This window comes from Pseudomonas sp. 24 E 13 (assembly GCF_900004715.1).
In the GTDB taxonomy this organism is placed as follows: Bacteria; Pseudomonadota; Gammaproteobacteria; order Pseudomonadales; family Pseudomonadaceae; genus Aquipseudomonas; species Aquipseudomonas orientalis_A.
Map to the genome: position 1 here is coordinate 1 of NZ_CVTO01000145.1, position 57671 is coordinate 57671.

Sequence of the window (57671 nt, forward strand, 5' to 3'; positions counted from 1 at the left end):
ATCTCGTCGGCCAGGCTGGTGCGTTGTTCGCCGAGTAATTCATCAAGGGTGCGCGAGGCGAACTCATGCACCAGGATCCGGCTGGCGGTGCTGCGAATCAGGGTCGGGACATCGGCGCTGTGGTAGGTGGCGGCCAGCGCCGCCTGGTCCGTCAGGCCGATGCGATAGACGAACCGCACGTCCATATTGACGATCTGGAAGCTCTGCTTGTCACCGCTGCTGCTGGCGATGACCTGGGATTTATCATTCACATGGCTGGCGTCCCACAGGCGGTTGGCGATCAGCGGCGCCTGACCTTCGGCGCTGGCCAACTCAGGTGCGGCCGTTTCGCTGACGCTGGTCGCCAGCTCATGCACCACGCCGTTCTCTACATTCAACACGCGGCCCAGCGGCCAGGGCAACCCGGCGTGCAGGCCCGGGCCGAACACCTCTACCGGTTTGCCGAAACGCTCATAGATTCCTCGGCCCTGCAAAGGCACTTCATGCACGCCCGTCAGCGCCCAGCCTACCGCGAGCACCACCAGCAGCACCGGCAGGAACGCGCGGCGCATGTAGGTAAACGCCCAAATCTGGCGCAGGTCGATGCCAAAGCGGTTATGCAATTCATGCTGCAACGCCAGCAAGGGTTGCGGTGGCCAGCGCAGCAGGCCGGCGACAAAGCTCTGCGCGATCAGGCGCGGTTCGAGGCGCGGCTGGCGCGGGCTGAACAGCGACAGCACGCCGCGCAGCAGGAACTCCAGCGCCACCAGCGCGGGCAGCAGGCCGATCAGCACTGCCAGGCGCAACGGCCACACCGACTCGGCACCGGCGAACAGCAGGCAAATCGAGCTGACCAACAGGCAACCGATCGCCACGCGGCACAGCTGCGCCAGGGCTGAGGCTTCAGGCCATTGCGCAGGTGTTTGCTGGGCCAGGCGCCGCTCGAACACCAGCAAACCGAACGCCAGCGCCAACCCCAGCGCCGCGCCGATGCTGGCGGACTGACCGGCGGCTGCGGCGGGTAGCGTCAGGTTCCAGAATTCGATGATGCTGATCAGCGCCAACAATGACCAACCGCACAACCACAACACCGGCGCGCCAATCTGATCGCTGACGCGCTCAACCAGGCGAGCGTAGCGGCCGGTTTCTGTAACCGGCGCATCAACCGCCGGCTCTTCCAGCGCCTGGGCCCGCCAATCGGCGACCCACCACGCCGACTGCAGCCCGGCGACCAGCACCAACAGCGCCGATGAGCAATTGATCAGCACCACCGGCCAGATCGATACCGGTGCAAACAGCGCGACAAACAGCGCCAATACCCACCCGGTGACGGCCACGGCCGTCAGGCTGATGCCGGCTTGCCTCAATCGACGGGCATGGAACACCCCTTGCTGAAAGCGCGGCAGGCCTTCAACCGAAGCGCCGTCAGCTTCTAGATCCACTTGCATCCACTCAACGCCCGCTTGTACATAATTCGTTACGATATAACACAGGGCGTGAAATTTTTGTTCGCTTTTGGCCACGCCGCCGATCCTTGTGGGAGGAGGCTTGCCCCCGATGGCCATGGGTCTGTTAAAACAGGTGTTGGCTGACACACCGCTATCGGGGGCAAGCCCCCTCCCACATTTGAATCTGCGCTTTCTCGAGACCGTGACTAAACCCCCATAAACACGCGACATCACTGGTGCACGCTGCAATTAATCGGCACACTCCAGAACAGCTTTTCGCGGGTCCACGGACAAGGAAGCATCACCCCTCATGATCTCCATCTATCAGCTCAAGCCGCGTTTTCAAAACCTGCTGCGCCCCCTCGTGCAACGCCTCTATGACAACGGCACCACCGCCAACCAGATCACCGTGCTGGCCGGCGTCATTTCCGTGCTGGTGGGCCTGCTGATCGCCGGCTTCGCCCAGCATCTCTGGCTGTTTGCGCTGATCCCGCTGTGGATGATCGTGCGCATGGCTCTCAACGCCATTGACGGCATGCTCGCGCGGGAATTCGGCCAGCAGTCACGTCTGGGCGCCTACCTCAATGAACTGTGCGATGTGATCGCCGACAGCGCATTGATTCTGCCGTTTGCGCTGATCCCCGGCGTGAGCCTGGCGCCCGTGCTGCTGGTGACGTTGCTCGCGGTGTTCAGCGAATACGCCGGCGTATTGGGGCCGATGGTGGGCGCATCGCGCCGCTATGACGGGCCGATGGGCAAGAGTGACCGGGCGTTCGTACTCGGCGTGCTGGCCACTGGCGTGGCGCTGGGCTGGCTCGGCGCCGGCTGGGTCGAGACGGTGATGTGGCTGGTCGCCGCCCTGCTGGCCTACACCCTGGTCAACCGGGTGCGCCACGGCCTCAAGGAACAATCAGCAACCTCACCGATTGCATAAGGATTTTTGCGATGCGCGAACAGCAACAGCACACCTTCAGCACCCATGATGGCGTCGAGCTTTTTTACCGGCACTGGCCGGCTACGGCAGACGCCGGGCCGCGCAAGGGCATTGTGTTGTTCCATCGCGGTCATGAGCACTCAGGTCGAATCGCGCACCTGGTGGACGAACTGGGCCTGCCCGACTTTGACTTCTTCGCCTGGGACGCCCGTGGCCACGGCCAATCCCCCGGCGAGCGCGGTGACAGCCCCAGCTTTGCCACCAGCGCCCGCGACGTACAAACCTTCTGCGACCACATAGGCGCCGCCTACGGTATCGACGAGGAAAACCTCGCCGTTGTCGCCCAAAGCGTCGGCGCGGTGATCGCGGCCACCTGGGTGCATGACTACGCACCCAGGATCCGCGCCCTGGTACTCGCCTCCCCTGCCTTCAAGGTCAAGCTGTACGTGCCTTTCGCCCGCCCGGGCCTGGCACTGATGCGCAAGTTTCGCGGCAACTTTTTCGTCAACAGCTACGTCAAGGCCAAGTTCCTCAGCCATGACCCGCAGCGCGTGGCGTCCTACGACAGCGATCCACTGATCACCAAGGCCATTTCGGTGAACGTGCTGCTGGGCCTGTACGAAGCGGCCGACCGGGTTGTAGCCGATGCCCAGGCCATTCAAGTGCCGACCCAATTGCTGATCTCCGGCTCCGACTTCGTGGTGCACCGCAAACCCCAGCAGCAGTTTTTCGAGCGTCTGGGCAGCCTGAAAAAAGAGCTGCATGTGCTGCCCGGTTTCTTCCACGACACCCTCGGTGAACGTGACCGCGCCACGGCCGTCAACAGCGCCAGGCGCTTTATCCTGCAAAACTTCACGCAACCGCTGGACCGCGCCAGCCTGCTGGACGCCGACAAACTGGGCGCTACCTGCGCCGAATCCGAAGCCCTCGCCGCACCGCTGCCGCGCAATTCCCTGCGCGACCTGTACTGGCGCATGACACGCGCCAGCATGGGCCTGGGCAAGAACCTGTCCGACGGGGTGAAACTGGGCTTCGACACCGGCTTCGATTCCGGCAGTACCCTGGATTACGTGTACCGCAACACGCCCACCGGCAAAGGCGCGCTGGGGCGGATGATCGACACCAACTACCTGAACTCCATCGGCTGGCGCGGTATTCGTCAACGCAAGCTGAATGTCGAAGAGCTGCTGCGCCTGGCCATGGCCCGGTTGCGGGCGGACGAGCGCGACGTGCGCATCGTCGATATCGCCGCCGGCCACGGGCGTTACATCCTGGAAGCGTTGCAGGGTGTAGCGCCGCTGCCGGAATCGATCCTGCTGCGCGACTACAGCGACATCAACGTGCGCGACGGCAGTGCGCTGATCCGTGAAAAAGGCCTGGGAGACATTGCCCAGTTCATCAAAGGCGATGCGTTTGACCGGGCGAGCCTGGCGGCGCTGGCGCCCAAGCCGACGTTGGCGGTGGTGTCCGGGTTATATGAGTTGTTTGCCGATAACGCGATGGTCGGCGGTTCGTTGGCGGGCCTCGCCGAAGCGGTGGAGCCCGGCGGGTATCTGGTCTACACCGGCCAACCGTGGCACCCGCAGTTGGAACTGATCGCCCGCGCCTTGACCAGCCACCGCCAGGGCCAGGCCTGGGTGATGCGTCGGCGCAGCCAGGCGGAAATGGACCAACTGGTGGAGGCTGCGGGCTTTCGCAAGATCACTCAGCGTGTGGATGAATGGGGCATTTTCACCGTGTCCCTGGCGCAGAAGATCTGAGCATGCGCGAACCCGGCTTATTCAAACCAGCGCTTCTCTGGCTGCTGCTGTTGGCACCGCTGTTTTTCAGCACCTACGGCCTCGCCACCTGGGTCACCACCCAACGCAACGATGTGGGCACGCTGGTGTTCGGCTGGGAAACCCACATGCCGTTCTGGGCCTGGACCATCGTGCCTTATTGGTCCATCGACCTGCTCTACGGTTTCTCCCTGTTGCTGCCGAGCACCCGCCACGAACTCAGGCAACATGCCCTGCGCCTGCTGACGGCCCAGGTGATTGCCGTCAGTTGCTTCCTGATCTGGCCGCTGCGCTTCACCTTCGAACGACCGGAACTGGATGGCGTGTTCGGCTGGTTGTTTGCGGTGCTGGCGGGCTTCGACAAACCCTTCAACCAGGCGCCTTCACTACATATCGCGCTGCTGGTGATCCTGTGGGTGGTTTACCAGCGGCATACCCAGGGTTTCTGGCGCTGGGCAGTGCACGGCTGGTTTGCACTGATCGGTATTTCCGTACTGACCACTTATCAACATCACTTTATCGACTTACCCACAGGCGCCCTCGCCGGCTGGTTGTGCGTGTGGCTCTGGCCGCTGGAACATCCCAACCCTCTGCGCAATGCCCGACTGACACGCGACTCTAAACGCGGTTGGCTGGGTGCGCGCTACGCCCTTGGCGCGCTGGCGCTGATGCTGCTCGCGCTGGCCTTGGGCGGTTGGGGGTTATGGCTGCTGTGGCCGGCAGTATCGCTGGGTTTGGTCGCGACCAACTACTGGCTCCTGGGTGCCGAGGGCTTTCAGAAACGCAGCGATGGCCAGCTGACCTCAGCCGCGCGTTGGCTGTATGCGCCTTACCTGGCGGCCGCCTGGATCAATTCGCGGCTGTGGACACGTGGTCATCCACAGCCTGAACCGATTGTGGATAACGTCTGGCTGGGGCGGATTCCAGCCGCCGGCGAGCAACAGCCATTCAAGGCCATCGTCGATCTCTGCGCCGAACTGCCGATTGATCCACAGGGACGCCGTTATCAATGCATCCCTGTTCTGGACCTGATTGCGCCAACCTCCGCCGAATGCCTGCAAGCCGCCCAGGCCATCGAACGCTTGCGCTCGGACGGGCCGCTGCTGGTGTGCTGCGCCCTGGGCTACTCGCGCAGTGCCACGGCCATCGCTGCCTGGCTGTTGCACAGCGGGCGCGCGGCGACGATCGATCAGGCGCTGGCTATTATTCGTACAGCACGCACCCGTGTGGTCCTGCATCCTGCACATCGCTTGGCTTTGGAGGGTTTGCCCCATGCCCGCTGACATGGAACTGCACGTAGTTGCCAGCCTGCTGCGGCGTGGCCGTTCGCTGGACCAGTTATCCACAGGCCTGACAGTGGTCGGTGTGCTGTTCGGCCTGGCCCAGTTGCTGATGGCGAGCGTTTCGACGATCTGCCTGCTGCTGGCCTTGTGGATGATCATCCTGGGGCTTCTACAGAAATACTGGGCGCTGCGCGTCGCGTTCGACGCCGATTTGTTCGCCCTGCTGGCCCGCGACACCCAGCGCACCGCCGACCTTGACCAAGCCATGCAAACCCTTGGCCTGCAATCGGCCGAGCGCGCTGGCAGGCCCTGGACCGAACGCCGTCGTGGTGCACTCAAATTGCTGGGCAAACAGGCCTGGCTGCTTGGCGCGCAAGTGCTGCTGACCCTGGGCGTAATACTTGCCAGCCCTTGGCTACCTTTCGCCGGATAAGGAGTTCCCATGTTCGAACCCGTGGTCGCCACACTGATTACCTCCATGGCCCGCACCGTCACGGGCGCTCGCAGCCTGTGGCTGGGTTGCGCGCCAGTGCCGGTGCAACGCATTTATTTCGCCAATCACAGCAGCCACGGCGACTTCGTGCTGGTATGGGCATCGCTGCCGCAGAACCTGCGCAAATTCACCCGCCCTGTGGCCGGCAGCGACTACTGGAATAAAAGCGCGCTGCGCCGCTACATCATCAACCGCGTGTTCAACGGCGTACTGATTGATCGCGAGCGCAAGGACCCTGTGGATAACCCGCTGCAACCAATGCTCGCTGCGCTGGAAGGTGGCGACTCGCTGATCATCTTTCCTGAAGGTACGCGCAATCTGGAAGACGGCCTGCTGCCGTTCAAAAGCGGCTTGTATCACTTGGCAAACAGTTACCCACAGGCCGAGTTGATCCCGGTGTGGATAGCCAACCTCAACCGCGTGATGCCCAAGGGGCGTGTCCTGCCATTACCGCTGTTATGCACAACCAGTTTCGGCGCGCCTCTGCAGTTGGAAGAAGGCGAAGACAAAACCGCGTTCCTTGCCCGCACTCGCGACGCCCTGCTCGCCCTCGCCCCGGAGCACTCCTGAGATGGATAGCCAAACCCTGATGTTATTCGGCGGGATCGGCGCGATCCTGGTCACCGCCTCACTGATCGGCCTGATCCTCAAGCTGCGCACCCGTGGCAATCCCAATGCGGTGATCGACAACCTCAACGCGCGCATCAACGCCTGGTGGGTGATGGTGGTCGTCATCGGTATTGCCTTCTGGCTCGGCACCGGCGCGGTGATCCTGCTGTTCTACGCGGTGTCGTTCTACGCCCTGCGCGAATTCCTTACCCTCACGCCGACCCGGCGCAGCGACTACCCGGCCCTGGTAGCGGCGTTCTACCTGGCCCTGCCGCTGCAGTACGTGCTGATCTACGCCGATTGGTACGGACTGTTCTCGATCTTCATCCCGGTCTACGTGTTCCTGCTGCTGCCGATCCTCGCCTCCCTGGGCGGCGACAGTACCCACTTCCTGGAGCGCGCATCGAAGGTGCAATGGGGCCTGATGATCGCAGTGTTCTGCGTGTCGTTCGTCCCGGCGCTGCTGACGCTGGACATCCCCGGCTATGAAGGCCGCAACCTGCTGCTGATTGCCTACCTGGTGATCGTGGTGCAACTGTCCGACGTGCTGCAGTACGTGTGCGGCAAGCTGTTCGGCAAACACAAGATCGCGCCCAACCTCTCGCCGTCGAAAACCGTGGAAGGTTTTGTCGGCGGGATCCTGCTGTCATCCCTGATTGGCGCGGCGCTGTGGTGGGCCACACCGTTCAATCCCTGGCAGTCATTCCTGATCGCGCTGCTGATCAACCTGCTGGGCTTTGCCGGCGGGATTGTGATGTCGGCGATCAAACGCGATCGTGGGGTGAAAGACTGGGGACACATGATCGAAGGGCACGGCGGCATGCTGGATAGGCTGGATTCGGTGTGCTTTGCCGCGCCGATTTTCTTCCACCTCGTACGCTACTGGTGGACCTGAGCCATCCCCTTTCTCAAAACCAATGGAGATCAAACTGTGGGAGGGGGCTTGCCCTAATGCCAGTTCAGTTAAGGCTTTTTGTAGGAGCGAGGGGGCGCCTAGCTCTTGCTCGCGAAAAACTCACAGGCACCGCGCTCATTCAGAAAGTACGCGTTATCGTTGACGTTTTTCGCGAGCAAGCTCGCTCCTGCAAACGGCGGTGTACGCTTAACTAACTGACATTAGGGCAAGCCCCTTCTACATTTAGAACGCAGCGCATCCTTGAAGTGAGCGAATCCAGAGCGCAAAAAGGGGCTGTTGAAAACAGCCCCTGATTTCAGAAAAAATAGTGCAACTTAAGGGCACGCAGAAACCGGCAACAGCATGAATAGGTGGTGAAGCGGAGATATCAATATAGATTGACGACACTCTCCCCGTTCTTGACAAAATGACGCGGAACCAAAGAATATACTTTGATACAAGTAGACCTACCGAAGCCAGCTCGAGATGGGCCAACGAAGAACATCCTTACCAACTGAAATGACCGTTGATACAACCTCTTGCTTGGAACACATTATATAGCTACTCCCATTGGCTTTAGGCCACAAAAACAATCCTCAGATGGAATCTTGGGATAAGTAGCTAGACTCCAAATCACAATTTGATCCTGGAGTCTGCGATATCCAATCATCAGAGGGCTCGATAACCATGAATCTCACCCCAGGACCACACACCTTTAATAAGTGCTTGCCATTGAAGCTATTAATCAATATCCCACTGCTTTTCGCCTTAGAGTTACTAAGCACCACTATCTCAGCATCGTAAAAACCTTTAGACGAATATAAACTTAAAAACGAAACAAAAAGAGTTCCTAGAGCAAACCCTATGAAAGAGAGTAATGCATACACGACAGCTTCTCTTCTAGACATTGACCACGAAAGAAATCCAGCTAAATTAACTCCAGCAGAAGCAAAAAAATAAAAATACGCATATTGACTGAAAGTTTTTTTGCTGACCCCCACATACATTAGTATAAAAAATACTAGCCACATCAAAAGCCAAAGTCGATTACTGACATTTATTAAAATTTTCTTGTGATCCGGAGATATACAATAGGCTATTGCTGCTGCACTCGAAAAAACTGCAACAGTGCTCATCCCCTCAAAAACAAAGTCGTTAAATCCGTGCAGCCCCAGGACCCATATACATTCCAAAAAGTAGTATAGAACGAATAGTTTTGCACCTCCGGCCAAAAAAGACATAAACGTTAATATCCCGGCCCCGCCCGCGACCCTACCAAGCAACTGAATAATATGCTCGCCACTCGGCAGGTCACCGTTTACATCTTTCATAGCTATCTCCTTTTTAACGCAGAGGCTAACCTCCGTATCCTTTCCTGAAAATGGAATGGCTCACCACCGCATCGGAGCCCGTATTCGGTCCATTAGCAGCTTGTGACTGCCAACTCCGGTCGAGACACATCGGAGATGCCACCAAATATGATCTCGTAACGCACAGATTAGCTGGTTCTCGCCCGTATTTCAGGTTGCACGTCATGCGATGCCTGCGGCTCCAAATAGATGCCAAACGGCTTATCGAACGCACAAAAAACATTTAAGTGGGCCAGCCAGACGCAATGTTCATTAAACGTGCGTAACATGCTCATATCATCCATGACATAGTCAACATGGACAACATTATTTTGCCTAAAGTCATGCTCCTTGAGCTTGGAGCTGATGCCTATTAAATTTTGAGTTCTTATGTCTATGTTTGTAACAAGAACAAAAGAACTTGAATCCAAATTGAACATCTGAACCTGCGTACCCTCCCCATATCTAAGGTCAATTATCTGATCACAAAGTAAAATCCCCCTATCCTTTACGTAATCCGAGTATCGGTAGACTGAAAAGCTCTTAATTGCATTTGAATTATTAAAAAGCCCCCACATCAAATCCTCGACAAGATTCAGCTTTCCTTTAACAGGCTGTAATATCAAAAGATACAACACTTTAAGCCAATCAATATATTCTTCCTCGGAAATCTTGAACTCCGCACATATTTTTTCTACCTGCGGTCGATAGGCGCCGTCGAGAGATTTAAAATGCGCCCTGAGCGCTTCATCGGCAGGCACAGCACCACGCAACTCTCTAAACATTGCAAGAGTACGCCTGATGGTGTAGGGATTTCTCAGTGTATTTATGAGCTTAAGCTGGTATAGTCGAACCAGTTCACTGCCTAAGGTTTCAGGCGCCGAGGAGTCTAGCTTCTGAAGGAGGGACTGCACCAAAAGGGAGCTAGCATTTTCATATTTGAAAAAGGCATCTTCTAAATTGTGCTGCCCACCGCTCTCAAGTACGTTCAGAGTAAACAAGTCTGTCCTGCAGAAGTTCTCCTCAATTCTCACGCTTTTGGGCGAGCTTGCCTTTAGTTTTGGATCCTCCTTGTGGAGGATGTCAAAGCTATAGATGCGCTGGTTTTTATTTTTTACCTTCTTGTCGATAGCATTTAGACGCTGCTCTGCCTGAGAGATAAAATGATGATTTCTAGCTAGACTTTCCTTCACATTTCCTCCTAGAAGAATATTTGATTGCTTTATTTATAGATTAACTGGCTGGGCTATATAACGGTATTTAAGGACCCAGGTCTATTTCCAGTTATCTATCGAGCGTCGATGGAGAGAAGAATGGGCTCGTTCTCACCGACTCCGTATGTTTGAAACGGTAAGCTAGAAGAATCTCATTTGTTGGTAGCACTAACAATCAACTGACGCTTGATACCGCAGATCTTCCCCGAGGATAGGAAGCCGCTAAGAGCAGCCGCCAGGTCAAGGTCGGTCTATGGGTAGTCCCCCCTCATTGTTTTTGTAGCGCTTTCAGGATTTAAGCAATGTCTGAAACTGGCGCTCCTACCTTCGCCGTCCCTTTCTTTCGCAGGACATTTCCGAGAGAATCCCAACCACTTGCGCCCTACGTTTTCGGTGGCTAGTCTGCGTTCGTCACTACCAATTAAGTGACCGGGTTTAGCAGCTCGAACGTTAACATTGGGCGCACAAGCGCCATCACAAGCATGGCGTTTTTTTCTGCCAACGCTTTATGGTGGCTGTGCGCAGGGCACCTTCGGGTGCGTCGGATTCCCAATGTTCCGGCCTGCTAACCTGCGTACAGCTGCCACCCATTGTTTAGCAGCGATGTCTGGCAGCTCCAATTAATTACATTGGAGTTACCGTAATGAGCAAAGTAAGGCCCGATCCACCGCATCCGTTTTTCATCACCCATCCTGAACTCAGCTTCGAGGACGCCTTGGCCTACGCCTCCGATCTGCTTCACTGCGCTGAGCAGTTACTCGATTGCCGGCAGGCAGCCGGTTATCTAGTTGAAATGGCCAAGGTGATGGTAGACCGGTCGTTGGACTGCATTGCTTCAGCAGACGTGGGCGCATAGCGTCGTAGGAGCGCGCTTGCTGGCAAGGGCGTAACGCGCAAAGATTGTTGCCAGGTGGCGTTCTCAGGTTTTTCGCGAGCAAGCTCGCTCCTACAGTAAGTGCGGTGCAGCCTAGCCCTGAACTACGGGCTCTTTAAGCAGTGATTTCGACATAGCTAGACTCTCCGCCTCCTGTCGCACCCGATAGCCAGCCCCAAACAAAACTCAACGTCGTGCGCCCAGCGTGATCCACGCCTACCGTCCCACGTGACCAGCCAGCAAGCAGTTCCCCTTCCAGGGTCAGGCACTGATACAGCAGCTCGATGGTATCTGGACCGGTCACCCGTCCGACTTGAGTGCCCAGGCGAATCCGGCCGCCCTGATAAGTGCTCGAAATCGCGTCACCTTCGACCAGGTAGTGAAACACGGTGCCGGTGCCGGACAGTCCTTGAGCGTTGTTGGCGACCACAAACCGACGATTGTGCAGACGTGCGTAGACAGTAGGATTTTGCATCAGTCAGCTTCCTTTGATCGGGACGTAAAAAGGGGCTGTCGAAACAGCCCCTTTCGGTACACCAGTCAGGCTTATTCCACCGTCACCGACTTCGCCAGGTTGCGCGGCTGGTCAACGTCGGTGCCCTTGAGCACGGCGACGTAGTACGACAGCAACTGGAGCGGAATGGTGTAGAGGATCGGCGACAGGGTGTCGTGGATGTGCGGCATGTTGATCACATGCGTGCCTTCACCGTTGGTCATGCCGGCCTTCTCGTCCGCAAACACAATCAGTTGGCCACCACGGGCGCGTACTTCCTGCAGGTTGGACTTGAGCTTTTCCAGCAGTTCGTTGTTCGGCGCCACGGTGACAACCGGCATGTCGTCATCCACCAGGGCCAGTGGGCCGTGTTTCAGCTCGCCGGCCGGGTAGGCTTCGGCGTGGATGTACGAGATTTCCTTGAGTTTCAGCGAACCTTCCATGGCCACCGGGTATTGCGCGCCACGGCCGAGGAACAGGGTGTGGTTCTTGTCGGCAAACAGTTCGGCGACTTTTTCCACGGTGCCGTCCATGGCCAGGGCTTCGCCCAGGCGGGTCGGCAGGCGGCGCAGTTCTTCCACCAGGGTGGCCTCAACGCCTTCGGCGAGGGTGCCGCGTACTTGACCGAGGGACAGGGTCAGCAGCAGCAGGCCGACCAGTTGGGTGGTGAAGGCTTTGGTCGAGGCAACGCCGATTTCGCGACCGGCCTGGGTCAGCAGGGTCAGGTCCGATTCACGCACCAGGGAGCTGATGCTGACGTTGCAGATCGCCAGGCTGCCGAGGAAGCCCAGTTCCTTGGCGTTGCGCAGGGCGGCCAGGGTGTCGGCGGTTTCGCCGGACTGGGAGATGGTCACGAACAGGGTGTCGGGCTGCACCACCACTTTGCGGTAGCGGAACTCGCTGGCAACTTCGACCTGGCACGGGATGCCGGCCAGTTCTTCCAGCCAGTAACGCGCAACCATGCCGGCGTGGTAGCTGGTGCCGCAGGCGACGATTTGCACGTTGCGCACTTTGGCGAACAACTCGGCGGCTTGTGGGCCGAAGGCGTTGACCAGCACCTGGTTCTGGCTCAGGCGACCTTCGAGGGTGCGCTGTACCACGGAAGGCTGCTCGTGGATTTCCTTGAGCATGAAGTGGCGGAACTCGCCTTTGTCGGCGGCTTCGGCACCGTCGCGGTATTGCACGGCTTCGCGCTCGACGGACTGACCGTTGATGTCCCAGATCTGCACGCTTTCACGGCGGATGTCAGCGATATCGCCTTCTTCCAGGTACATGAAGCGGTCGGTGACCTGGCGCAGGGCCAGTTGGTCGGAGGCGAGGAAGTTCTCGCCCAGGCCCAGGCCGATCACCAGTGGGCTGCCACTGCGCGCGGCAACCAGGCGGTCCGGCTGGCTGGCGCTGATCACGGCCAGGCCGTAGGCGCCGTGCAGTTCCTTGACCGTGGCCTTGAGGGCGGTTGTCAGGTCGCTGTGATCCTTGAGTTTGTGGTTGAGCAGGTGGGCGATGACTTCGGTATCGGTGTCCGAGGTGAATACGTAGCCCAGGCCCTTGAGTTGTTCGCGCAGCACTTCGTGGTTTTCGATGATGCCGTTGTGCACCACGGCCAGGTCACCCGAGAAGTGCGGGTGAGCGTTGCGCTCGCACGGCGCACCGTGGGTGGCCCAACGGGTGTGGGCGATGCCCAGGCGGCCTGCCAGTGGCTCACCAGCCAGGGCCTGGTCCAACTCGCTGACTTTGCCCGGACGGCGCATACGCTCCAGCTTGCCGGCGTTGGTGAAGACCGCCACACCGGCGCTGTCATAGCCACGGTATTCCAGGCGCTTGAGGCCTTCGATCAGGATGGCCGTCACGTTACGTTCGGCGACTGCGCCAACAATTCCACACATGGTATTTCTCCTAGATGACTGCCGCGCATATCAGCGTAATGCCGCGGGCTTGGATCTGGTCGCGGGCCTCGAGCGGCAGGCGATCATCGGTGATAAGGGTATGGACACTGCTCCAGGGCAGTTCCAGGTTGGGAATCTTGCGGCCGATCTTGTCGGATTCGACCATCACCACGACTTCACGGGCGACCTCGGCCATGACGCGGCTCAGGCCCAGCAATTCGTTGAAGGTGGTGGTACCCCGCTGCAAATCGATGCCGTCGGCGCCGATGAACAGTTGATCAAAATCGTAGGAACGCAACACCTGCTCGGCGACCTGGCCCTGGAACGAGTCCGAATGCGGATCCCAGGTGCCGCCGGTCATGAGCAGCACCGGTTCATGCTCCAGCTCGCTCAAGGCGCGGGCCACATTCAGCGAGTTGGTCATGACCACCAGTCCGGGTTGATGGCCCAGTTCGGGGATCATCGCGGCGGTGGTGCTGCCGCTGTCGATGATGATCCGCGCGTGTTCACGCAGGCGCACCACGGCGGCGCGGGCAATCGCGCGCTTGTAGGCCGAGACCGGCTGGGCCGCGTCGCCCACAAGTTCCTGAGGCATGGTGATTGCGCCACCGTAGCGGCGCAGGAGCAGGCCATTACTTTCGAGGGCGGCCAAGTCCTTGCGGATGGTCACCTCCGATGTTTCGAAACGCTTGGCCAATTCGTCCACGCCGACTTCGCCCTGTTCATTGAGCAAGGTCAGGATGTTGTGGCGACGTTGGGGGGTATTTCGTTTCGACATGGGAGTGATAAGTTTCGTTTCGAAAGATAACGAAGGCAATCAAAACCTATTGGCGAAAGATCGTCAAGCGGGGAAGACAACTATTTTTGAAGCAACACAGAAAAATGTGGGAGGGGGCTTGCCCCCGATAGCGGTTTATCAGTCAGCCCTTTATTGACTGACCCACCGCTATCGGGGGCAAGCCCCCTCCCACATTGGAGTTTTGTTGCTGCCAAGGGCGTGGATAGATCAGGTCTTCTTGATTTTGACCGGGCGTTTCCAGCCGTCGATGTTGCGTTGGCGCGCACGGGCCACGGCCAGTTGCGACTTATCCACATCCTGGTTGATGGTTGAGCCCGCTGCGGTGTTGGAACCATCACCGATGGTTACAGGAGCAACCAGCGAGTTGTTGGAGCCGATGAATACGTCTTCACCAATCGTCGTCTGGTATTTGTTGGCGCCGTCGTAGTTGCAGGTAATTGCTCCGGCGCCAATGTTGCTGCGAGCACCGATCACCGCATCACCGAGGTAAGCCAGGTGGCCGGCCTTCGCCTCGTCGCCCATTTTCGCGTTTTTCAGCTCGACGAAATTACCAACGTGCGCCCGCGCGCCCATCACCGTTCCCGGACGCAACCGTGCAAACGGCCCGGCATCGCTGCCCTCGCCCATCACCGCACCGTCGATATGGCTGTTGGCCTTGACCACCACGCCTTTGCGCAAGGTGCTGTCCTTGATCACACAGTTAGGACCGATCACCACGTCGTCTTCGATGATCACGCGGCCTTCGAGGATCACGTTGATATCAATCAACACGTCGCGGCCCACCGTCACTTCACCACGCACATCGAAACGCGCCGGGTCACGCAGGGTGACGCCCTGGGCCATCAGGCGGCGGCCTTCGCGCAGTTGGTAGTGGCGCTCCAGCTCTGCCAGCTGCTTGCGGTCGTTGGCGCCCTGCACTTCCATTGGGTCGTGAGGTTGCTCGGTGGCGACCACCAGGCCGTCACTGACCGCCATCTCGATAACGTCGGTGAGGTAGTACTCGCCTTGGGCGTTGTTGTTGGACAGGCGGCTCATCCAGTCGCCCAGCTTATCGGCCGGCACGGCGAGAATGCCGGTATTGCCTTCAGTGATGGCGCGCTGGGCTTCGCTCGCGTCCTTGTGCTCGACGATCGCGGCGACCTTACCGTCGGCGTTGCGCACGATGCGTCCGTAGCCGGTGGGGTCGTCCAGCTCAACGGTGAGCAGGCCCATCTGGCCCGGCACCACATGCTTGAGCAGGCGTTGCAGGGTTTCCACTTCGATCAGCGGCACGTCACCGTAGAGAATCAGCACGGTGTCAGCGGTAATGAACGGCACGGCTTGCGCAGTGGCGTGGCCGGTGCCCAGTTGCTTGTCCTGCAATACGAAATTCAAGTCGTCTGCGGCCAGGCGCTCACGTACCACATCGGCACCGTGCCCGATGACGACGTGAATGCGTTGCGGATCCAACTGCCGGGCGCTGTGGATAACATGACCGAGCATGGAATTGCCTGCGACCGGGTGCAGCACCTTGGGCAGGGCTGAACGCATGCGGGTGCCCTGGCCTGCGGCGAGAATTACGATTTCAAGAGACATGAATGGCTACCAATCCTGGGCGGTCCGGCTTCAGACCAGAGAAGTGTTTTGCAAAAAAAGAAAAAGGGTAGCCGAGGCTACCCTTTTTAATCAATCACGCGTGAAGCGTAACGGCAAAGCCGCTTACTTCTTGCGGATCTGCTGGAGCGTACGCAGCTGCGCTGCAGCTTCGGCCAGACGGACTGCAGCAGCGCTGTAGTCGAAGTCTGCGCCTTTTTCGTTCAGCGCCTTCTCGGCAGCCTTGACGGCTTCCTGAGCGGAGGCTTCATCCAGGTCGCCGGCACGTTGTACAGTGTCGGCAAGTACCTTGACCATGTTCGGCTGAACCTCGAGGAAACCACCGGAGATGTAAAACACCTCACGTTCCCCGCCTTGCTTGGTCAGCGTGATCGGACCTGGCTTCAAGCTGGTAATCAGCGGAGCGTGACCCATGGCGATACCAAGATCACCCAGGTCACCGTGCGCTGTTACAAACTCGACCAGACCGGAGAAGATTTCCCCTTCCGCGCTGACGATATCGCAATGGACTGTCATAGCCATCTGATTGCCTCAACCTGATGAGCGCCCGTTTCCGGGCGCCAGGATTACAGTTTCTTGGCTTTCTCGATCGCTTCTTCGATGCCGCCGACCATGTAGAACGCTTGTTCTGGCAGGTGGTCGTAGTCACCGTTGAGGATGCCTTTGAAGCCAGCAATGGTGTCTTTCAGGGAAACGTATTTACCCGAGGCACCGGTGAAGACTTCAGCCACGAAGAACGGCTGCGACAAGAAGCGCTGGATCTTACGAGCACGGTTTACCAACTGCTTGTCGGCTTCCGACAGCTCGTCCATACCCAGGATCGCAATGATGTCCTTCAGTTCCTTGTAACGCTGCAGCACGTACTGAACGCCGCGAGCGGTGTCGTAGTGCTCCTGGCCGATCACGTTCGGGTCCAGTTGGCGCGACGTCGAGTCGAGTGGATCGACCGCTGGGTAGATACCCAGGGAAGCGATGTCACGGGACAGAACGACGGTGGCGTCCAAGTGGGCGAAGGTGGTGGCAGGCGACGGGTCGGTCAAGTCATCCGCAGGTACGTATACCGCTTGGATCGAGGTGATCGAACCTTCCTTGGTCGAAGTGATACGTTCCTGCAGAACGCCCATCTCTTCAGCCAGGGTCGGCTGGTAACCTACTGCCGAAGGCATACGGCCCAGCAGTGCGGATACTTCAGTACCGGCCAGGGTGTAACGGTAGATGTTGTCGACGAACAGCAGAACGTCGTTACCTTCGTCACGGAACTTCTCGGCCATGGTCAGGCCGGTCAGTGCTACGCGCAGACGGTTTCCCGGCGGCTCGTTCATCTGACCGTAAACCAGTGCCACTTTGTCCAGAACGTTGGAGTCCTTCATCTCGTGGTAGAAGTCGTTACCCTCACGGGTACGCTCACCCACACCGGCGAACACGGAATAACCGCTGTGCTCGATGGCGATGTTACGGATCAGTTCCATCATGTTTACGGTCTTGCCTACACCGGCACCACCGAACAGACCGACTTTACCGCCCTTGGCGAACGGGCATACCAGGTCGATAACCTTGATGCCGGTTTCCAGCAGGTCGTTGCCGCCCGCTTGCTCGGCGAACGAAGGTGCTGGACGGTGAATGCCCCAGCGCTCTTCGGTGTCGATCGGGCCCGCTTCGTCGATCGGGTTGCCCAGTACGTCCATGATCCGGCCCAGGGTCGCTTTACCGACCGGTACGGAGATGGCAGCACCAGTATCGACAACGTCCAGACCGCGCTTCAAGCCTTCGGTGGAGCCCATCGCAATGGTACGAACTACGCCGTCGCCCAGCTGTTGCTGAACTTCCAGAGTAGTGTCCGCGCCTTGTACTTTCAGCGCGTTGTAGATGCTCGGTACGCTGTCGCGTGGGAATTCCACGTCGATAACGGCGCCGATGATTTGAACGATACGTCCGCTACTCATAGCTGGATCCTCTGAATATTTGAACCGTTAAACCGCGGCAGCGCCGCCGACGATTTCCGAGATCTCTTGGGTGATCGCAGCCTGACGCGCCTTGTTGTAGATCAGCTGCAAATCGCTGATCAGATCACCGGCGTTATCGGTAGCGTTTTTCATCGCGATCATCCGCGCCGCTTGTTCAGCTGCGTTGTTCTCGACCACCGCCTGGTACACCTGCGACTCCACGTAGCGCACCATCAAGCCGTCAAGCAGCTCTTTGGCGTCTGGTTCGTAGAGGTAGTCCCAGTGGTGCTTGAGTTCCTGATCCGGGGTCGCCACCAGTGGAATCAATTGCTCCACGGTTGGCTGCTGGGTCATGGTGTTGATGAACTTGTTGGATACCACGGACAGGCGGTCAATCCGGCCTTCCAGATACGCATCCAGCATCACCTTCACACTGCCGATCAAATCATTGATCGACGGCTCTTCACCCAGGTGGCTGATAGCTGCAACGACGTTACCGCCGAAGTTACGGAAAAAGGCCGCACCCTTGCTACCCACAACACACAGATCGATCTCGACGCCGTTTTCGCGGTTTACCGCCATGTCCTTGACCAGGGCCTTGAACAGGTTGGTATTCAAGCCACCGCACAAACCACGGTCACTGCTCACTACCACATAACCGACACGCTTGACGGCGCGCTCGATCATGAACGGGTGGCGGTATTCCGGGTTGGCGTTGGCCAGATGCCCAATTACCTGGCGGATACGCTCCGCATAAGGACGGCTAGCAGCCATGCGCATTTGTGCCTTGCGCATTTTGCTGACCGCCACTTTTTCCATGGCGCTGGTAATCTTTTGCGTGCTTTTGATGCTCGCAATCTTACTGCGAATCTCTTTTGCGCCTGCCATGTAACACCTATCAGGTTAGCAAGCGGGAGCCTTGCGGCTCCCGCTGCGGCTTACCAGGTTTGGGTGGCCTTGAACTTCTCGATACCGGCTTTCATGCCAGCGTCGATATCGTCATTGAAGTCACCCTTCACGTTGATCTTCGCCATCAATTCGGCGTGATCGCGGTTGAAGTAAGCAATCAGCGCTTGTTCAAAGCTGCCGACCTTGGCGATTTCAACGTCGGTCAGGAACCCACGCTCAGCGGCATACAGCGACAACGCCATGTCAGCGATCGACATCGGGGCGTATTGCTTCTGCTTCATCAGCTCGGTAACGCGCTGACCATGCTCAAGTTGCTTACGGGTCGCTTCGTCCAGGTCAGAAGCGAACTGGGCGAATGCCGCCAGTTCACGGTACTGAGCCAGAGCGGTACGGATACCACCGGAGAGCTTCTTGATGATCTTGGTCTGAGCGGCACCACCCACACGGGATACCGAAACACCGGCGTTCACTGCAGGACGGATGCCTGAGTTGAACATGGCCGATTCCAGGAAGATCTGACCGTCGGTGATGGAAATCACGTTGGTCGGAACGAACGCGGAAACGTCGCCAGCCTGGGTTTCGATGATCGGCAATGCGGTCAGGGAACCGGTTTTGCCGGTCACTGCGCCGTTGGTGAACTTCTCTACGTATTCTTCCGAAACGCGGGATGCGCGCTCCAGCAGACGGGAGTGGAGATAGAACACGTCGCCTGGGTAGGCTTCACGGCCTGGTGGACGGCGCAGCAGCAGGGAAATCTGGCGGTAAGCCACTGCTTGCTTGGACAGATCGTCATAAACGATCAGCGCGTCTTCACCGCGGTCGCGGAAGAATTCACCCATGGTGCAACCGGAGTACGGTGCCAGGAATTGCAGCGCAGGAGATTCCGAAGCACTGGCAGCCACGATGATCGTGTTGGCCAGGGCGCCGTTTTCTTCCAGCTTGCGAACCACGTTGGCGATGGTCGATTGCTTCTGACCAATGGCTACGTAGACGCAGAAAATGCCGCTGTTCTTCTGGTTGATGATCGCGTCGATGGCCAGAGCGGTTTTACCGATCTGACGGTCACCGATGATCAGCTCACGCTGGCCACGGCCGACAGGGATCATGGCATCCACAGCCTTGTAGCCAGTCTGTACAGGCTGGTCTACCGACTTACGCCAGATCACGCCTGGAGCAACTTTCTCGACCGCGTCGGTCTCGGTGTTGCCCAGTGGACCTTTACCGTCAACAGGGTTACCCAGTGCGTCGACTACGCGACCCAGCAGTTCCTTACCAACCGGAACCTCCAGGATGCGGCCAGTGCACTTGGCGCTCATGCCTTCGGCCAGACTGGTGTATGCGCCCAATACAACGGCACCTACGGAGTCTTGCTCCAGGTTGAGGGCCATACCGTAGACGCCGCCCGGAAACTCGATCATCTCGCCGTACATGACGTCGGCCAGACCGTGAATCCGCACGATGCCGTCAGATACGCTGACGACAGTGCCTTCGTTACGGGCTTGGGAGGTCACATCGAGCTTGTCGATGCGGCCCTTGATAATTTCACTTATTTCGGAAGGATTGAGTTGCTGCATTGCTCTGCTGCCCCTTCAAACTCAAGATTTCAATGCTTCGGCAAGTTTCGCGATTTTTCCGCGAATCGAGCCATCGATAACCAGGTCGCCGGCACGGATAACGACACCACCAATCAGGGATGCGTCCTCCGAAGCTTGCAGGCGCACTTCCCGATTGAGTCGTGCACTGAGAACCTTGGCGAGTTTGTCTTGCTGTTCTTGGTTCAATGCAAAAGCACTGGTCACTTCAACGTCTACCGATTTCTCTGCTTCGGCCTTGTACAGGTCGAACAGAGCGGCAATCTCCGGCAAGAGCGGGAGACGGTCGTTTTCGGCAATGACGTGAATGAAGTTCTGCACTTTCACATCAAACTTGTCGCCGCACACTTCAATAAAAGTGGCGGCCTTGTCTGCGCTCGTCAGGCGCGGGGCCTTGAGCACGCGCTGCATGGTGTCGTCTTGCGACACTGCTGCAGCCAGGCCGAGCATGGCTGACCAAGAGGCCAGCTGCTGGTGGGCCTGGGCGTGCTCGAAGGCTGCCTTAGCGTAAGGTCGGGCCAACGTGGTCAGTTCTGCCATGATCGCCCTCGCTTAAATTTCAGCAGCCAGTTTGTTAACCAGCTCCGCGTGCGCGTTTTGATCGATTGTGGCACCGAGGATCTTCTCGGCACCGCCGACCGCCAGAGCACCCAGTTGGGCACGCAGCGCGTCTTTGACGCCGTTCAGTTCCTGTTCGATCTCGGCATGAGCCGAAGCCTTTACACGGTCAGCTTCGACGCGGGCTTTTTCAACAGCCTCTTCGACGATCTGGTTACCGCGCTTCTTGGCTTGCTCAATGATCTCGGCTGCCTGTGCTTTAGCTTCGCGCAGTTGCTGACCCACTTTCTCGTGGGCCAACTCCAGGTCGCGAGCTGCACGGCTGGCAGCGTCCAAACCGTCCGCGATCTTCTTCTGACGTTCGTGCAAAGCCGCGATGACCGGAGGCCACACGAACTTCATGCAAAACACTACAAAAATGAAGAACGCAACGGATTGGCCAATCAGGGTTGCATTAATGTTCACGCCAACACCTCGCTCATTCGTTGTCCATCACCCCAATCACTCGAAAAGTCGAGTGATCAGCCAGCGAGTTGACCAACGAAGGGGTTCGCGAAGGTGAAGAACAGTGCGATACCAACGCCGATCATGGTCACGGCGTCGAGCAGGCCGGCAACGATGAACATTTTAACTTGCAGCATTGGAACCATTTCCGGCTGACGCGCTGCGCCTTCCAGGAATTTGCCGCCCAGCAGGCCGAAACCAATGGCAGTACCCAGGGCGCCCAGGCCGATCAACAGTGCAACAGCGATAGCGGTTAGACCAACTACAGTTTCCATCTTTCCTCCCGACTTTTACGTCGTATGGTTTAGGTTTTTTAGATTTTAAAGCGGTAAAACAAATCGTTTCATAGCCCTGGAGGGCCACCTTCCCGTTTGACCGGGAAGGACATCAGACTAGTCGAGACTGGTCTTAATGGTTCTCTTCGTGCGCCATCGACAGGTAGACGATGGTCAGCATCATGAAGATGAAGGCCTGCAGGGTGATGATCAGGATGTGGAACACAGCCCACGCCCACTGCAGAACGATGCCCAGGCCGCTAAGCCAGAGCAGACCGCTGCCGAACATCACAGCGATCAGAATGAACACCAGCTCGCCGGCATACATGTTGCCGAACAGTCGCAAGGCCAGGGAAATCGGCTTGGCAACCAGGGTCACGAATTCCAGCAGGAAGTTCACCGGGATCAGCAGGGCTTGAACGAAGATGTTCTTGCTGCCGAACGGGTGCAGGGTCAGTTCGCCGATGAAGCCGCCGATGCCCTTGACCTTGATGCTGTAGAAAATGATCAACGCGAACACCGACAGGGCCATGCCCAGGGTAGCGTTCGGGTCAGTGGTCGATACGGCACGGAACGGAATGTGCGCATCGCCGGAGATCAGGATGGCCAGCTGAGGAATCCAGTCAACCGGGATCAGGTCGACGGCGTTCATCAGGAACACCCAGACGAAGATGGTCAGTGCCAGCGGTGCGATCACCGGGCTGCGGCCATGGAAGCTGTCTTTCACGCTGCCATCGACGAATTCGACCAATACTTCAACGAAGTTCTGCAAAGCACCTGGCTGACCGGAAGTCGCCTTTTTTGCCGCCATGCGGAAAATCAGGACGAAGATCAGACCCAATGCGACCGACCAGCCCAGAGTATCCAGGTGGAAGGCCCAGAAACCCATTTCCTTGGCTTCTGCTGCGGTGTGGGCAAAGCCCCAGCCGCCGTTGGGAAGCTGACCGAAGGTCAGGTTCTGCAAGTGGTGCTGGATATAGCCCGAAGCGGTTGTTTCTGCCATGGTTGCCTCAAACGCCCTAAGGTTTCGAAAGTCTTGTTTTCATTAGCAGGGGAGCGAACCAGCTGACCAATTGGGTCAACACGAAGACGCCGAATACAGCCAGCGGCGCCAATGGCTTCACACCTGCAAAGGTCAGTGCGAACAGCACTGCCGTCAAAATCAGTTTCCCCGCCTCGCCGGCATAAAAAGACCGGACGATGGCCTGGGCTGCTCGGGCGCCGGAAAACCGAAAGGCCCTGTGAGCAAAATACATATTGGGCAGCAAGGCTATCAGGCCTCCGCAGAGTCCTGAATATCCGGCTACGACTCCATGCCAGTACCAAAGCGCCAATGCGGCGATCAGCAAAACGACAAGTTGCGTCAATAAAACCGGAAAAACAGCCAAGCGATGGAACGGCAACGTGTTTGGCGTGCGGGTTTCCATCACTCTTGCTCCTCAATGGTCGGCTGCCGGAAATCAATAACTTGGCATACTTTGTGCCGACAAAATGCGCGCAGAGTATAGGGGCGGTTCTGCCCCTATTCAACTGCCGGGTAGTGATTTCCGATCACACGCTACATGAGCAAATGTTTCTGCGAATGTTTCAACGGATGTGGGAAAGGACGCCTTGAAGCTCATCGAGGGAGTTATATCCGATGACCAATTGCCCTTTGCCTTTCTTGCCGTGGCGAATTTGTACCGCAGAGCCTAGGCGCTCGGCCAGGCGCTGCTCAAGGCGCGCGATGTCCGGATCAGTTTTGACGGTTTCGACCGGTGCAGGTTTGCCGCTCAACCATTGGCGAACCAGGGCTTCGGTCTGACGAACGGTAAGCCCGCGTGCGACAACGTGTCGCGCCCCTTCAACCTGTTGATTTTCCGGCAAACCGAGCAAAGCACGGGCGTGACCCATTTCCAGATCGCCGTGGGACAACATGGTCTTGATGACTTCCGGCAACGCGATCAGGCGCAGCAAGTTGGACACGGTCACGCGGGATTTGCCCACCGCCTCGGCCACTTGTTGCTGTGTCAGCTGGAACTCCTGCTGCAGACGTTGCAACGCGATCGCTTCTTCGATCGGATTGAGGTCTTCACGCTGGATGTTTTCGATCAGCGCCATGGCGATGGCGGTTTCATCCGGCACGTCGCGCACCATCGCCGGGATGGTGTCCTTGCCCGCCTGCTGGCTGGCGCGCCAGCGGCGTTCGCCGGCGATGATTTCAAAGCGGCCGCCGCCAATGGGGCGCACCACGATCGGTTGCATCACCCCTTGGGCCTTGATCGAGTTGGCCAGCTCTTCCAGTGCCTGCGGGTCCATGTCCCGGCGCGGCTGGTATTTACCGCGCTGGATCAGGTCCAGCGGCAGGTGCTGCAGCTCACGCTCGTCGGCCTGCACCGCTTGCTCTTCCAGCGAAGTGACGGTCGGACCACTCAGGAGTGCATCCAGTCCACGTCCGAGACCTCGTTTTTTGACGGCCATGGGGATTCCTTAAGTTGGCTGGGCTGCAGCGGTGCGTGAATTGCGACGTTGGCGACGCACCATCTCACCGGCCAGCGCCAGGTAGGCAATGGCGCCACGGGATGATTTGTCGTAGGCCAGCGCCGGCATGCCATAGCTTGGCGCTTCGGCCAGGCGGATGTTGCGTGGAATCACCGTGTCGTAGAGCTGGTCGCCGAAATGCTCCTTGAGCTGCGCCGACACATCGTTCATCAGGCTCAGGCGCGGGTCGTACATGGTCCGCAGCAGGCCTTCGACTTTCAGGTTCGGGTTGAGCAATTCGGCGATACGCTTGATGTTATCCACAAGGTCGCTCAAGCCTTCGAGCGCAAAGTACTCGCACTGCATGGGGATAATCACCCCGTCGGCGGCCACCAGGGCGTTGAGCGTGAGCATCGACAGCGACGGCGGGCAGTCGATCAGGATGTAGTCGTAATTCTCGCGGATGGGCGCCAGGGCGCTGCGCAGACGGCTTTCCTTCATCTGCATTTCCAGCAGCACCACTTCCGCCGCCGTCAGGTCGCGGTTGGCCGGCAGCAGTTGATAACCGCCGTGCTCGGAGTAGTGCATGGCCTGACCCAGGTCGCACTCGCCAATCAGCAAGTCGTAGACCGAGTTTTCCAGGCCGTGTTTATCCACACCGCTACCCATGGTGGCGTTGCCCTGTGGATCGAGATCGATCAACAGCACCCGGCGCTTGGTCGCGACCAGGGATGCTGCGAGGTTGATGCAGGTGGTGGTCTTACCCACGCCACCTTTCTGGTTCGCTATCGCGAATACCTTAGCCATTCTTGCTTGTGTTCCCAATCATGCCGTGCGGCGCAGTATCAGCAGATGGCGTTGGCCTTGGCAACCGGGTACGGCCAAGGCGTGTTCGCTATCGAGGTGGAAGTCCGCCGGCAATGCTAACAGCTCGTCGCTTGGATGGACGCCCTTCATTGCCAGCCAGCGGGTGCCGTGGTCGCCCAGGTGGCGAGTCCAGTTGCTGAAGTTCTCCATGCTGCTGAACGCCCGGGAAACAATTCCTTTGAAGGGCTGTTCAGGCGTAAAGGCTTCGACGCGGCTGTGGATAACCTGCAGGTTATCCAGCTTCAGTTCGAGTTTGACCTGGGTCAGGAAGCGGGTCTTCTTGCCGTTGCTGTCCAGGCAGGTCACTTGCGACTCGGGAAACAGGATGGCCAGCGGAATGCCAGGCATGCCGCCGCCGCTGCCGACGTCCAGCCAGCGACCGTTTTCGATAAACGGCATCACGCTCAAGCTGTCGAGCAGATGGCGCGAGACCATTTCGTCCGGATCACGCACGGCGGTCAGGTTGTAAGCCTTGTTCCATTTGATCAACAGGGCCAGGTAGCCCATCAGCAAGGCGTGCTGGGCTTCGGTCAGGTCGACGCCCAACTGGCGCGCACCTGTGGATAACTCTTCGGCGTGTTGCGAGGTGACCAACGAACTCAAGCGCTTTGCTCCAACTGACGGCCCGCGCCGCGTTTTTTCAAATGAATCATCAACAGCGAAATTGCTGCCGGGGTAACGCCGGGGATACGTGAAGCCTGGCCGAGGGTTTCCGGCCGAGTTATCCCCAGCTTGCTTTGAATTTCCTTCGACAGCCCGGAAATGCCGGTGTAGTCGATATCCACAGGCAGCTTGGTGTTTTCACTGGCGCGCAGGCGAGCGATCTCGTCCTGCTGGCGATCAATGTAACCGGCGTATTTGGTCTTGATTTCCACCTGTTCGGCGACCTGTGGATCTTCTGCGCCGCCGCCGGTCACTTCGACCAGGCCGGCGTAATCGATCTCCGGACGCGATAGCAGGTTGAGCAAGTTGTATTCGTGCGTCAGCGGCGTGCCGAATTTTTCGGCGATCGCATCGCCCTGTTCAGTGCCCGGGCGAACCCAGGTGCTCTTCAGGCGCTGCTCTTCGAGGGTAATGCTCTCGCGTTTTTTGCAGAAGGCCGCCCAGCGCGCGTCATCGACCAAACCCAGCTCGCGACCTTTTTCGGTCAAGCGCAGATCGGCGTTGTCTTCGCGCAGGATCAGGCGATATTCGGCCCTGGACGTGAACATCCGGTACGGTTCCTGGGTGCCCAGGGTAATCAGGTCGTCGACCAACACGCCGATATACGCTTCATCGCGACGCGGGCACCAGCTGTCTTTGCCCTGTGCTCGCAGTGCAGCGTTGGTACCGGCCAGCAAACCCTGGGCGCCGGCTTCTTCGTAACCGGTGGTGCCATTGATTTGCCCGGCGAAGAACAAGCCGCCGATCACCTTGGTTTCCAGGCTGTATTTCAGGTCACGCGGATCGAAATAGTCGTACTCGATGGCGTAGCCAGGGCGAACGATGTGGGCGTTTTCCATGCCGCGAATCGACTGCACGATCTGGATTTGCACGTCGAACGGCAGGGAAGTGGAAATCCCGTTCGGGTACAGCTCGTGAGTCGTCAAGCCTTCGGGCTCGATAAACACCTGGTGGCTTTCCTTGTCGGCAAAGCGATGGATCTTGTCTTCAATCGACGGGCAGTAACGCGGGCCGATGCCTTCGATCACCCCGGAATACATCGGCGAACGGTCGAGGTTCGCGGCAATGATTTCGTGGGTACGCGCATTGGTATGGGTAATCCAGCAGCTGACCTGTTTGGGGTGCTGCTCCTTGGAACCCATGAAAGACATGACCGGGATCGGCGTATCGCCGGCCTGTTCGGTCATCACCGAAAAATCCACAGAACGTCCGTCGATACGCGGCGGAGTCCCGGTTTTCAAACGGCCCACGCGCAGCGGCAATTCACGCAGACGGTGTGCCAGGGCAATCGACGGCGGATCACCGGCGCGACCACCGGAATAGTTCTGCATGCCGATGTGGATAAGTCCGCCAAGGAAGGTCCCGGTGGTCAACACCACGGATTCTGCGAAGAAGCGCAGGCCCATTTGCGTGACAACCCCGCGTACCTGGTCCTGCTCGACGATCAGGTCGTCTGCGGCCTGTTGAAATATCCACAGGTTCGGCTGGTTTTCCAGGGTTTCACGTACCGCGGCCTTGTACAAAATACGGTCGGCTTGTGCACGAGTGGCACGTACGGCCGGGCCTTTGCGGCTGTTGAGCACGCGAAATTGAATACCACCTTTGTCGGTGGCCATGGCCATTACGCCGCCAAGGGCATCGATTTCCTTGACCAGATGGCTTTTGCCGATGCCACCAATGGCAGGGTTGCAACTCATGGCGCCGAGGGTTTCCACGTTGTGCGTCAGCAACAGGGTTTTTACGCCCATGCGTGCTGACGCCAGTGCTGCCTCGGTACCGGCATGACCGCCGCCGATGACGATCACTTCAAAACGGGAAGGGAAATCCACCACGCACCTCGTGCCTGCTTATGTAGGTAATCAGGAATTGTTGGTTGAAAGAGTTTTGCAGCTTATGGCGGCAAGTATAGGGACTTCGCCCTGCCTAAAGAACCCTTTGCACAAAATTTAACCAGCTGTGGATGGATCACGGACAATAGAAATTAAAAGAGAGAAATTTATTAAATCTTTGTTTTTATGTTTATTTCTACTGAGCATCTTTTCTGTGGATAGATTTCTACAGGCCTTTATCTACGTCGTGTACAGGGATTCAAAAGTCTGTGGTCATGTGCCAATGAGGGGCTTGGATAAGTGCTTTAAGCCTGTGGATTAAACAGGTGGTTATCCACAGGCGGATTTTTACTCAGGTTTCAAGCGTGGTTATCAACCGGGCACAAGGGCGGTTATTCACAGGGCTTAATCCACAGAAACGGCTGATTCAATGTCGACCAGCATAGGGATTCAACGCGGATTCGCGGTCAAGACGGCTATTGTGGGAACACACGAGGGCAGTTAATAATAGCGATTATCATTAACCTACCTCGTCGCGCCTATGTCCCCTCCTTCACACACGGCAGCTGTGCAGCGCATCTATGAGCAACACCATTCGTGGTTACACGGGTGGCTCAAAGGCAAATTGCATAACGCCTGCGATGCAGCCGACGTGGCCCACGATACGTTCGTGCGTATCCTGGGTGGACGCGACGCCGTGCAGATCCTTGAGCCACGGGATTATCTGGCGACCATTGCAAGGGGCCTGGTGATTGATCGCTATCGCCGGCACGCCATTGAGCAGGCTTATAAGCAAACCCTGGCCGAGCGTCCTGAAGCCACCGCCATCAGTGAAGAAGACAAGGCAATCATTATCGAAACCCTAGTGGCTGTGGATAAGGCACTGTGCAGCTTGGGCGAACGTGCTCGACGGATCTTCATGCTGTCGCAGATCGAGGGGCTGACTTATCAACAGATCGCCGATCAACTGCGGGTGTCATTGACCACTGTGAAGAAACATATGGTCCGTGCCCTGACCGAATGTTCACTGATCATGGCCAGCCTCTGATGCCCGCCCCTGATCGCAAGACATTCGAGACGGCCGCCAGTTGGTATGTGCAGTTCCAGGCGCAATCGCCGACGCCGGCTGATCGGCTGGCCTGGCAACAATGGCTCAATGGCGACCCTTCCCATCAGGCTGCGTGGAACCAGTTGGAGCAGTTGCAGCGCAGCCTTGGCGCCCTGCCCCAGGACTTCACACGCCGCGCGTTGACCAGCAAGCAAGAACGCCGCCAGGTGCTCAAGTGGATGCTGGTACTGGGCGGCAGCGGGTATTTGGGTTGGAACGTTCAACAACACACGTCCGTGGGTAACGTATGGGCCGACTACCGCACGCCTGTGGGTAAACATCGAAGGATCGAACTGGCCGACGGCACTCAGGTTGATCTCAACACCAGCACAGCCATTGATGTGATGTTCGACTCGCGCCAACGCTTGATTCGCCTGCGTGAAGGTGAAGTACTTATCCACAGTGGCAAACGTGGCGCCAACACGCCCTTGTATGTGGAGACTCGCCACGGGCGGGTTCAGGCACTGGGCACTCGGTTTACTGTTCGCCAATTGCCGGATTTCACCCGGGTCGGTGTGCTGGAAGATCGGGTCAATTTGTCGCCGGGCGATCAACCCGACCACAACAAGACCCTCGGAGCTGGGCAAAGCGCTGATTTTGATCGACACACGATTAGCCTCCCCCAGCGATATGGCGTGGCGCAAGCCGCCTGGGCGGACGGTCAATTGATCGTGCTCGATGCCAGACTCGGCGATGTCATCGATGAGTTGGCGCGCTATCGGCCGGGCGTGCTGAACTGTGATCCGGCTTCGGCTCAACTGCGCGTTTCCGGCGCGTTCCGCCTGGACTCAACCGACGCGGTACTGGCCAACCTGCAAGCGACCCTGCCGATCCGGGTGAAGTACTTCACGCGCTACTGGGTGTCGGTTAACCGGATCGGTTGATAAAAAATAATCCTCAGGGGGGTTATCTTTTTTTTATCACGCACGGCCCTTCAGGTAATCACGACGCTACCTTCAGGGTTTACCCATCTATGCGCCTTTCCATCCCGCTCCGTCAGCGACTTTCCTGCCATGCCATCACCTACGGCCTGCTGCTTGCCAGCACCGGCGGTACGTTCTTATCCACAGGGGTTATGGCCGCCAGCACCACCCAGCACTACGTCATCGCAGCCGGCCCCCTGGACAGTGCGTTAAGCCAGTTTGCCGCCCGGGCCAATGTGATCCTGTCCTTCTCGCCACAACAGACTTCACGGCTGACCACTTCCGGACTCAATGGTGATTATTCGGTGGATCAAGGTTTCGCCCTGCTGCTGCAGAATTCCGGGTTGCAAGCCGTCGCCCAGGCCCCCGGCAGCTATGGATTGCAAACAGTCCCTACGGGCCAGCTCACGCTCGCACCCACCACCGTCAGTGCTTATCAACCGGATGGCTTTAATCAGGACATAGCAGGGGATGTGGGCTACAAGGCGCAGAACAGCCGGGTCGGCACCAAAACCAGTACGCCTCTGTCGCAGACACCCCGTTCGGTATCGGTGGTGACCGGCCAACGTATCAAGGATCAGAAATCGCAGACACTGACCGAAGTGCTGGGTTACGTACCCGGCATCTTCGCGCCGCCTTTTGCTGCGGGCGACGGGCTGGCGGGCGATCTCTTTTTCATTCGAGGCTTCAACGCCACGGACTACGGTTACGGCCTGTTGAGAGACGGACTACGTGTGCAAGGTAATCGGTACGACACCACCAGCGAGCCGTATGGCCTGGAGCGGGTCGAAGTGTTTCGCGGTCCTTCTTCGCTGCTCTACGGTGAGAACGCACCGGGCGGCTTGGTCAACCTGGTGAGCAAACATCCGACCGCCAACCCGCGCGGCGAGGTGCAATTGGGGTATGGCTCAAACAACCGACGCCAACTGGGTGTGGATATCTCCGGTCCGCTCAATGACAGCGACAATGTTCTCGGCCGCCTGGTAATGCTGGGCCGCAAATCCGACACGCAGACCGACCATGTACCGGATGATCGTGTTTACATCGCCCCTTCCCTGACCCTGAATTTCGACGACTACAACACCCTGACCCTCCTGGCCAACTACCAGAAGGACCACACCAACCTGGAACTCGGCCTGCCGGCTGCAGGCACTTTGCTTACTAATCCCAACGGTAAACTGTCCAAGCACACCATGCTCGGCGACCCGGATTGGAATACCTTTGAGCGCGAAGCCTGGAGCACCGGTTACGAGTTCAGCCACAGCTTCAACGACGACTGGCAGTTCCGTCAGAATTCCCGGTACATGCAGTCACGCATCAACCGCCATGAAACCTGGCCGAGCGCACTGAATAATCGGGGCTTCGGTACTCAGCTGAACATGACCGCCTACGATCGCTACAACAAATCCATGGTTTATTCCCTGGATAATCAGCTCGAGGGCAAATTCGATATCGGCGCACTGGAAAACACCGTGTTGTTTGGCGCCAGTTACGACCGCACCTCGTTCAACCAGGATTGGGACGCCGGTTTCGCCGGTACCATCAATGTGTATAACCCGGTGTACCTGCGCGAACCGCTCACGCCGATCGCGGTGCAAAACACCTTGCTCGAGCAACAGATGAAGGGCGCATACGCTCAGATCCAGAGCAAGTATGACCACTGGCTGTTCCTGCTCGGGGGGCGGCAGGACTGGGTCGACAGCGATTTCCGCGACAAGGTCAACAAGGCCAGCAGCACCGGCAGTCAAGACCGCAAGTTCACCTACCAAGGTGGCGTGATGTACCAGTTCGACAACGGCCTCACGCCGTATGTCAGCTATTCCACGGCATTCGTTCCGGTCCAGCAGATTTCCAATGCCGGCGCCCCATTGAAACCCATCACCAGCAGCCAATATGAAGCGGGTGTGAAGTACGAGCCGATCGGCTGGGACACGGCGATGACGCTGTCGGTGTACGACTTGCGCAAACAGGACGACACCTACCTGGATGCCACCACCAACAGCTATCGTCAGGTGGGTGAGAGCCGCGCCAAAGGCGCCGAAGTTGAAATCAACAGCAACCTTACGCCCAACCTGAACGTAACGGCGGCTTATACCTACACTGACGCGCGGATTACCAAGGATTCCGCCACCTCCCTGGTCGAAGGGCGCCAAATGACCGGCGTTCCTCGCAATCAGGCTTCGGTATGGAGCAAATATCGTTTCCTGGAGGGTCAGCTCAAGGGCCTGTCCGTGGGGGGAGGTGTGCGTTATTTCGACAGCACTTTTTCCTACACGGCGCCGACGCTCTACGGGAAGCTGGATGCAGGCAGTGTCACGTTGGTGGATGCCGTGGTGGGGTATCAGATCGACCCGCACTGGTCAGTGGACCTGAACGCCAAGAACCTGTTCGACAAGGAGTATGTATCCGGTTGCAACGATGCGGGGCGCTGCTATTGGGGTGACAGCCGCACCCTGTTGGGTACGGTGTCCTATAACTGGTAAAGACCTGGCTATTTGCCGATACAGAAACTGGAAAAGATTCGGCCAAGCAAGTCATCGGAGCTGAATGCGCCGGTAATCTCACCTAGCAGCTGCTGCGCCTGACGCAAATCCTCAGCCAGCAGCTCTCCGGCGCCCGCCAGGGTCAGCTGTGCTCGCCCGTGCTCCAACGCCGCACTGGCATGGCGAAGCGCCTCCAGATGCCTGCGGCGTGCACTGAAGCTGCTTTCCGAGGTCTGCTCGTAGCCCATGCAGGCCTTGAGATGGTCACGTAGCAACTCCAGGCCCTCACCCGCGGATTTGGCACTCAGGCTGATAGTCACATGGCCATCGTCGCTGGTTTGCATCGCGATGGTTTCACCCGTCAGGTCGGCCTTGTTCCGGATCAGGGTCACTTTGGCTGGGTCTGGCCGTTGCTCGAGGAATTCCGGCCACAACGCAAAAGGATCCACCGCCTCAGGGGCGGTGGCGTCCACCACCAACAACACACGGTCGGCTTCGCCAATGGCTTTGAGCGCGCGTTCCACGCCAATCTTCTCCACCTGGTCGTCGGTGTCGCGCAACCCTGCCGTATCGACCACGTGCAACGGCATGCCATCAATGTGGATATGTTCGCGCAGGATGTCGCGAGTGGTACCGGCAATTTCGGTAACGATGGCTGCTTCGCGTCCCGCCAATGCATTGAGCAGGCTGGACTTGCCGGCATTGGGTCGCCCCGCAATCACCACGGTCATGCCGTCACGCAGCAATGCACCCTGCCCGGCTTCGCGCAACACTGTGGATAACTCATCACGGACCTTGTCCAGCATTGCCAGAACGTGGCCATCGGCGAGGAAATCAATTTCCTCCTCAGGAAAATCAATGGCCGCCTCGACATAGATACGCAGGCTGATCAGCTGCTCGGTCAAGTTATGCACACGCAGGGAAAACGCCCCCTGCAACGAACGCAATGCGTTGCGTGCAGCCTGTGCAGAACTGGCTTCGATCAGGTCGGCGATCGCCTCGGCCTGAGCCAGGTCGAGTTTGTCGTTGAGGAATGCGCGCTCGCTGAACTCACCCGGACGGGCCAGGCGGCAGCCCAATTGCAGACAACGCTGCAGCAACATGTCCAGGACAACCGGACCACCATGGCCCTGCAGTTCCAGTACATCTTCACCCGTGAAGGAGTTTGGCCCCGGGAAGTAGAGCGCCAGGCCTTCGTCCAGCACACTTGCGTCGCCATCCAGAAACGGACCGTAATGGGCGAACCGCGGCTTCAACTCCCGTCCGCTGATCGCCTTGGCGGCCGCGCTGGCGAGCGGCCCGGAAATTCGAACGATACCGACGCCGCCGCGACCTTGAGCGGTTGCGACAGCAGCGATGGTTTCACGGGGAGCGCTCATCAGCAGGTTCCAGAATTAAAGTGTCGGAAAGCAAAACGCCCCACTAGGGGGCGTCTTGAGTGGTTATCCACAGAGTAAATTACGCCTCGGCTTTTTTGGTAGCCGCTTCGATTTTACGTGTGATGTACCACTGTTGGGAGATCGACAACACGTTGTTGACTACCCAGTACAGTACCAGGCCCGCTGGGAACCACAGGAAGAAGAAGGTGAAGATGATTGGCATCATTTTCATTACCTTGGCCTGCATCGGGTCCGGCGGAGTCGGGTTCAGACGCTGCTGGATAAACATGGTTGCGCCCATGATGATCGGCAGGATAAAGAACGGGTCCTTGATCGACAGGTCGGTTATCCACAGCATGAACGGTGCCTGGCGCATTTCCACGCTTTCCAGGAGTACCCAGTACAGCGACAGGAATACCGGCATCTGTACCAGAATCGGCAAGCATCCACCCAGCGGGTTGATCTTCTCTTTCTTGTACAGCTCCATCATGGCCTGCGACATTTTCTGCCTGTCGTCACCATGTTGCTCTTTCAGCGCAGCCAGTTTCGGCGCCACGGCACGCATGCGCGCCATCGACTTGTAGCTGGCGGCCGACAGCGGGAAGAAGATCCCCTTGATCAGCATGGTCAGGAAGATGATCGACCAGCCCCAGTTACCGACGATGCTGTGGATATGTTGCAGCAGCCAGAAGATCGGCTGGGCAATGAACCACAGGAAGCCGTAATCCACAGTCAGTTCCAGGCCTGGGGACAACTCTTTCAGTACCGCCTGGCTTTTCGGGCCGGCATACAGGGTGGCGCTGGTTTCAGCCTTGGCACCTGGTGCGACGGTCAACGCCGGGCCAGTAAAACCAATGATGTAGTTGCCCTGGCTGTCCTTGCGGGTTTGCACCAGGTTCGCTTCACCCTTGTTCGGGATCCACGCGGTCACGAAGTAGTGCTGCAGCCACGCTACCCAGCCACCTTGAACGGTTTCTTTCAGCGCGCCCTTGTCGATGTCTTTCATCGACACTTTTTTGTACGGCTCGTTACTTGTCCACAGGGCGGCGCCCAGGTAAGTCGCGGTGCCGGTGGCGGTGCTGGAAGAAGGGTCAGAGCTGGCATCACGCTTGAGCTGGGCAAACAGGTTGCCGCTCCAGGCCTTGTCGCTGGTGTTGTCGATCAGGTAAGTGACCTTCAAATCGTACAAACCACGGGTGAAGCTGAAACGCTTGATGTAATTGACGCCGTCGAGGCTGAATTTCAGGTCGACGTTCAACTGGTTCTGGCCATCAGCCAGTTGATAACTCTTCTGCTCGGTCGAATAAATCGGACGACCGGTAGCACGAGCGTCCGGACCATTGGTGCCGGTCAGGCCACTTTGCGCCAGATAAGTACGTTCACCGCCGTTATCGAACAGCTGGAACGGAACATCCGGATGGTCTTGGCGACGTGGATAAAGCGGCAGCTTCAGCTGGGCAATATCGCCACCCTGGGGGTCGATCGCCAGGTCGAGCACATCCGTTTTAACGTGGATGAGGTCTTTGTTGGTGACAACTGGCGTTTCCAACGGGGCACTTGTCTCGCCATTCGCGCTGGGAACATCGGCACTCGCGGACGCATTGTTACCCAGCGGGGTGTCCGGAATAGCCGGCGCAGCCTGATTGGTAGCAACATTCTGAGTCGGCAGGGCAGCCTGGCCGTAGTCCTGGTTCCATTTCAGGACCATGACGTAGGACACGATTGCCAGGGCGACGATCAGGATCGTGCGTTTAATATCCATGATTACTCGGCCATCGAAGAAGAACGGGAGGTAGGGATAGGTGGAACCGGGTCATAACCACCGGCATTCCACGGATGACAGCGACCTAAACGACGAAAGGTCAGCCAGCCACCGCGCAGAAGACCATGGTTTTCTATGGCTTCTAACGCGTAGCAGGAACAACTGGGGTAGAAACGACAGTGGCTGGCCATCAGAGGACTAATGGCATAGCGATAAAACTGGATCGGAACGATTGCCAGTTTACGCATCAAGGCTGTCTACCCCTACAGTTTCGGTGCTGACTGCTGGTGCTGGTTTGTGGGTACGCGCCAGACGTTTCCAGAGCTTGCCGAAATGCTGAATCAATTCGGGGTTTTCTACATCCCCCAAGCCTTTGCGCGCGACGATAACAATATCCCACCCAACCAGAGTGTCCTGGTGGAGGCGAAACGATTCGCGCATCAGACGCTTGAGGCGATTGCGCTCAACGGAGAGCTTTACGCTCTTCTTGCCGATCACCAACCCGAGACGGGGGTGATCAAGATCGTTGTTACGCGCAAGGAGCAGGAGATTTTTCCCCGGAACCTTGCCGGTGGGGGAGTCAAAGACTGCCTTGAAGTGCCGGGGGGTTAGCAGACGCTTTTCCCGACTGAAGTCCTGACTCACCACCAGTACCGGATTATCAAACTGCCAGACGCGCACGACCTTTGGCGCGGCGACGCGACAGGACAGCACGGCCGTTCTTGGTAGCCATGCGAGCACGGAAGCCGTGAGTACGGGCGCGTTTGATGGTGCTTGGTTGGAAAGTACGTTTCATGGCGTTGTTACCTGGTTCGTCCACAACGGGCCGGAATGGCCCCCGTTTTAAGAGACCGGCGATTCTAGAGAAAGCAAGCCTCTAGGTCAATTTCCAACCAGCTTTTCCTTCAATTAGATATCTGGAGGCCACCTCCCCCTTTCCATCCGCCTGGCTTCCACGAGGAGTGACATAGATATAAAAATAAAGAAGGAAGTTATTTAAAGCTTTTCTGTAAAGCTTATAAAAGCTAGAGAGGCGTTCTTCTGTGGATAACTACGTTCAGGCCATATTCAACGTGGTGTACAGAGGATGACAACACAGGGGAGAAACGGTGCTCTGCCTGTGCTGCGCTGTCGGATAAGCTGTGGGTGGAATGGGTTGTTATCCACAGGCCAGTTACCCACAGACTTTTGCCCCTACTTGTGCAACGAGCTCAGGTACGGTTATCCACAGAGCTTATTCACAGACCGGCGGTCGCCTTTATTCCCGTTAAGGCGTTGATTTTGGGTGCCCTGTGAGCAACCTTCATGTGGATAAGTGGACGGCTGGCCGCTACAATGGCGCCTGTTTTTGCCTCACCGGCTTTCAACTTAGGGGATATCCGTGTCAGTGGAACTTTGGCAGCAGTGCGTGGAGCTTTTGCGCGATGAGCTGCCTGCCCAGCAATTCAACACCTGGATCCGTCCGCTACAGGTCGAAGCCGAAGGCGACGAGTTGCGTGTCTACGCGCCCAATCGTTTTGTTCTCGACTGGGTCAACGAGAAGTACCTGAGCCGCGTTCTCGAATTGCTCGACGAACATGGCAACGGCATCGCCCCCGTGCTTTCCTTATTAATAGGCAGCAAACGCAGCTCCGCCCCTCGCGCTGCCCCGAATGCACCATTGGCTGCGGCTGCCTCGCAGTCCCAGGCTGCACCGGTTGCTGCAGCGCCTGCACCGACGCCCGCCAAATCATCTGCGCCTAAAAATGCACCGCAGAACGAAGAGCCGTCCCGTGACAGCTTCGATCCCATGGCCGGAGCCAGTTCTCAACAAGCTCCCGTTCGTGCCGAACAGCGCACCGTGCAGGTGGAGGGCGCGCTCAAGCACACCAGCTACCTGAACCGCACGTTTACCTTCGAGAATTTCGTCGAGGGCAAGTCCAACCAGTTGGCTCGTGCGGCCGCCTGGCAAGTGGCCGACAACCCCAAGCACGGTTACAACCCGCTCTTCCTTTATGGCGGCGTCGGCTTGGGTAAAACGCACTTGATGCACGCTGTGGGTAACCATCTGTTAAAGAAGAACCCGAATGCCAAGGTGGTCTACCTGCATTCGGAGCGCTTCGTGGCTGACATGGTCAAGGCCCTGCAACTCAACGCCATCAACGAGTTCAAGCGCTTTTACCGCTCCGTTGATGCGTTACTGATCGATGACATTCAGTTCTTCGCGCGCAAGGAACGTTCCCAGGAAGAGTTTTTCCACACGTTCAACGCCCTGCTCGAAGGCGGACAGCAGGTGATCCTCACCAGTGACCGTTATCCGAAAGAAATCGAAGGCCTTGAGGAGCGCTTGAAGTCGCGCTTCGGCTGGGGTTTGACGGTTGCCGTAGAGCCGCCCGAGCTGGAAACTCGCGTCGCGATCCTGATGAAAAAGGCCGACCAGGCCAAAGTCGACCTGCCCCACGATGCCGCGTTCTTTATTGCCCAACGTATTCGGTCAAACGTGCGTGAACTCGAAGGTGCGCTCAAGCGGGTCATCGCGCACTCCCACTTCATGGGGCGCGACATCACCATCGAGCTGATTCGCGAATCCCTGAAAGACTTGCTGGCGCTGCAGGACAAACTGGTGAGTGTGGATAACATCCAGCGCACCGTTGCCGAGTACTACAAGATCAAGATTTCCGACCTGCTGTCCAAGCGCCGTTCGCGCTCGGTCGCACGCCCGCGCCAGGTGGCCATGGCCCTCTCCAAAGAGTTGACCAACCACAGCCTGCCGGAAATCGGTGATGTATTTGGTGGTCGCGACCACACCACGGTTTTGCACGCGTGCCGCAAGATCAACGAACTTAAGGAATCCGACGCGGATATTCGCGAGGACTACAAGAACCTGCTGCGTACACTGACTACCTGATGACACCAGCGCAGCTTATTAAGGCAAGGGACTAGACCATGCATTTCACCATTCAACGCGAAGCCCTGTTGAAACCCCTGCAACTGGTCGCAGGCGTCGTCGAGCGCCGACAGACCTTGCCGGTGCTTTCCAACGTATTACTGGTGGTCGAAGGCCAGCAGTTGTCCCTGACCGGTACTGACCTGGAAGTCGAACTGGTTGGCCGCGTGCAGCTCGAAGAGCCCGCCGAACCTGGCGAGATCACCGTGCCGGCACGCAAGCTGATGGATATCTGCAAGAGCCTGCCGAACGACGCGCTGATCGACATCAAGGTTGATGAATCGAAACTGGTGGTCAAAGCCGGGCGCAGCCGTTTCACCCTCTCCACCTTGCCGGCCAACGATTTCCCGACGGTGGAAGAAGGCCCAGGTTCGCTGACCTGCAGCCTGGAGCAGAGCAAGCTGCGTCGCTTGATCGAGCGCACCAGCTTCGCCATGGCCCAGCAGGACGTGCGCTACTACCTTAATGGCATGCTGCTGGAAGTGTCCGAAGGGATCATTCGCGCGGTCGCCACTGATGGTCACCGCCTGGCGATGTGTTCGATGCGCGCCGATATCGGCCAGCCGGATCGTCACCAGGTCATCGTGCCGCGTAAAGGTATCCTCGAATTGGCGCGTTTGCTGACTGAGCCGGATGGCAACGTCAGCATCGTTCTGGGTCAGCACCACATCCGCGCGACCACCGGCGAATTCACCTTCACCTCCAAGCTGGTCGACGGCAAGTTCCCCGACTACGAGCGCGTGTTGCCTAAAGGTGGCGACAAGCTGGTACTTGGCGATCGCCAGGCCTTGCGTGAAGCGTTCAGCCGTACCGCCATTCTGTCTAACGAGAAGTATCGGGGTATTCGTCTGCAACTGGCCAATGGTCAGCTGAAGATCCAGGCGAACAACCCGGAACAGGAAGAGGCGGAAGAAGAAGTCGGCGTCGACTACAACGGCGGCAACCTGGAGATCGGCTTTAACGTGAGCTATCTGCTGGACGTGCTGGGGGTGATGACCACTGAACAGGTTCGCCTGATTCTGTCGGACTCCAATAGCAGCGCACTGGTACAAGAATCCGATAACGACGACTCGGCTTATGTTGTTATGCCGATGCGTCTGTAATCATGCTCAGCAGAAGCTAGATGTCCCTCAGTCGTGTCTCGGTCACCGCGGTGCGCAATCTGCACCCGGTGACCTTCTCCCCTTCCCCTCGCATTAACATTCTTCATGGCGCCAATGGCAGTGGCAAAACCAGCGTGCTGGAAGCCATCCACCTGCTGGGGCTCGCCCGTTCCTTCCGCAGCGCTCGCCTGTTACCGGTGATCCAGTACGAGCAGTTGGCGTGCACGGTATTTGGCCAAGTTGAATTGGCTGAAGGTGGGCAGAGCGCTCTGGGGATATCCCGTGATCGCAGCGGGGAGTTTCAGATTCGCATCGATGGGCAAAATGCGCGCAGCGCAGCGCAGTTGGCGGAAATCCTGCCGTTGCAGTTGATCAACCCCGACAGTTTCCGCTTGTTGGAAGGTGCACCAAAAATTCGTCGGCAATTCCTCGATTGGGGAGTGTTCCACGTGGAACCCCGTTTCATGGCCACGTGGCAGCGCTTGCAGAAGGCCCTGCGGCAGCGGAACTCATGGCTGCGGCATGGTACACTTGACGCCGCTTCACAAGCGGCCTGGGACCGGGAGCTGTGCCTGGCCAGCGACGAAATAGATGAATACCGCCGTGCCTATATCAAAGCCTTGAAACCAGTCTTTGAGCAGACCTTGAGCGAGCTGTTGGACCTCGAGGGGCTGACGCTGAGTTATTACCGTGGTTGGGACAAGGAACGCGAGCTGATTGCAGTGCTTGCGACCTCCCTGCAGCGTGACCAGCAGATTGGCCACACCCAGGCCGGACCCCAACGTGCTGATTTGCGTCTTAGATTAGGCGCTCACAATGCTGCGGATATTCTGTCCCGCGGCCAGCAAAAGTTGGTGGTGTGTGCATTGCGTATCGCGCAGGGGCACCTGGTCAGCCAGGCCCGACGCGGTCAGTGTATTTATCTGGTGGATGACTTGCCGTCCGAACTCGACGAGCAACACCGCCGCGCGTTATGCCGCTTATTGGAAGACTTACGCTGCCAAGTGTTTATCACCTGTGTAGACCACGAATTATTGAGGGAAGGCTGGCAGACGGAAACGCCAGTCGCTTTGTTCCACGTGGAACAAGGCCGTATCACCCAGACCCACGACCATCGGGAGTGAAGGCATGAGCGAAGAAAACACGTACGACTCGACCAGCATTAAAGTGCTGAAAGGTTTGGATGCCGTACGCAAACGTCCCGGTATGTACATTGGCGACACCGATGATGGTAGCGGTCTGCACCACATGGTGTTCGAGGTGGTCGATAACTCCATCGACGAAGCTCTGGCCGGTCACTGCGACGACATCAGCATCATCATCCACCCGGACGAATCCATTACCGTGCGCGACAACGGCCGCGGTATTCCGGTAGATGTGCATAAAGAAGAAGGCGTCTCGGCGGCAGAGGTCATCATGACCGTGCTCCACGCCGGCGGTAAGTTCGACGACAACTCCTACAAAGTATCCGGTGGCTTGCACGGTGTAGGTGTGTCGGTAGTGAACGCGCTGTCCGAAGAGCTGGTGCTCACCGTACGCCGCAGCGGCAAGATCTGGGAACAGACTTACGTCCACGGTGTGCCACAGGAACCGATGAAAATCGTCGGCGACAGTGAAACCACAGGCACCCAGATCCACTTCAAGCCTTCGGCTGAAACCTTCAAGAACATCCACTTCAGCTGGGACATCCTGGCCAAGCGGATTCGTGAACTGTCGTTCCTCAACTCCGGTGTCGGCATCATCCTCAAGGATGAGCGCAGCGCCAAGGAAGAGTTGTTCAAGTACGAAGGCGGCCTGCGTGCGTTCGTTGAATACCTGAACACCAACAAGACTGCGGTCAACCAGGTGTTCCACTTCAACATCCAGCGTGAAGACGGCATCGGCGTTGAAATCGCCCTGCAGTGGAACGACAGCTTCAACGAGAACCTGTTGTGCTTCACCAACAACATTCCGCAGCGCGATGGCGGTACGCACCTGGTGGGTTTCCGTTCCGCGCTCACGCGTAACCTCAATACCTACATCGAAGCGGAAGGCTTGGCGAAGAAGCACAAAGTCGCCACCACCGGTGATGATGCCCGTGAAGGCCTGACGGCGATCATCTCGGTAAAAGTGCCGGATCCGAAGTTCAGCTCCCAGACCAAAGACAAGCTGGTGTCTTCCGAAGTGAAGACCGCTGTGGAACAGGAGATGGGCAAGTACTTCTCCGACTTCCTGCTGGAGAACCCGAACGAAGCCAAGCTGGTTGTCGGCAAGATGATCGACGCCGCACGTGCTCGTGAAGCGGCGCGTAAAGCCCGTGAAATGACCCGTCGCAAAGGCGCGCTGGACATCGCCGGTCTGCCGGGCAAGTTGGCTGACTGTCAGGAGAAGGACCCTGCCCTCTCCGAACTGTACCTGGTGGAAGGTGACTCTGCTGGCGGTTCCGCCAAGCAGGGTCGTAACCGTCGCACCCAGGCCATCCTGCCGTTGAAGGGCAAGATCCTCAACGTCGAGAAAGCGCGCTTCGACAAGATGATTTCCTCCCAGGAAGTCGGCACCTTGATCACCGCTCTGGGCTGCGGCATCGGCCGTGACGAGTACAACATCGACAAGCTGCGCTACCACAACATCATCATCATGACCGATGCCGACGTCGACGGTTCGCACATCCGTACCCTGCTGCTGACCTTCTTCTTCCGTCAGTTGCCTGAGCTGATCGAGCGCGGCTACATCTACATTGCCCAGCCGCCGTTGTACAAAGTGAAAAAGGGCAAGCAAGAGCAATACATCAAAGACGACGACGCCATGGAAGAGTACATGACGCAGTCGGCCCTGGAAGATGCGAGCCTGCACTTGAACGACGAAGCTCCAGGTATCTCCGGGGAGGCGCTGGAGCGCCTGGTCAATGACTTCCGCATGGTGATGAAGACGCTCAAGCGCTTGTCGCGCCTGTACCCTCAGGAGCTGACCGAGCACTTCATCTACCTGCCGGCCATCACCCTGGAACAGTTGGGCGATCATGCACACATGCAGGATTGGCTGGCCCAGTACGAAGTGCGTCTGCGCACGGTGGAGAAGTCTGGCCTGGTGTATAAAGCCAGCCTGCGCGAAGACCGTGAACGTAACGTATGGCTGCCGGAGATCGAATTGATCTCCCACGGTTTGTCGAACTACGTCACCTTCAACCGCGACTTCTTCGGCAGCAATGACTATAAGACAGTCGTCACCCTCGGCGCGCAACTGAGCACCCTGTTGGACGACGGCGCTTACATTCAGCGTGGTGAACGCAAGAAGCAGGTCAAGGAGTTCAAGGAAGCCCTGGACTGGTTGATGGCTGAAAGCACCAAGCGTCACACCATCCAGCGCTACAAAGGCCTGGGCGAAATGAACCCGGATCAGCTGTGGGAAACCACCATGGACCCGGCTCAGCGTCGAATGCTGCGCGTGACCATCGAAGACGCCATTGGCGCCGACCAGATCTTCAACACCCTGATGGGTGATGCGGTCGAGCCTCGTCGTGACTTCATCGAAAGCAATGCGCTGGCCGTGTCCAACCTGGATTTCTGATCAGGTGTAGGTTCACACAATAGTTGATCATTTTCACAAATACATGATCGACGGACTCAAATGCAAAAAGGCCAATTCATTGAATTGGCCTTTTTTATTTCCTCGAAAATTCGGTTTCTATCCTGCTCTCCCGGTCACTGGTTACTAACTTATGGGGGCGGAAGCGGACGACTGCCTAGATATAGGCGTGTGCGGAGTTGATTGAATGTAGCGAGATGAGCGCGTCTGAGTGAGTGATACCGCAAGTATCGAAATGAACGCGCAACGCGTAGCAATAACGGATCAATTCGTCAAGGAGATATTGAAGATTTTCGTGGAGAAAGACGAATGGTAGGAGTAAAATCTGGCACGCCCTTACGCCGTAAGAGCGTCCCAAAAAAATCAGCCGGTTACGTTAACTTGTTGAAGCAAGTTCCTAACGGCCATCGGTAACAGCAAATGCTTTGAGAACCTATCTGGACAATAGGTTTAAGGCATAACTGCTTTCTTCGACGATCTCATAAGGAGGCATCGAAAAATGTAGATACTGCAGAATTAGAGGCTCTGACAGCGCCTACAACCAGGTACATCTTGCGTAACGAACCCGCGCAATTTCTGCCTTTTTTTGGCGCTTGTCAATCCTCTCCCAAAAAATCGACTTCAGCGAGGGCCCTCGACGGGGAAGTGTTGCCTGTCGAAAGTCCCTCCTGGAGCCCGCTCTGCGTCTAATTTTTCGGGTGCAGCGCAGGCGCTTGTCTCAAAGATTTGTGGAGGTGTTCAATGTCAGTGCGCAAGGTCATTACCAGGAGTTCGAATCATATAAGGATCTCTTTTCCTTCCGTGAAGAATGGAGGTCCTGTTCAGTGTGAATCACAACTGGAAAGCGGTTTTGTCAGGCTTCTGGAGCTTTCTCCCATCGTCCGCAGTTATCTCGTACAGCCAAGCCTCGAGTTAGTTTCTATCAGTGGCTCAACCAAAAAATACTATCCCGACGTACGTGTGTACCTTATGGATGGTCGGGAATGGTGGTTCGAAGTCAAGTACCAAAAGAGCTTGTTGATATCCAGCGTCAAGCAAAAAATGGAAGCAGTTAAGCAGCACTTTTTTGCTACCGACCGCAATTTTTCAATCGTTACCGACCTGCTTATTCACAGTCAGCCTTTGTCGAAAAACTTACAAAAACTTATGTACCACCGTCGTGGGCCTATGCTCACGGCTTTGCGTATGAAAGAAATCCACCAGCGGCTTCAAATGCAGAAGCCTGAAACTTTGAGTGAGCTTATTGCTATTTTTGGCAAGGCGGACGCTTGGCTTTTTTTGGGGTTAGGAATTGTAGGTGTAGATCTCGAAATACCTATTTCCGATGTATCGAAAATCTTCATTAACGGTGGGCACCGCCATGCAGATATTTTCGCTTAGGGCAAAATTAGTTGTCTTAGTACGCGGCGTTAAAATGAAGCTCGAACGAAGATTGGTAGATCGTCGCTTGCTATTTTTCGATGAGCTGGGTGAACCTACTAAATTAACTGAGGCTGAGTTTTATAGTGGGTACGAAAAGCGGGAAATTGAAGTTTGCCCAGACCAACCTTTTATTGGAGAAATCCCGCATGTTCGAAACGCACCCCCTGATCTATCTTGCTTTCCGGCCCGTCATAGCAAAGAGGCATTGCGTCGCAGGGCATATCTTGAGGGCGTGAGAGAGGAAGGGGAATCGAAACTTCCGAGTGAAGAAATCATGCTGGATAAATTGAAAGAAATAGCAAGAAGAGCCGGAGACTCATGTGTTCCGTCGATAAGTACTATTAGACGGTGGGCTTCGAAATATATGGGAAAAGACGTCTTAAAGTTGCTACCAAAGCACTCTAAGAAAGGACGTACAGCATCGATTGCTGGCGAGCTGAAAGATATCCTTGATGAGGTCATCGATGAGTTGTATCTGAATGAGACAGCTGTCAGTGTTTCGAAAGTTATTGGTGAGTTAGATCTAAGGATCAAGGAGTCAAATCTTGGTCGATTGCCTTCTAACCAACTGGCGATGCCAAGTGGAATGACTATCCGCAGGTATATTGCCAACCTTGATCCCTACTTGGTAGACGAGGCTCAGTTAGGTAAGCATGCGGCGAAGAAAAAACACCGAGCGGCTACCGGAGTACTCCGGATCAATCATATTCTGGAGCGTTGGGAAATCGACCATACCCTGCTTGACTTGTTGCTTGTAGACGAAGAGACCGGCTTGGTAATTGGGCGTCCTTATATGACGGTTGTAGTAGATAAGTTTTCTCGTATGGTCATGGGGTACCTACTTCATCTCGCTGCGCCAAATACCGAATCTGTTCTTCGGGTCATTGAGCGTGCAATTCGCCCCAAAGCAGATCTTTTACGGCGTTTTCCTAACGTGAAGAACGAATGGCGGGCTCATGGCATGCCCACTCGAATCGCACCGGACAACGCTGCGGAGTTTCACGCGGGTGACCTAGTCATTGGCTTTAACGATTTGGGGATCGAGATTCTGTACCCCGCTTCCAGAGCTCCTGAGGAAAAAGGAACAGTTGAAAGGTTTTTCAGCACCCAAAATTTGGGATTGATTCACAACCTCCCAGGCACGACGTTCTCCAATGTGCAACAACGTGGAGATTACGATTCAGAACAGCACGCTTGTTTCACTCTTGTGCAGCTGGAGGCTGCCGTCGTGAAGTGGATTGTGGATGGTTACCACCAGACTCCACATCGTGGACTTAACAAAAAGACACCTGCTCAGGTCTGGCTCAATGATGAGCAGCAGCATTTGATCCGATTGCCGGTAGACCTGGATGCACTGGAGTGCATTCTCGCTCGACGCTGCGCCGTTAAGGTTCATCACTATGGAATCGAGGTAGACACCATCGGCTATCACTCCAGTGAACTTGCTCAGTTGCGAATGCGCTTGAAGCCGGGTGAAAAGGTCAGTGTTCGCTATCGAGACGAAGCTGGCCATGTCTGGGTACATGATCGTTTCAGAAGCGTCTTCCTGCAGGTGCCAGTCAAGGACAAGCGAATGATTGGTAAGAGCCGAGAGCTGTGGAAAGCTGCGCAAAAAGCGCTGAGGGAGGCCGGCAGGGAAACGCCTAGTTTTGACGAACTGCATCGGACTTATCGTGAAATTCGGGAAGAAATTGATGAAGCTAAAACTTCTCAGAAGTTGCGCCGCCGGCGTGAGGCCGCGCGTGCCAAGCTGGACAGGGAAGGACGCAAGGTTGACACGAATAGCTCTCCGGTAGTGGTTGCCGAGGTGGACTGGGTTGACAGCCAAGCCTTGCCAACTGTCGCGCCCCTCAAGGTTTCTTACCGTCCACCCTCTGTAGGAGGCAGACCATGAAAACTGCGGAAGAAGGCACCCTACCCTTTTCCTTGCGTCATTTCTTCATTGATACCCCACAGGCCATGCGAGCTTTGACGCGCCTGGCCGAGGTACATGGTGATACCAAGCGCACGGGGGCGAGTAAGGGATTAGTTATTCAAGGTCCGAGCGGCGTGGGTAAGAGCACGATGATCAGGGAGTATGTTCAGCAACTGAAAGCTGCAGACCATGTATCTACGCAGAAACGAACCGTACTGGTTGTTGAAATCCCCTCATCGCCAACCAAAAAGAACTTGGCCACTGCGATGCTTAGAGCATTGAACGATCCCTACGCAGATTCCCGTGGTCATTCTGCAGAGGTCAAATTCGAGCGAATCATCCTACTCATGAACAGGCTTGGTGTTGAGGTAGTGGTGCTCGACGAGGCCCAACACCTAGTTGATTACCGCCGTAACGATGCGCACGAGGCTGCGGACTGGATCAAAAGCATGATGAACGAGACCAGCATCACATTTGTGCTGGTGGGGTTGAAGCGCACGGAGGGGCTCCTGTGGGCGAACGAGCAACTGCGTCGTAGGTTCTCCGCAATAGTTGACTACAACCGATTCTACTATGGCGATAGAGCTTCGACACACTTTGCATCGTTGCTTGAATCGATCGCGGGATTGTTGCCGGTTAGGACAATCAGCTTCTCGCAAACTCAGCTCATACAGCGTTTCCATCTTGCTTCGTATGGGTTGATCGACTACCTGATCAAGATCCTGGATAGGGCTGTATGGCTAGTTGAGCATCGAAATCTTGAGGGTATCAATCTCGAGGTGCTCTCTGAAGCTTTCAGGGATGAGGTCTGGAGCCAAGCCATCACCGAGCGCAATCCGTTTAGTGAAAGCTTCAATTTCAAGCCACTGATTGGTAATCGTGAACCTTTTGAAAACTTCGACTTGATCGCGTCCTGATCGAGAGGGCCGGAGCTACAACTCCGGTCCTATCACTTCAACTCCACATTCTCGGTAGTTCATTGCTCACGGTACAGAAATGTTCGGTCTTTTAATCAACGTTCATCCTCATCGAGATGAGAGCTTACTAGGATATTTGCAGCGATTGGCAGGAGCCAATGGCTTAGTGGGTAACGAACTGATCAAGGCTTTTCAGGAAGCCAGTGATGATGACGTAGCCAACTGGTTTGGCACTATGACGCTGCCGGTGAGCTGGCCGGCAGTATCCCTTTTGCTTAGACGACCGACGACACAGGCGCTTAAGACCTGGTCGCTACAGTGCAAGCGTTTTTGCTCATGTTGTTTGGCTGAACACTCGTATTGGAGAGAGTCATGGGATCTAACCCTCGTCACGAGCTGCTCCAGTCATGGAGTCCACTTGGAGGATAGATGCCCGGGGTGTTCCGCAAAGATAAACCGCGACGCTATGCTGGCAAACAGCTGTAAAACCTGTGGCTTTTTCTTCTCCTCAGGAGCTACTTCAGCTACCGCTGAGGAGGGAGCTTGCACTTGGATGACAGATGCTATGGAGGCGAGGCTTAGGCAGGAATACAACTCCGTATTCAGCGATTTGGATGCCCTGACCTATGAGGAGCTCCATGCCTTATCGGTGAGACTCGCCGCCAGGATCGTTCGAACAGAAGGCTCGAAGCCGTTGAAGTTGGCCGATTCAGGATCGCTCGAAATATCGCGTGAATTGGCTCAAGCGGCCGGTGAAATACTCATGAACTGGCCGCGTGCATTCACTGACTTGCTGAGCGATCTCAGATCGACCAGACCCACTGGAACGGATTGGAAACTAGCTTCCGCATTTGGGCCGATTTACAGGGACATCCATCATGATCTCAAAGCGCCTTGCTATGCGTTCGTTCGTGCGGAGTTCGAGTCTTATGTTCAACGGGAATGGGAGGCGCCATTAGCGAAGAGAAACCGTTATCTGAGCGAAAAGACGATTACCGAACATCGTTGGGTCTTTATTGATGAGGCGGCTCGTGTAACTGGCTTGCCTAAATCCTGTGTACAGAGACTGCATGACCACGGCGAAGTTGACGCTAGGGAAATCGTGCATTCATGCGGCCGTAAGTCCAAAGTGGTTGATGTCTCACAGGTCCGTGAGCTCGCGCTTCTTATGGCGAAAACAGTAAACCTGAGGCAAGCGGCCAAGCTGTTGCACATCAATCTTGAGCGAGTGCGGCAATTGATCTCAGGAGGCATTCTGAAATTCTATGGCGGCAAGCCCAAGGCCGGTGAAAAATGGCTAATAGATGTTGACTCGCTTAGAGGCTTGGGGCTTGAGCGTATACAGGCTCCTCACGGTGATGTGTTTGTATCGGTCAATTATCTGGCTAAGCATCACCTGCCAACGGGTGGAGGTCTCGTTGAGATGATTGAGGCGATCAAATCTGGAGAGCTCAGAGCTTTTAGGGATGCGGACGAAAGCAAGGCGGCGATAGGACATTGGCTTTTGAGACCTCAAGACTTAACTGATTGGATGCAGAGTGCGCTCCAGAAGCCATCAGATTCTCCAGGGATCACTGTCGGTAAAGCGGCAACACTTTTAGGTGTCAAAGAGGAAGTCGCCTATGCAATGGTTCGACTAGGGATCCTATGGAGTATGTCGGTTCGCAGGGGCCGGAGCACAGTGCTCATGGTTAAACCCACAGCTATCGAAAGGTTCAGGCGTAAGTACATATTGGGCCCAGAGTTGGCGGTTTTTCTGGGCATGTCACCCAAGCACACGACGCATCATCTCTGGATGAACGGGTTCCGCCCTGTTGCGGGGCCGTCAATTGTGAAGTCTCCATGTCGGCAATACGTTTGGCCTCGAAGCAAGAAATTGATGGATTACCTAGCTTGGAGGGCAGCACACCACTGACAATACAACTCATTGCAATCGCCCTTGTTAACCACTTTTTTACTGTGTTAACAACGTTGGGTAACGCAGTAAAAAATCGGATTACTGGGCTAAGCGTCCCTATGATTAGCCCACCGGTCCTCACCCGGTTCTCAGAAGCTGGGGCAGTGACCGTATCGGCAAATTTCTGCATTTACTCATCTGAACCCGAAAAACTGCCTCCGCTATTCGGGTGGTCTCAAGAGTCATGGGCGGCTAGCGACCAAATTCCGCTCGATCCCTTGATAATAGATGACGTTGGAATTTGGTTTTGCGCGATATGTCTGTCAAAAATGCCCTCTAGCCGGCAGAGTAATTGAGCGACTCGGTCCAGGTTGTCAAGGACGGAGTCAGGGAATACCTAGGCAGGTTATTGAGTATTCGGTGAAATGATGTGGCTTAGGCCGGTTATACTGTCTCAATTTTGTGAGCCTCAGCCTCAGCCCAAAGGCAAGGAATACCTTAAGTAAGCTCGCTGGTCTGGGGTTTTTGGCTAAAAGTAGTGCGTAGATGCTGCTTCGCGATAGCCGCGTGAGACCGCCGCTACCAAAGCTCTTACCTCTTCAATGCCGCCAAGTGGCATACCGATGACAGGAATAATTGAGTGAGCACCTCCGAACACCATATTGAACAGGCACTCATCGCCAAGCTGACTGACCTCAAATACACACTTCGCACTGATATTAGGGGCCGGGATACTCTTGAAAAAAACTTTCGAGAAAAATTTGAAAGTCTTAACCGAGTTCATCTGACGGATAGCGAATTCCGACGTCTGCTGGACAGCATAGTAACGCCCGATGCGTATAATGCCGCACAAACCCTGCGCAATATAAACGCTTTCGAGCGAGATGACGGTACTCCTCTGAACTATACCTTAGTCAACATCCGTGACTGGTGTAAGAACGACTTTGAGGTTATCAACCAGTTGCGGATGAACACTGACAGCAGTCATCAGCGCTACGACGTAATCCTGCTCATCAATGGCATCCCAGTGGTGCAAATTGAGTTGAAAGCGCTGAAGATCAGCCCTCGACGTGCCATGCAACAGATTGTTGATTACAAGAGTGATCCGGGGAATGGCTACGGAAAGACACTTCTATGCTTCTTGCAGTTATTCGTTGTCAGCAACCAAACTTCTACCCAGTATTTCGCTAACAACAACGCAAGGCACTTCAGTTTTAACACTGACGAGCGCTTCTTACCCGTTTATCAATTTGCTGGTGAAGACAACAGGCCGATTACTCAGTTAGACAGTTTCGCCGAGAAGTTTCTCGCCAAGTGCACGCTGGGCCAGATGATTAGTCGCTATATGGTCTTGGTGGCGAGTGAGCAAAGGCTACTAATGATGCGTCCATATCAAATATATGCCGTCAATGCCATTGTGGACTGTATTCACCAAAACTGTGGTAATGGGTATATCTGGCATACAACGGGCTCAGGGAAGACTTTAACTTCTTTTAAAGCATCTACTCTGCTCAAGGACAATCCTGACATCGATAAGTGTCTGTTTGTGGTGGACAGAAAGGATCTCGATCGCCAGACCCGCGAGGAGTTCAACCGATTCCAAGAAGGCTGTGTCGAAGAGAACACCAATACTGAGGCCTTAGTAAGGCGCTTGCTGTCCGATGATTATGCTGACAAGGTAATCGTTACTACCATTCAAAAACTAGGGTTGGCCCTAGACGGTACTAACAAGCGTAACTATAAGGAGCGCTTGGAGCCATTACGCGAAGCTCGTATGGTATTTATTTTTGATGAATGTCATCGCTCGCAATTTGGTGAGAATCACAAGGCAATCAAGGAGTTTTTCCCTAGGGCCCAGCTCTTTGGCTTCACGGGAACGCCGATCTTCGAGCAGAACGCCAGTGCCCAGCAGATTGAAGGCCAGCAGGCAAGTTACCGTACAACCGACGATCTGTTTCAGCGTTGCCTGCATGAATACACTATCACCCATGCCATTGATGATCAGAACGTACTGAAGTTTCATATAGATTTCTTCAAGCCTGAAGGAAAAAATCCTCCAAAACCAGGCGAAGGTCTGCCCAAGGATAAAGTTATTGAGACTATCTTGAGCAAACACGATGCTGCCACCAACGGCCGAAAGTTTAATGCTTTGTTGGCTACTGCTAGTATCAATGATGCTATTGAATACTTTGAGTTATTTCGCAGCGTTCAAAGCGAACAAACGAAGAAAGACCCTGACTTCCGCGCGCTAAATGTAGCCTGCGTTTTTTCTCCGCCCGCCGACGGCAACAAAGACGTTCAGCAGATACAGGAAGATCTTCCTCAAGAAAAGGAAGATAACCAAAAAGATCCTGAGGGTAAGAAGGCCGCGCTTACCCGAATTATTGCTGACTACAATGCGCGTTTTGGCACAGATCACCGCATTAGCGAGTTCGATTCTTACTATCAGGATGTGCAAAAGCGTATCAAGGACCAGCAGTACCCAAATACTGATCTACCTGCCACTCAGAAGATCGATATTACAATCGTAGTTGATATGTTGCTCACCGGTTTTGACTCCAAGTATCTCAACACATTATATGTGGACAAGAACCTTAAGTACCACGGGCTCATCCAAGCATTTTCTCGTACTAACCGTGTGCTAAATGATAGCAAGCCATACGGCAACATCCTAGACTTTCGCCAGCAACAAAAGCCTGTTGAAGAAGCAATAGCGCTCTTTTCGGGCGAGAAGATAGATAACGCGCGTGAAATCTGGCTGGTGGATGCTGCGCCTAAGGTGATAGATAATCTGCGGATGGCCAATGACAAGCTTGCTAAATTCATGCAGTCACAAGGAGTAGCATATGCTCCGGAGAACGTCGCTAGTCTTAAAGGCGATGTCGCTCGGGCGCAGTTCGTCAACTTATTTAAAGACGTACAGCGTCTCAAAACCCAACTCGATCAATATACTGACCTTTCAAAAGAACAATTTTCGCAAATTAACCAAATTATCCCTCCCGATAGGCTGCAGTCTTTTAAAGGCGTATATCTGGAAACCGCCAAGCGCTTGAAAGAGCAACAGGATCGTGAGCAAGCACCTCCAGAAGTGCAGCAACTGGATTTCGAATTCGTGCTTTTTGCTTCTGCTGTTATCGACTATGACTACATTATGGGGTTAATTGCGAAGCTGACCCAGGAAAAGCCTGGCAAACTCACGATGAATCGGGAACAGCTCATTGGCCTTATTCAATCGGATGCCAAATTTGTTGACGAGCGCGAGGACATTGCTGAATACATTCGTGGCTTGCCTATGAATGAGGCATTGAACGAGGCACAAATCCGCAGCGGCTTTGATCGCTTCAAGACGGATAAGAAGGATAATGAGCTAGTCGGTATAGCTGAGAAGCACGGGTTAACTCCAGAAACACTTCAAGTATTCGTCAATGAAATACTACGTCGCCGGGTCTTTGACGGAGAAAAGCTCACCGATTTTCTGGAACCGCTCGGACTCAATTGGAAAAGTAGGCGATTGAAGGAGTTGGCACTGATGGAGGATTTGGCTCCGCTTCTGCAACAGCTAGCTCAAGGTAGAGAGATAGCTGGCCTAGCTGCATATGAGGACGGGAATTGACGGATAACCTCTTATTATCAGGGCTGCATATGGACAGAGCCAAAATCGTAAACTTTACAGCAACCGGTTCCATTATGAACGATTCTGCTCCCACTCCGCTTGCCAATACACTTGCCTTTTTTCTAAATAGAGTGAATTTTCTGCGTACAATTTTAGCCTCATCGCACTTAGAGCATACAAAAAATTGCAAGGGGAATCTGTCTAAAGCCATTGTTGCGTGGCTTGGGAGCGAAATGATATGAGTAGGAATTATAGATCTCCTTCGGAGCCGATCTTGCGTTTCCCTGAATTCAAAGCCGAGTGGGCTAGCTTATTTGGAGATGAGATTTTCGATCAAATCAGCAACAAAAATCACAACTCCGATCTCCCTGTGCTAGCGATAACTCAGGAGTTTGGTGCTATTCCACGTGAAATGATTGATTATCACGTGTCCGTGGCTGATAAAAGTATCGAAGGGTATAAGGTTGTTGAGGTTGGAAACTTTGTTATCAGCCTTCGTTCGTTTCAAGGCGGGATAGAATTTTCGCGATATCGTGGAATCTGCAGCCCGGCTTATGTAATTCTTCGACTTAAATCAGGACACGCAGAAGATTACTTCAGGCACTACCTGAAAACTGAACGATTTATCGGTGAGATGATAAAAAATCTTGAGGGGCTCCGCGACGGTAAAATGGTCAGCTATAAGCAATTTTCAGAGCTGTGTTTGCCCGTACCGTCTATTGAGGAACAAAATAAGATCGCCAACTGTCTTTCATCCCTAGACGATCTGGTTGGGGCAGAGACTCTTAAGCTGGAAGCCATCAAGGAGCATAAAAATGGTTTAATGCAGCAGCTATTTCCCCGGGATGGCGAATCGTTGCCGAATTTACGGTTTCCAGAGTTTCGGGACGCTGCTGAGTGGCAGACAAAACCTTTAGAAAGTTTGGTAGTTAAGTCATTTTATGGAACCTCTAGCTCAACATCGGAATCAGGAAAATATCCGGTTCTCCGAATGGGGAATATGGTGGATGGCGGGCTGAAATTTTCGAACTTAGCCTATATCGATCTTGACGATGAGTCTTTTGCTAAAATTCGCCTCATTCGCGGTGATATTCTTTTAAATCGTACCAATAGTCCTGATCTTGTAGGAAAAATATCATTATTTGATCGAGATATAGACTGTATTACAGCATCTTACATAGTCGCTTATCGTCTTGATAAAAATAAGATAATTCCAGAGTTTTGTAATTTTATATTAAATTCGCAGCAGTATCAGAAAAAAATAAAAGCATTGGCACGCCCAAGTATCAGCCAGGTAAATATCAATCCCACCACATTTAAGAATGAAGTTATCATTCCGGTTCCTGATATTGCTGAACAATTAAGGATCGCTGCATGTTTCACGTCACTTGATGAGAAAATCTCTGCACAGCTCCTAAGAATTGAACGCCTCAAAGCCCATAAACTAGGTTTAATGCAGCAGCTTTTTCCTGCGCTCAATGAGGTGGCTTCATGAAGCAAGGACAGCCCCTAGCGGATTTGGCTACCCTCGCGAAATATTTACGCGCAGAGCTGGAAACCAAAAAGGCAATTTTGCTGTATGCGTATAATGGCACTGGCAAGACCCGGCTATCTATGGCATTTAAGGATGAGGGCAAGCAAGACGAGACCCGCGATACGCTGTATTTCAATGCTTTTACCGAAGATCTGTTTCATTGGAATAACGACTTGGAGGGCGATGCAGATCGTCGTTTGTTGCTAAATAAAACTTCGCGTTTTTTTCAGGGCTTATTTGAGCTGGAGATGGATAACCGTATCCGGCCGCTATTGCAGCGTTACGCGGACTTCGATTTTCGCATTGATACAGTGGAAAGCGCTGTACGATTTTCGCGAGTGGTTGGCGGTCAAATCATTGACAATATTAAAGTCTCTCGTGGCGAAGAAAACATATTTATCTGGTGTTTCTTCCTAGCGGTGGTCGAACTGGCAATGGATCCAGAAATCGAGGTGTATCAGTGGGTAAAGTACCTTTACATTGATGATCCGATCTCCTCATTGGATGAGCACAATGCGATTGCTGTTGCCAACCACTTAGCACAACTGCTTAAGCGTCAGGATAACAAGCTTAAAACGGTAATATCTACTCATCACACGCTGTTCTTCAACGTGTTATGCAACGAAATGGGTAAGGCCCGCAAGTACGTCGTTAATAAGCATCCAATAGGCGGTGGGTATCTGCTGCGGCCGGAGGATGGCGATACTCCATTTTTCCACCATGTGGCAGCGTTGGCTGAGCTTTATCAAGCTGCACGAGAAGATCGGTTGTTTACTCACCACTTCAATATGCTACGTACAATTTTAGAAAAAACGGCAAGTTTTCATGGCCATAAGAACTTTTCTGCCTGTATTAAACAGGAGGAAGATGATTTGGACGGAATACTACATGCTCGTCTCATTAATATCCTAAGCCACGGTAACTACTCGCTTTACGAACCGCAGCAGATGCTTGATGAGAACAAGGATTATTTTAGGAAGATTTTGAATGACTTCCTGAGCCGTTACCCCTTTAACCCCGAATTGTTTCCTCAGGCTCCTGAGGCTGAGATTATAGGTGCTCCATGACCGAGTCTGAAAAACAGAAACTTGGCAAAACCCTCTGGGCTATTGCCGACCAATTACGCGGTGCAATGAATGCGGATGACTTCCGTGACTATATGCTGGCCTTTCTTTTCCTTCGCTATTTATCGGATAACTTTGAGGCCGCCGCTCAGAAAGAGCTAGGGGAGGATTACCCACAGCAGGTCGACGATTCAGTTTCTACACCGCTGCAGCGTTGGTATGAGTGCAATTTTGAAGATGTGCCTGAATTTGAAAAACAGATGCGTCGCAAGGTTCATTACGTGATTGAGCCACAGTATTTGTGGGGAAATATCGCTGAATTAGCGCGCACGCAGGATGCGAAGCTCCTTAGTACTCTACAGGCGGGCTTTAAGTACATTGAAGAAGAGTCTTTTGCCAGTACTTTTAGAGGTTTATTCTCGGAGATCAACCTTGCGTCGGACAAGCTGGGTAAGGCTTATCCCGAGCGTAACGCCCGCCTTTGCAAAATAATCGCGGAAATCTCTAAAGGATTAGGTCAGTTCAGTACCGATAGTGACACCCTGGGAGATGCTTATGAGTATCTAATAGGACAGTTTGCGTCAGGATCGGGCAAAAAAGCAGGCGAGTTTTATACGCCACAGCCTATTTCCAGCATTTTGTCTGCAATTGTGACGTTAGACGGTCAGGAACCCGCGACTGGTCAACGCTCCAATCTTGATAGTGTGCTCGACTTTGCGTGCGGTTCTGGATCGCTTTTGTTGAACGTTCGTCATCGGATGGGGGCACATGGCATTGGCAAGATCTATGGTCAGGAAAAGAACATCACGACCTACAATCTGGCTCGTATGAACATGTTGCTGCATGGTATGAAGGATTCGGAATTCGAGATTTTTCATGGTGATACCCTGCTCAACGAGTGGGACATGCTGCGCGAGACCAACCCGGCTAGGATGCCAAAATTCGATGCTGTGGTTGCCAATCCACCCTTCAGCTACCGCTGGGAGCCGAGCGAAGCATTGGGAGAGGACACACGTTTTAAGAACTATGGCCAAGCGCCTAAATCGGCTGCGGATTTCGCGTTCTTGTTACATGGCTTCCACTTCCTGAAACAAGATGGCGTAATGGCGATAATTCTTCCGCATGGCGTCCTTTTTCGTGGCGGAGCCGAGGAGCGCATACGTACCAAGCTGCTTAAGGACGGCAACATAGACACGGTAATTGGGTTACCAGCCAATCTGTTTTTTTCTACGGGTATACCTGTATGCATCCTTGTACTCAAAAAGTGCAAGAAGCCCAATGACGTATTGTTTATAAATGCTGCCGAACACTTTGAGAAAGGAAAGCGGCAGAACCAAATTTTGCCAGAGCATATCGCGAAGATCATTGATACCTATCGCTACCGCAGAGAAGAAACACGTTATTCGCGCCGCGTAAGTATGGAAGATATCGAGAGGAATAATTTCAATCTTAATATTTCGCGTTATGTAAGCACAGCAAAAGTTGAGGAGGAAATTGATCTTTCTGTCATACACTCTGAGTTGTCAAATATTAACAATAGCATCAAAACCGCCACGCAAAATCACAATGAGTTTTTAAGTCAGCTAGGATTGCCGTTGCTGGATTAACTAGCGAAGGATGCTTCGCGTTAGGAAAAAGGCCACCCCACGCGGGCTGGCCTTTTTTGTTGGCGCGCTGGAGCAATACTCGTCGCGTATGCACTCCTCATCCGGTCATGCCTCCTCGTTTGGTATCTACGGCTTGTTTATGAGCGAATTGATTTCGAAATGAGGGAAGTGAAGGCGGAAGGTTGACGCTTCAGTCAACAGACATCTTTGCACTAGCCTAGAGCCGTCGCGATCGTCTGACCATCAGAAAGGTGATGAACTTTACATTGGCGGAAGCGGCTCACCGAGTGGGCCGCTTTTTGAGGGTTAGCTGATCATCTCGCGTACTTTCTCCCAAGCCCACTCAACAAGCTTGCGAAAAATCAGACGCAGAATTTCCTTCACAATCGGAGGAAAAATCTTTTTCAGCCAATCAGGTTGCCCACGCAATCCGCGCATAAGAGATCCTCAATAGAAGAACTTTCTTTTGCGGGCGTGTTTCAGCCAATGTTTATTGGTCCAACCGATGGAAGGATCCAGATACGTCACAGGTGTTTATCCCCGTGACATTGCTTGCGCTTCGGCTGTGGCCAATGCTCCAGTGCATCAAAGCCACGCCTAGTGAAGCCTGCAGTCGTCACAAATCCTATGTGCGTCCTCAGTTGATTTTGCGCCTTGATTGCCGGCGGTGATATTGATCTGCCGCTTGTTCGACCGTCTAAAGGTCACACAAACACCGTTTCGGGTACTTCACCTGAAAGGTGGGGGAGGCAGAAAATGGGAAGGCTCTATGCACAAAGCCAAAACCACAATTCCTGGCTATTACTTGCCAGTCTTGCCCTCAAGGTCATGAGTGTCGGGGCGGTATGTTTGCTCTGCTGAAGCCTCAGTGGGCAACAATGCATCGAGCCTCACGAGCTCTAAGCGTGCCATTACGCTATCTGATCCTTAGATGCGTATGAGCTTTTTTATTTGGCAACGCAGCACTAAAGTGCGTGGGGCCGTGATGTGTTCCTTGCGTCCAATCGGATAGCTAAGGTGTCGTCCGTATGCAGAAGCTCAACTGGATGAGGACTACTGCTCGGCATGGGCCTAAAGGCCAGACATTGGGGCTTGAAAACGCCCGGCCTCTGCTAACACAGAGTGCACGAGAGATTAGCTCGATGCTTGACTCAATGGCAAGCAATGAGCTGCGGACCAAAAGCTTGGTTCGCACTACCTCCTAAATCAGACGGTGGGTAAGCCATT

At 55.3% G+C, this 57671-nt stretch carries 49 protein-coding genes and 1 pseudogene (1 of these 50 running past the window's edge); 23 read left to right on the forward strand and 27 right to left on the reverse strand.

Going from position 1 to position 57671, the window contains the following annotated elements:
• Positions 1-1427, reverse strand: a 1427-nt coding sequence (locus BFP90_RS19940) for an SPFH domain-containing protein (protein WP_065897869.1), incomplete at its 3' end; no start/stop codon positions are given.
• A 310-nt stretch (positions 1428-1737) separates the two neighbouring features.
• On the opposite strand from BFP90_RS19940, the gene BFP90_RS19945 reads away from it, so the two are divergent.
• The 6 genes from BFP90_RS19945 to BFP90_RS19970 are packed head-to-tail and all read left to right on the forward strand — an operon-like array spanning position 1738 to position 7419.
• The gene (locus BFP90_RS19945; protein WP_065897794.1) at positions 1738-2361 is read left to right on the forward strand and encodes a CDP-alcohol phosphatidyltransferase family protein; all 624 of its coding nucleotides are present in this window, start codon (positions 1738-1740) and stop codon (positions 2359-2361) included.
• A gap of 11 nt (positions 2362-2372) precedes the next feature.
• Positions 2373-4121, forward strand: a complete 1749-nt coding sequence (locus BFP90_RS19950) for a bifunctional alpha/beta hydrolase/class I SAM-dependent methyltransferase (protein ID WP_065897795.1) — start codon at positions 2373-2375, stop codon at positions 4119-4121.
• A 2-nt stretch (positions 4122-4123) separates the two neighbouring features.
• On the forward strand, positions 4124-5422 hold the full coding sequence (locus BFP90_RS19955) for a phosphatase PAP2/dual specificity phosphatase family protein (RefSeq protein ID WP_065897796.1): 1299 nt from the start codon (positions 4124-4126) through the stop codon (positions 5420-5422).
• A complete protein-coding gene (locus tag BFP90_RS19960) occupies positions 5412-5855 on the forward strand; it encodes a hypothetical protein (protein ID WP_065897797.1) in 444 nt (147 codons plus the stop codon). Before BFP90_RS19955 ends, BFP90_RS19960 begins: the two co-directional genes overlap by 11 nt.
• Before the next feature lie 9 nt (positions 5856-5864).
• The gene (locus BFP90_RS19965; protein WP_065886684.1) at positions 5865-6485 is read left to right on the forward strand and encodes a lysophospholipid acyltransferase family protein; all 621 of its coding nucleotides are present in this window, start codon (positions 5865-5867) and stop codon (positions 6483-6485) included.
• Between the two features lies 1 nt (position 6486).
• Complete coding sequence (locus tag BFP90_RS19970) at positions 6487-7419, forward strand: phosphatidate cytidylyltransferase (protein ID WP_065897798.1); 933 nt, start codon at positions 6487-6489, stop codon at positions 7417-7419.
• 596 nt (positions 7420-8015) lie between these two features.
• On the opposite strand, the gene BFP90_RS19975 is transcribed toward BFP90_RS19970, so the two are convergent.
• Entirely contained in the window at positions 8016-8750 is a 735-nt protein-coding gene (locus tag BFP90_RS19975; RefSeq protein WP_065897799.1) for a hypothetical protein, read from the reverse strand.
• Positions 8751-8917: 167 nt separating this feature from the next.
• A complete protein-coding gene (locus BFP90_RS19980; RefSeq protein WP_065897800.1) occupies positions 8918-9961 on the reverse strand; it encodes a hypothetical protein in 1044 nt (347 codons plus the stop codon).
• Positions 9962-10625: 664 nt separating this feature from the next.
• On the opposite strand from BFP90_RS19980, the gene BFP90_RS19985 reads away from it, so the two are divergent.
• A complete protein-coding gene (locus BFP90_RS19985; protein ID WP_065897801.1) occupies positions 10626-10838 on the forward strand; it encodes a DUF3077 domain-containing protein in 213 nt (70 codons plus the stop codon).
• Positions 10839-10971: 133 nt separating this feature from the next.
• Here BFP90_RS19985 and BFP90_RS19990 read toward each other — a convergent pair whose 3' ends face one another.
• The 17 genes from BFP90_RS19990 to mnmG all read right to left on the reverse strand — a co-directional run bounded on the left by BFP90_RS19990 (position 10972) and on the right by mnmG (position 27227).
• Positions 10972-11331, reverse strand: a complete 360-nt coding sequence (locus BFP90_RS19990; protein WP_065897802.1) for a hypothetical protein — start codon at positions 11329-11331, stop codon at positions 10972-10974.
• Between the two features lie 71 nt (positions 11332-11402).
• On the reverse strand, positions 11403-13235 hold the full coding sequence (gene glmS, locus BFP90_RS19995) for a glutamine--fructose-6-phosphate transaminase (isomerizing) (protein WP_065886689.1): 1833 nt from the start codon (positions 13233-13235) through the stop codon (positions 11403-11405).
• Between the two features lie 10 nt (positions 13236-13245).
• Complete coding sequence (locus BFP90_RS20000) at positions 13246-14013, reverse strand: DeoR/GlpR family DNA-binding transcription regulator (RefSeq protein WP_065897803.1); 768 nt, start codon at positions 14011-14013, stop codon at positions 13246-13248.
• A 228-nt stretch (positions 14014-14241) separates the two neighbouring features.
• Positions 14242-15609, reverse strand: coding sequence for a bifunctional UDP-N-acetylglucosamine diphosphorylase/glucosamine-1-phosphate N-acetyltransferase GlmU (gene glmU / locus BFP90_RS20005; protein WP_065894357.1), 1368 nt, complete (start codon positions 15607-15609; stop codon positions 14242-14244).
• Between the two features lie 123 nt (positions 15610-15732).
• Entirely contained in the window at positions 15733-16149 is a 417-nt protein-coding gene (locus BFP90_RS20010) for a F0F1 ATP synthase subunit epsilon (protein WP_003195825.1), read from the reverse strand.
• A gap of 44 nt (positions 16150-16193) precedes the next feature.
• Entirely contained in the window at positions 16194-17570 is a 1377-nt protein-coding gene (gene atpD, locus BFP90_RS20015; RefSeq protein WP_065886692.1) for a F0F1 ATP synthase subunit beta, read from the reverse strand.
• Positions 17571-17597: 27 nt separating this feature from the next.
• Positions 17598-18458 carry a F0F1 ATP synthase subunit gamma gene (gene atpG, locus BFP90_RS20020; protein WP_003195829.1) on the reverse strand — a complete coding sequence of 287 codons (861 nt, stop codon included), beginning with the start codon at positions 18456-18458 and terminating at the stop codon, positions 17598-17600.
• A 50-nt stretch (positions 18459-18508) separates the two neighbouring features.
• A complete protein-coding gene (gene atpA / locus BFP90_RS20025) occupies positions 18509-20053 on the reverse strand; it encodes a F0F1 ATP synthase subunit alpha (RefSeq protein WP_003177064.1) in 1545 nt (514 codons plus the stop codon).
• Positions 20054-20074: 21 nt separating this feature from the next.
• Positions 20075-20611 carry a F0F1 ATP synthase subunit delta gene (locus BFP90_RS20030; RefSeq protein WP_003195833.1) on the reverse strand — a complete coding sequence of 179 codons (537 nt, stop codon included), beginning with the start codon at positions 20609-20611 and terminating at the stop codon, positions 20075-20077.
• 12 nt (positions 20612-20623) lie between these two features.
• Positions 20624-21094, reverse strand: a complete 471-nt coding sequence (locus BFP90_RS20035) for a F0F1 ATP synthase subunit B (protein WP_003195835.1) — start codon at positions 21092-21094, stop codon at positions 20624-20626.
• Positions 21095-21150: 56 nt separating this feature from the next.
• Positions 21151-21408 (reverse strand): F0F1 ATP synthase subunit C, encoded by a 258-nt coding sequence (gene atpE, locus BFP90_RS20040; protein WP_002555987.1) that lies wholly within the window; start codon positions 21406-21408, stop codon positions 21151-21153.
• Positions 21409-21541: 133 nt separating this feature from the next.
• Positions 21542-22411 carry a F0F1 ATP synthase subunit A gene (atpB, locus tag BFP90_RS20045; protein ID WP_057725770.1) on the reverse strand — a complete coding sequence of 290 codons (870 nt, stop codon included), beginning with the start codon at positions 22409-22411 and terminating at the stop codon, positions 21542-21544.
• Positions 22412-22427: 16 nt separating this feature from the next.
• A complete protein-coding gene (locus tag BFP90_RS20050) occupies positions 22428-22835 on the reverse strand; it encodes a F0F1 ATP synthase subunit I (protein WP_065897804.1) in 408 nt (135 codons plus the stop codon).
• Positions 22836-22995: 160 nt separating this feature from the next.
• The gene (locus BFP90_RS20055; RefSeq protein WP_065894359.1) at positions 22996-23868 is read right to left on the reverse strand and encodes a ParB/RepB/Spo0J family partition protein; all 873 of its coding nucleotides are present in this window, start codon (positions 23866-23868) and stop codon (positions 22996-22998) included.
• A 9-nt stretch (positions 23869-23877) separates the two neighbouring features.
• Positions 23878-24675, reverse strand: coding sequence for a ParA family protein (locus BFP90_RS20060; protein ID WP_057725767.1), 798 nt, complete (start codon positions 24673-24675; stop codon positions 23878-23880).
• A gap of 18 nt (positions 24676-24693) precedes the next feature.
• Entirely contained in the window at positions 24694-25338 is a 645-nt protein-coding gene (gene rsmG, locus BFP90_RS20065; RefSeq protein WP_065897805.1) for a 16S rRNA (guanine(527)-N(7))-methyltransferase RsmG, read from the reverse strand.
• Complete coding sequence (mnmG, locus tag BFP90_RS20070) at positions 25335-27227, reverse strand: tRNA uridine-5-carboxymethylaminomethyl(34) synthesis enzyme MnmG (protein WP_065897870.1); 1893 nt, start codon at positions 27225-27227, stop codon at positions 25335-25337. Before mnmG ends, rsmG begins: the two co-directional genes overlap by 4 nt.
• 541 nt (positions 27228-27768) lie before the next feature.
• Here mnmG and BFP90_RS20075 point away from each other — a divergent pair.
• The 3 genes from BFP90_RS20075 (at position 27769) to BFP90_RS20085 (ending at position 31741) form a co-directional block, all read left to right on the forward strand.
• Positions 27769-28275, forward strand: a complete 507-nt coding sequence (locus tag BFP90_RS20075; protein ID WP_065886696.1) for a sigma-70 family RNA polymerase sigma factor — start codon at positions 27769-27771, stop codon at positions 28273-28275.
• A complete protein-coding gene (locus BFP90_RS20080; protein WP_065897806.1) occupies positions 28275-29219 on the forward strand; it encodes a FecR domain-containing protein in 945 nt (314 codons plus the stop codon). The genes BFP90_RS20075 and BFP90_RS20080 overlap by 1 nt, the downstream gene beginning before the upstream one ends.
• A gap of 89 nt (positions 29220-29308) precedes the next feature.
• On the forward strand, positions 29309-31741 hold the full coding sequence (locus BFP90_RS20085) for a TonB-dependent siderophore receptor (RefSeq protein ID WP_065897807.1): 2433 nt from the start codon (positions 29309-29311) through the stop codon (positions 31739-31741).
• Positions 31742-31749: 8 nt separating this feature from the next.
• Here the strand turns inward: BFP90_RS20085 and mnmE are convergent, their stop codons facing one another.
• The 5 genes from mnmE to rpmH all read right to left on the reverse strand — a co-directional run bounded on the left by mnmE (position 31750) and on the right by rpmH (position 35678).
• On the reverse strand, positions 31750-33120 hold the full coding sequence (gene mnmE / locus BFP90_RS20090) for a tRNA uridine-5-carboxymethylaminomethyl(34) synthesis GTPase MnmE (protein ID WP_065897808.1): 1371 nt from the start codon (positions 33118-33120) through the stop codon (positions 31750-31752).
• Between the two features lie 79 nt (positions 33121-33199).
• Positions 33200-34882, reverse strand: a complete 1683-nt coding sequence (yidC, locus tag BFP90_RS20095) for a membrane protein insertase YidC (protein WP_065894368.1) — start codon at positions 34880-34882, stop codon at positions 33200-33202.
• Between the two features lie 2 nt (positions 34883-34884).
• Positions 34885-35130, reverse strand: a complete 246-nt coding sequence (yidD, locus tag BFP90_RS27650; protein WP_003233592.1) for a membrane protein insertion efficiency factor YidD — start codon at positions 35128-35130, stop codon at positions 34885-34887.
• Complete coding sequence (gene rnpA / locus BFP90_RS27655) at positions 35123-35530, reverse strand: ribonuclease P protein component (RefSeq protein ID WP_020302575.1); 408 nt, start codon at positions 35528-35530, stop codon at positions 35123-35125. Before rnpA ends, yidD begins: the two co-directional genes overlap by 8 nt.
• Positions 35531-35543: 13 nt before the next feature.
• The gene (gene rpmH / locus BFP90_RS27660; protein WP_003213577.1) at positions 35544-35678 is read right to left on the reverse strand and encodes a 50S ribosomal protein L34; all 135 of its coding nucleotides are present in this window, start codon (positions 35676-35678) and stop codon (positions 35544-35546) included.
• A gap of 585 nt (positions 35679-36263) precedes the next feature.
• On the opposite strand from rpmH, the gene dnaA reads away from it, so the two are divergent.
• From dnaA to BFP90_RS20160, 13 genes and pseudogenes are all read left to right on the forward strand, one after another.
• Positions 36264-37769, forward strand: coding sequence for a chromosomal replication initiator protein DnaA (gene dnaA, locus BFP90_RS20105; protein ID WP_065886701.1), 1506 nt, complete (start codon positions 36264-36266; stop codon positions 37767-37769).
• A gap of 38 nt (positions 37770-37807) precedes the next feature.
• Positions 37808-38911: a DNA polymerase III subunit beta gene (gene dnaN, locus BFP90_RS20110; RefSeq protein ID WP_065886702.1), complete on the forward strand. Its 1104-nt coding sequence runs from the start codon at positions 37808-37810 to the stop codon at positions 38909-38911.
• A 20-nt stretch (positions 38912-38931) separates the two neighbouring features.
• Complete coding sequence (recF, locus tag BFP90_RS20115; RefSeq protein WP_065897809.1) at positions 38932-40035, forward strand: DNA replication/repair protein RecF; 1104 nt, start codon at positions 38932-38934, stop codon at positions 40033-40035.
• Between the two features lie 4 nt (positions 40036-40039).
• Positions 40040-42457 (forward strand): DNA topoisomerase (ATP-hydrolyzing) subunit B, encoded by a 2418-nt coding sequence (gene gyrB / locus BFP90_RS20120; RefSeq protein WP_065894369.1) that lies wholly within the window; start codon positions 40040-40042, stop codon positions 42455-42457.
• A gap of 759 nt (positions 42458-43216) precedes the next feature.
• A complete protein-coding gene (locus tag BFP90_RS20125; protein ID WP_065897810.1) occupies positions 43217-43855 on the forward strand; it encodes a TnsA endonuclease N-terminal domain-containing protein in 639 nt (212 codons plus the stop codon).
• 34 nt (positions 43856-43889) lie between these two features.
• A complete protein-coding gene (locus BFP90_RS20130; RefSeq protein WP_256097488.1) occupies positions 43890-45791 on the forward strand; it encodes a DDE-type integrase/transposase/recombinase in 1902 nt (633 codons plus the stop codon).
• On the forward strand, positions 45788-46729 hold the full coding sequence (locus tag BFP90_RS20135; protein WP_065897812.1) for a TniB family NTP-binding protein: 942 nt from the start codon (positions 45788-45790) through the stop codon (positions 46727-46729). The genes BFP90_RS20130 and BFP90_RS20135 overlap by 4 nt, the downstream gene beginning before the upstream one ends.
• 79 nt (positions 46730-46808) lie before the next feature.
• Positions 46809-47138: pseudogene (locus BFP90_RS29665) on the forward strand (TniQ family protein); the annotation flags it as partial.
• A 144-nt stretch (positions 47139-47282) separates the two neighbouring features.
• Positions 47283-48644: a hypothetical protein gene (locus BFP90_RS20140; protein WP_250605562.1), complete on the forward strand. Its 1362-nt coding sequence runs from the start codon at positions 47283-47285 to the stop codon at positions 48642-48644.
• A 622-nt stretch (positions 48645-49266) separates the two neighbouring features.
• Positions 49267-52239: a type I restriction endonuclease subunit R gene (locus BFP90_RS20145; protein WP_065897814.1), complete on the forward strand. Its 2973-nt coding sequence runs from the start codon at positions 49267-49269 to the stop codon at positions 52237-52239.
• Positions 52240-52513: 274 nt separating this feature from the next.
• A complete protein-coding gene (locus BFP90_RS20150; RefSeq protein ID WP_250605560.1) occupies positions 52514-53734 on the forward strand; it encodes a restriction endonuclease subunit S in 1221 nt (406 codons plus the stop codon).
• The gene (locus BFP90_RS20155) at positions 53731-54840 is read left to right on the forward strand and encodes an AAA family ATPase (protein WP_065897816.1); all 1110 of its coding nucleotides are present in this window, start codon (positions 53731-53733) and stop codon (positions 54838-54840) included. Before BFP90_RS20150 ends, BFP90_RS20155 begins: the two co-directional genes overlap by 4 nt.
• The gene (locus tag BFP90_RS20160) at positions 54837-56444 is read left to right on the forward strand and encodes a type I restriction-modification system subunit M (RefSeq protein ID WP_065897817.1); all 1608 of its coding nucleotides are present in this window, start codon (positions 54837-54839) and stop codon (positions 56442-56444) included. Before BFP90_RS20155 ends, BFP90_RS20160 begins: the two co-directional genes overlap by 4 nt.
• 306 nt (positions 56445-56750) lie before the next feature.
• Here the strand turns inward: BFP90_RS20160 and BFP90_RS29285 are convergent, their stop codons facing one another.
• The gene (locus BFP90_RS29285) at positions 56751-56882 is read right to left on the reverse strand and encodes a hypothetical protein (protein WP_256097490.1); all 132 of its coding nucleotides are present in this window, start codon (positions 56880-56882) and stop codon (positions 56751-56753) included.
• A 713-nt stretch (positions 56883-57595) separates the two neighbouring features.
• Positions 57596-57671, reverse strand: partial view of a hypothetical protein gene (locus BFP90_RS28475; RefSeq protein WP_141688989.1) — the 3' portion only. The gene runs 206 nt beyond the window's last position; only the last 76 of its 282 coding nucleotides appear in the window; the start codon falls outside the window, past its right edge; the stop codon is at positions 57596-57598.

What these genes read in the sequence shown, in the direction of transcription:
- BFP90_RS19945 (WP_065897794.1), top strand. Translation starts at nt 1,738, where the DNA reads ATGATCTCCATCTATCAGCTCAAGCCGCGTTTTCAAAACCTGCTGCGC.
- BFP90_RS19950 (WP_065897795.1), top strand. Translation starts at nt 2,373, where the DNA reads ATGCGCGAACAGCAACAGCACACCTTCAGCACCCATGATGGCGTCGAG.
- BFP90_RS19955 (WP_065897796.1), top strand. Translation starts at nt 4,124, where the DNA reads ATGCGCGAACCCGGCTTATTCAAACCAGCGCTTCTCTGGCTGCTGCTG.
- BFP90_RS19960 (WP_065897797.1), top strand. Translation starts at nt 5,412, where the DNA reads ATGCCCGCTGACATGGAACTGCACGTAGTTGCCAGCCTGCTGCGGCGT.
- BFP90_RS19965 (WP_065886684.1), top strand. Translation starts at nt 5,865, where the DNA reads ATGTTCGAACCCGTGGTCGCCACACTGATTACCTCCATGGCCCGCACC.
- BFP90_RS19970 (WP_065897798.1), top strand. Translation starts at nt 6,487, where the DNA reads ATGGATAGCCAAACCCTGATGTTATTCGGCGGGATCGGCGCGATCCTG.
- BFP90_RS19975 (WP_065897799.1), bottom strand. Translation starts at nt 8,750, where the DNA reads ATGAAAGATGTAAACGGTGACCTGCCGAGTGGCGAGCATATTATTCAG.
- BFP90_RS19985 (WP_065897801.1), top strand. Translation starts at nt 10,626, where the DNA reads ATGAGCAAAGTAAGGCCCGATCCACCGCATCCGTTTTTCATCACCCAT.
- BFP90_RS19990 (WP_065897802.1), bottom strand. Translation starts at nt 11,331, where the DNA reads ATGCAAAATCCTACTGTCTACGCACGTCTGCACAATCGTCGGTTTGTG.
- glmS (WP_065886689.1), bottom strand. Translation starts at nt 13,235, where the DNA reads ATGTGTGGAATTGTTGGCGCAGTCGCCGAACGTAACGTGACGGCCATC.
- BFP90_RS20000 (WP_065897803.1), bottom strand. Translation starts at nt 14,013, where the DNA reads ATGTCGAAACGAAATACCCCCCAACGTCGCCACAACATCCTGACCTTG.
- glmU (WP_065894357.1), bottom strand. Translation starts at nt 15,609, where the DNA reads ATGTCTCTTGAAATCGTAATTCTCGCCGCAGGCCAGGGCACCCGCATG.
- BFP90_RS20010 (WP_003195825.1), bottom strand. Translation starts at nt 16,149, where the DNA reads ATGGCTATGACAGTCCATTGCGATATCGTCAGCGCGGAAGGGGAAATC.
- atpD (WP_065886692.1), bottom strand. Translation starts at nt 17,570, where the DNA reads ATGAGTAGCGGACGTATCGTTCAAATCATCGGCGCCGTTATCGACGTG.
- atpG (WP_003195829.1), bottom strand. Translation starts at nt 18,458, where the DNA reads ATGGCAGGCGCAAAAGAGATTCGCAGTAAGATTGCGAGCATCAAAAGC.
- atpA (WP_003177064.1), bottom strand. Translation starts at nt 20,053, where the DNA reads ATGCAGCAACTCAATCCTTCCGAAATAAGTGAAATTATCAAGGGCCGC.
- BFP90_RS20030 (WP_003195833.1), bottom strand. Translation starts at nt 20,611, where the DNA reads ATGGCAGAACTGACCACGTTGGCCCGACCTTACGCTAAGGCAGCCTTC.
- atpE (WP_002555987.1), bottom strand. Translation starts at nt 21,408, where the DNA reads ATGGAAACTGTAGTTGGTCTAACCGCTATCGCTGTTGCACTGTTGATC.
- atpB (WP_057725770.1), bottom strand. Translation starts at nt 22,411, where the DNA reads ATGGCAGAAACAACCGCTTCGGGCTATATCCAGCACCACTTGCAGAAC.
- BFP90_RS20050 (WP_065897804.1), bottom strand. Translation starts at nt 22,835, where the DNA reads ATGGAAACCCGCACGCCAAACACGTTGCCGTTCCATCGCTTGGCTGTT.
- BFP90_RS20055 (WP_065894359.1), bottom strand. Translation starts at nt 23,868, where the DNA reads ATGGCCGTCAAAAAACGAGGTCTCGGACGTGGACTGGATGCACTCCTG.
- BFP90_RS20060 (WP_057725767.1), bottom strand. Translation starts at nt 24,675, where the DNA reads ATGGCTAAGGTATTCGCGATAGCGAACCAGAAAGGTGGCGTGGGTAAG.
- BFP90_RS20075 (WP_065886696.1), top strand. Translation starts at nt 27,769, where the DNA reads ATGTCCCCTCCTTCACACACGGCAGCTGTGCAGCGCATCTATGAGCAA.
- BFP90_RS20080 (WP_065897806.1), top strand. Translation starts at nt 28,275, where the DNA reads ATGCCCGCCCCTGATCGCAAGACATTCGAGACGGCCGCCAGTTGGTAT.
- BFP90_RS20085 (WP_065897807.1), top strand. Translation starts at nt 29,309, where the DNA reads ATGCGCCTTTCCATCCCGCTCCGTCAGCGACTTTCCTGCCATGCCATC.
- mnmE (WP_065897808.1), bottom strand. Translation starts at nt 33,120, where the DNA reads ATGAGCGCTCCCCGTGAAACCATCGCTGCTGTCGCAACCGCTCAAGGT.
- yidC (WP_065894368.1), bottom strand. Translation starts at nt 34,882, where the DNA reads ATGGATATTAAACGCACGATCCTGATCGTCGCCCTGGCAATCGTGTCC.
- yidD (WP_003233592.1), bottom strand. Translation starts at nt 35,130, where the DNA reads ATGCGTAAACTGGCAATCGTTCCGATCCAGTTTTATCGCTATGCCATT.
- rpmH (WP_003213577.1), bottom strand. Translation starts at nt 35,678, where the DNA reads ATGAAACGTACTTTCCAACCAAGCACCATCAAACGCGCCCGTACTCAC.
- dnaN (WP_065886702.1), top strand. Translation starts at nt 37,808, where the DNA reads ATGCATTTCACCATTCAACGCGAAGCCCTGTTGAAACCCCTGCAACTG.
- recF (WP_065897809.1), top strand. Translation starts at nt 38,932, where the DNA reads ATGTCCCTCAGTCGTGTCTCGGTCACCGCGGTGCGCAATCTGCACCCG.
- gyrB (WP_065894369.1), top strand. Translation starts at nt 40,040, where the DNA reads ATGAGCGAAGAAAACACGTACGACTCGACCAGCATTAAAGTGCTGAAA.
- BFP90_RS20125 (WP_065897810.1), top strand. Translation starts at nt 43,217, where the DNA reads ATGTCAGTGCGCAAGGTCATTACCAGGAGTTCGAATCATATAAGGATC.
- BFP90_RS20130 (WP_256097488.1), top strand. Translation starts at nt 43,890, where the DNA reads ATGAAGCTCGAACGAAGATTGGTAGATCGTCGCTTGCTATTTTTCGAT.
- BFP90_RS20135 (WP_065897812.1), top strand. Translation starts at nt 45,788, where the DNA reads ATGAAAACTGCGGAAGAAGGCACCCTACCCTTTTCCTTGCGTCATTTC.
- BFP90_RS20140 (WP_250605562.1), top strand. Translation starts at nt 47,283, where the DNA reads ATGACAGATGCTATGGAGGCGAGGCTTAGGCAGGAATACAACTCCGTA.
- BFP90_RS20155 (WP_065897816.1), top strand. Translation starts at nt 53,731, where the DNA reads ATGAAGCAAGGACAGCCCCTAGCGGATTTGGCTACCCTCGCGAAATAT.
- BFP90_RS20160 (WP_065897817.1), top strand. Translation starts at nt 54,837, where the DNA reads ATGACCGAGTCTGAAAAACAGAAACTTGGCAAAACCCTCTGGGCTATT.
- BFP90_RS29285 (WP_256097490.1), bottom strand. Translation starts at nt 56,882, where the DNA reads ATGCGCGGATTGCGTGGGCAACCTGATTGGCTGAAAAAGATTTTTCCT.